The sequence below is a fragment of the Klebsiella sp. 141162 genome (assembly GCF_050600755.1).
Lineage (GTDB): Bacteria > Pseudomonadota > Gammaproteobacteria > Enterobacterales > Enterobacteriaceae > Klebsiella > Klebsiella aerogenes.
Window position 1 is genome coordinate 57086 of the sequence record NZ_JAQIRI010000011.1, and the last position, 56336, is coordinate 113421.

General features: G+C 56.9%; 57 protein-coding genes, 5 tRNA genes and 1 pseudogene (2 of these 63 running past the window's edge). 34 read left to right on the forward strand and 29 right to left on the reverse strand.

The annotated features are described in order from the left end of the window. The 5 genes in view from PGR23_RS21725 to PGR23_RS21745 are tightly spaced (at most 60 nt apart) and all read left to right on the forward strand, a layout consistent with a single transcriptional unit that may run on beyond the window. On the forward strand, positions 1-2 hold a 2-nt sliver of the coding sequence (locus PGR23_RS21725; RefSeq protein ID WP_396279475.1) for an ABC transporter substrate-binding protein. 1561 nt of this gene lie to the left of the window's left edge; only 2 of the gene's 1563 nt are visible here; its start codon lies beyond the left edge, outside the window; only part of the stop codon is in view: it crosses the left edge, with 2 bases visible at positions 1-2. Between the two features lie 60 nt (positions 3-62). Next, on the forward strand, positions 63-1082 hold the full coding sequence (locus tag PGR23_RS21730) for an ABC transporter permease (RefSeq protein ID WP_396279474.1): 1020 nt from the start codon (positions 63-65) through the stop codon (positions 1080-1082). After that, the gene (ddpC, locus tag PGR23_RS21735) at positions 1083-1976 is read left to right on the forward strand and encodes a D,D-dipeptide ABC transporter permease (RefSeq protein WP_047044371.1); all 894 of its coding nucleotides are present in this window, start codon (positions 1083-1085) and stop codon (positions 1974-1976) included. Beyond that, positions 1976-2965 (forward strand): ABC transporter ATP-binding protein, encoded by a 990-nt coding sequence (locus PGR23_RS21740; RefSeq protein ID WP_047044369.1) that lies wholly within the window; start codon positions 1976-1978, stop codon positions 2963-2965. The genes ddpC and PGR23_RS21740 overlap by 1 nt, the downstream gene beginning before the upstream one ends. Next, on the forward strand, positions 2958-3902 hold the full coding sequence (locus PGR23_RS21745) for an oligopeptide/dipeptide ABC transporter ATP-binding protein (RefSeq protein WP_015370095.1): 945 nt from the start codon (positions 2958-2960) through the stop codon (positions 3900-3902). The genes PGR23_RS21740 and PGR23_RS21745 overlap by 8 nt, the downstream gene beginning before the upstream one ends. Before the next feature lie 570 nt (positions 3903-4472). Here PGR23_RS21745 and exaC read toward each other — a convergent pair. Next, positions 4473-5993 carry an acetaldehyde dehydrogenase ExaC gene (gene exaC, locus PGR23_RS21750; protein WP_045395180.1) on the reverse strand — a complete coding sequence of 507 codons (1521 nt, stop codon included), beginning with the start codon at positions 5991-5993 and terminating at the stop codon, positions 4473-4475. A gap of 265 nt (positions 5994-6258) precedes the next feature. Between exaC and PGR23_RS21755 the strand changes: the two genes are divergently transcribed. Next, positions 6259-8040, forward strand: coding sequence for a sigma-54-dependent Fis family transcriptional regulator (locus tag PGR23_RS21755; RefSeq protein WP_396279473.1), 1782 nt, complete (start codon positions 6259-6261; stop codon positions 8038-8040). On the opposite strand, the gene PGR23_RS21760 is transcribed toward PGR23_RS21755, so the two are convergent. Together PGR23_RS21760 and PGR23_RS21765 are read right to left on the reverse strand one after the other, a co-directional pair. Beyond that, positions 8041-8637 carry an undecaprenyl-diphosphatase gene (locus PGR23_RS21760; RefSeq protein WP_045395183.1) on the reverse strand — a complete coding sequence of 199 codons (597 nt, stop codon included), beginning with the start codon at positions 8635-8637 and terminating at the stop codon, positions 8041-8043. Between the two features lie 59 nt (positions 8638-8696). Next, the gene (locus PGR23_RS21765) at positions 8697-9635 is read right to left on the reverse strand and encodes a LysR family transcriptional regulator (protein ID WP_396279472.1); all 939 of its coding nucleotides are present in this window, start codon (positions 9633-9635) and stop codon (positions 8697-8699) included. Positions 9636-9737: 102 nt separating this feature from the next. Here PGR23_RS21765 and PGR23_RS21770 point away from each other — a divergent pair, with 102 nt between their 5' ends. The 3 genes from PGR23_RS21770 (at position 9738) to PGR23_RS21780 (ending at position 11252) form a co-directional block, all read left to right on the forward strand. Continuing rightward, positions 9738-10343 carry an FMN-dependent NADH-azoreductase gene (locus tag PGR23_RS21770; RefSeq protein ID WP_045395187.1) on the forward strand — a complete coding sequence of 202 codons (606 nt, stop codon included), beginning with the start codon at positions 9738-9740 and terminating at the stop codon, positions 10341-10343. A 78-nt stretch (positions 10344-10421) separates the two neighbouring features. Continuing rightward, positions 10422-10721: an ArsR/SmtB family transcription factor gene (locus tag PGR23_RS21775; protein ID WP_047044355.1), complete on the forward strand. Its 300-nt coding sequence runs from the start codon at positions 10422-10424 to the stop codon at positions 10719-10721. A 9-nt stretch (positions 10722-10730) separates the two neighbouring features. Then, positions 10731-11252, forward strand: a complete 522-nt coding sequence (locus tag PGR23_RS21780) for a rhodanese family protein (RefSeq protein ID WP_063447421.1) — start codon at positions 10731-10733, stop codon at positions 11250-11252. On the opposite strand, the gene lpxO is transcribed toward PGR23_RS21780, so the two are convergent. After that, positions 11249-12151: a lipid A hydroxylase LpxO gene (gene lpxO, locus PGR23_RS21785; protein ID WP_047044349.1), complete on the reverse strand. Its 903-nt coding sequence runs from the start codon at positions 12149-12151 to the stop codon at positions 11249-11251. The two genes, PGR23_RS21780 and lpxO, sit on opposite strands and share 4 nt — an antisense overlap. 208 nt (positions 12152-12359) lie before the next feature. Between lpxO and PGR23_RS21790 the strand changes: the two genes are divergently transcribed. Beyond that, entirely contained in the window at positions 12360-12539 is a 180-nt protein-coding gene (locus tag PGR23_RS21790; RefSeq protein WP_045395194.1) for a hypothetical protein, read from the forward strand. Positions 12540-12579: 40 nt separating this feature from the next. Here the strand turns inward: PGR23_RS21790 and stpA are convergent, their stop codons facing one another. Next, positions 12580-12981: a DNA-binding protein StpA gene (gene stpA, locus PGR23_RS21795; protein WP_045395232.1), complete on the reverse strand. Its 402-nt coding sequence runs from the start codon at positions 12979-12981 to the stop codon at positions 12580-12582. A 717-nt stretch (positions 12982-13698) separates the two neighbouring features. Here stpA and alaE point away from each other — a divergent pair. Then, the gene (gene alaE, locus PGR23_RS21800) at positions 13699-14148 is read left to right on the forward strand and encodes an L-alanine exporter AlaE (protein WP_015370082.1); all 450 of its coding nucleotides are present in this window, start codon (positions 13699-13701) and stop codon (positions 14146-14148) included. A 64-nt stretch (positions 14149-14212) separates the two neighbouring features. On the opposite strand, the gene PGR23_RS21805 is transcribed toward alaE, so the two are convergent. After that, positions 14213-14575, reverse strand: coding sequence for a DUF2002 family protein (locus PGR23_RS21805; RefSeq protein ID WP_015370081.1), 363 nt, complete (start codon positions 14573-14575; stop codon positions 14213-14215). Between the two features lie 149 nt (positions 14576-14724). On the opposite strand from PGR23_RS21805, the gene PGR23_RS21810 reads away from it, so the two are divergent. After that, positions 14725-15072: a DUF883 family protein gene (locus PGR23_RS21810; protein ID WP_015370080.1), complete on the forward strand. Its 348-nt coding sequence runs from the start codon at positions 14725-14727 to the stop codon at positions 15070-15072. Positions 15073-15148: 76 nt separating this feature from the next. Here PGR23_RS21810 and PGR23_RS21815 read toward each other — a convergent pair whose 3' ends face one another. After that, positions 15149-16507, reverse strand: a complete 1359-nt coding sequence (locus tag PGR23_RS21815; protein ID WP_047044346.1) for a PLP-dependent aminotransferase family protein — start codon at positions 16505-16507, stop codon at positions 15149-15151. A gap of 90 nt (positions 16508-16597) precedes the next feature. On the opposite strand from PGR23_RS21815, the gene PGR23_RS21820 reads away from it, so the two are divergent. From PGR23_RS21820 to leuA, 13 genes and pseudogenes are all read left to right on the forward strand, one after another. Continuing rightward, positions 16598-17029, forward strand: a complete 432-nt coding sequence (locus PGR23_RS21820; RefSeq protein ID WP_047044343.1) for a carboxymuconolactone decarboxylase family protein — start codon at positions 16598-16600, stop codon at positions 17027-17029. A 183-nt stretch (positions 17030-17212) separates the two neighbouring features. Further along, positions 17213-17458 carry a glutaredoxin-like protein NrdH gene (gene nrdH, locus PGR23_RS21825; RefSeq protein ID WP_047044340.1) on the forward strand — a complete coding sequence of 82 codons (246 nt, stop codon included), beginning with the start codon at positions 17213-17215 and terminating at the stop codon, positions 17456-17458. Further along, positions 17455-17865 (forward strand): class Ib ribonucleoside-diphosphate reductase assembly flavoprotein NrdI, encoded by a 411-nt coding sequence (gene nrdI / locus PGR23_RS21830; protein ID WP_063415927.1) that lies wholly within the window; start codon positions 17455-17457, stop codon positions 17863-17865. Before nrdH ends, nrdI begins: the two co-directional genes overlap by 4 nt. Then, complete coding sequence (nrdE, locus tag PGR23_RS21835) at positions 17838-19982, forward strand: class 1b ribonucleoside-diphosphate reductase subunit alpha (protein WP_396279471.1); 2145 nt, start codon at positions 17838-17840, stop codon at positions 19980-19982. The genes nrdI and nrdE overlap by 28 nt, the downstream gene beginning before the upstream one ends. A 10-nt stretch (positions 19983-19992) precedes the next feature. After that, positions 19993-20955: a class 1b ribonucleoside-diphosphate reductase subunit beta gene (nrdF, locus tag PGR23_RS21840; RefSeq protein ID WP_015370074.1), complete on the forward strand. Its 963-nt coding sequence runs from the start codon at positions 19993-19995 to the stop codon at positions 20953-20955. A 345-nt stretch (positions 20956-21300) separates the two neighbouring features. Further along, positions 21301-22503, forward strand: coding sequence for a glycine betaine/L-proline ABC transporter ATP-binding protein ProV (gene proV, locus PGR23_RS21845; protein ID WP_045395207.1), 1203 nt, complete (start codon positions 21301-21303; stop codon positions 22501-22503). After that, complete coding sequence (proW, locus tag PGR23_RS21850; RefSeq protein ID WP_045395210.1) at positions 22496-23560, forward strand: glycine betaine/L-proline ABC transporter permease ProW; 1065 nt, start codon at positions 22496-22498, stop codon at positions 23558-23560. The genes proV and proW overlap by 8 nt, the downstream gene beginning before the upstream one ends. A gap of 14 nt (positions 23561-23574) precedes the next feature. After that, entirely contained in the window at positions 23575-24570 is a 996-nt protein-coding gene (proX, locus tag PGR23_RS21855) for a glycine betaine/L-proline ABC transporter substrate-binding protein ProX (RefSeq protein ID WP_045395213.1), read from the forward strand. Positions 24571-24798: 228 nt separating this feature from the next. Then, positions 24799-24954, forward strand: a pseudogene (locus PGR23_RS21860) (hypothetical protein); the annotation flags it as partial. 63 nt (positions 24955-25017) lie between these two features. After that, a complete protein-coding gene (gene mprA / locus PGR23_RS21865; protein WP_015370069.1) occupies positions 25018-25548 on the forward strand; it encodes a transcriptional repressor MprA in 531 nt (176 codons plus the stop codon). Positions 25549-25679: 131 nt separating this feature from the next. After that, the gene (gene emrA / locus PGR23_RS21870) at positions 25680-26852 is read left to right on the forward strand and encodes a multidrug efflux MFS transporter periplasmic adaptor subunit EmrA (protein WP_015370068.1); all 1173 of its coding nucleotides are present in this window, start codon (positions 25680-25682) and stop codon (positions 26850-26852) included. A gap of 15 nt (positions 26853-26867) precedes the next feature. After that, complete coding sequence (gene emrB, locus PGR23_RS21875; RefSeq protein WP_045395214.1) at positions 26868-28406, forward strand: multidrug efflux MFS transporter permease subunit EmrB; 1539 nt, start codon at positions 26868-26870, stop codon at positions 28404-28406. 137 nt (positions 28407-28543) lie between these two features. Continuing rightward, a complete protein-coding gene (leuA, locus tag PGR23_RS21880) occupies positions 28544-30202 on the forward strand; it encodes a 2-isopropylmalate synthase (RefSeq protein WP_047050245.1) in 1659 nt (552 codons plus the stop codon). On the opposite strand, the gene PGR23_RS21885 is transcribed toward leuA, so the two are convergent. From PGR23_RS21885 to mltB, 20 genes are all read right to left on the reverse strand, one after another. Beyond that, a complete protein-coding gene (locus tag PGR23_RS21885; protein WP_396279470.1) occupies positions 30199-30966 on the reverse strand; it encodes an AraC family transcriptional regulator in 768 nt (255 codons plus the stop codon). The genes leuA and PGR23_RS21885 overlap by 4 nt on opposite strands. Positions 30967-31014: 48 nt before the next feature. Next, positions 31015-31530 (reverse strand): S-ribosylhomocysteine lyase, encoded by a 516-nt coding sequence (gene luxS / locus PGR23_RS21890; RefSeq protein ID WP_015370064.1) that lies wholly within the window; start codon positions 31528-31530, stop codon positions 31015-31017. Positions 31531-31693: 163 nt separating this feature from the next. Further along, positions 31694-33250, reverse strand: coding sequence for a glutamate--cysteine ligase (gshA, locus tag PGR23_RS21895; RefSeq protein ID WP_045395218.1), 1557 nt, complete (start codon positions 33248-33250; stop codon positions 31694-31696). A gap of 66 nt (positions 33251-33316) precedes the next feature. Further along, the gene (locus tag PGR23_RS21900; protein ID WP_045395221.1) at positions 33317-33745 is read right to left on the reverse strand and encodes a YqaA family protein; all 429 of its coding nucleotides are present in this window, start codon (positions 33743-33745) and stop codon (positions 33317-33319) included. Further along, entirely contained in the window at positions 33742-34308 is a 567-nt protein-coding gene (gene yqaB / locus PGR23_RS21905; RefSeq protein WP_045395223.1) for a fructose-1-phosphate/6-phosphogluconate phosphatase, read from the reverse strand. The genes PGR23_RS21900 and yqaB overlap by 4 nt, the downstream gene beginning before the upstream one ends. 125 nt (positions 34309-34433) lie before the next feature. Next, positions 34434-34748, reverse strand: coding sequence for a BON domain-containing protein (locus tag PGR23_RS21910; protein WP_015370060.1), 315 nt, complete (start codon positions 34746-34748; stop codon positions 34434-34436). A 294-nt stretch (positions 34749-35042) separates the two neighbouring features. Next, positions 35043-35119: transfer RNA gene (locus PGR23_RS21915), tRNA-Arg, on the reverse strand. Positions 35120-35176: 57 nt separating this feature from the next. Then, a tRNA-Arg gene (locus PGR23_RS21920) sits at positions 35177-35253 on the reverse strand. Positions 35254-35310: 57 nt separating this feature from the next. After that, positions 35311-35387, reverse strand: a tRNA-Arg gene (locus PGR23_RS21925). Positions 35388-35537: 150 nt separating this feature from the next. Further along, a tRNA-Arg gene (locus tag PGR23_RS21930) sits at positions 35538-35614 on the reverse strand. Between the two features lie 4 nt (positions 35615-35618). After that, positions 35619-35711, reverse strand: a tRNA-Ser gene (locus tag PGR23_RS21935). Between the two features lie 337 nt (positions 35712-36048). Then, entirely contained in the window at positions 36049-36234 is a 186-nt protein-coding gene (gene csrA, locus PGR23_RS21940; RefSeq protein WP_000906486.1) for a carbon storage regulator CsrA, read from the reverse strand. 363 nt (positions 36235-36597) lie between these two features. Next, positions 36598-39225, reverse strand: a complete 2628-nt coding sequence (alaS, locus tag PGR23_RS21945) for an alanine--tRNA ligase (protein ID WP_045395419.1) — start codon at positions 39223-39225, stop codon at positions 36598-36600. A gap of 251 nt (positions 39226-39476) precedes the next feature. Next, positions 39477-39977: a recombination regulator RecX gene (gene recX, locus PGR23_RS21950; protein WP_042894995.1), complete on the reverse strand. Its 501-nt coding sequence runs from the start codon at positions 39975-39977 to the stop codon at positions 39477-39479. A gap of 70 nt (positions 39978-40047) precedes the next feature. Beyond that, positions 40048-41106 carry a recombinase RecA gene (gene recA, locus PGR23_RS21955; protein ID WP_015370055.1) on the reverse strand — a complete coding sequence of 353 codons (1059 nt, stop codon included), beginning with the start codon at positions 41104-41106 and terminating at the stop codon, positions 40048-40050. Between the two features lie 89 nt (positions 41107-41195). Then, positions 41196-41693 (reverse strand): nicotinamide-nucleotide amidase, encoded by a 498-nt coding sequence (gene pncC, locus PGR23_RS21960; RefSeq protein WP_020078118.1) that lies wholly within the window; start codon positions 41691-41693, stop codon positions 41196-41198. A 138-nt stretch (positions 41694-41831) separates the two neighbouring features. Further along, on the reverse strand, positions 41832-42710 hold the full coding sequence (locus tag PGR23_RS21965; protein ID WP_396280092.1) for a metal ABC transporter substrate-binding protein: 879 nt from the start codon (positions 42708-42710) through the stop codon (positions 41832-41834). A 7-nt stretch (positions 42711-42717) separates the two neighbouring features. Continuing rightward, on the reverse strand, positions 42718-43581 hold the full coding sequence (locus PGR23_RS21970; protein WP_063415936.1) for a metal ABC transporter permease: 864 nt from the start codon (positions 43579-43581) through the stop codon (positions 42718-42720). Then, positions 43578-44288 carry a metal ABC transporter ATP-binding protein gene (locus PGR23_RS21975; protein WP_396279469.1) on the reverse strand — a complete coding sequence of 237 codons (711 nt, stop codon included), beginning with the start codon at positions 44286-44288 and terminating at the stop codon, positions 43578-43580. Before PGR23_RS21975 ends, PGR23_RS21970 begins: the two co-directional genes overlap by 4 nt. Positions 44289-44624: 336 nt before the next feature. Continuing rightward, positions 44625-45704, reverse strand: a complete 1080-nt coding sequence (mltB, locus tag PGR23_RS21980) for a lytic murein transglycosylase B (protein ID WP_045395411.1) — start codon at positions 45702-45704, stop codon at positions 44625-44627. A 276-nt stretch (positions 45705-45980) separates the two neighbouring features. Here mltB and srlA point away from each other — a divergent pair, with 276 nt between their 5' ends. The 7 genes from srlA (at position 45981) to gutQ (ending at position 51465) form a co-directional block, all read left to right on the forward strand. Continuing rightward, positions 45981-46544 carry a PTS glucitol/sorbitol transporter subunit IIC gene (srlA, locus tag PGR23_RS21985; RefSeq protein ID WP_015370048.1) on the forward strand — a complete coding sequence of 188 codons (564 nt, stop codon included), beginning with the start codon at positions 45981-45983 and terminating at the stop codon, positions 46542-46544. Further along, positions 46541-47512: a PTS glucitol/sorbitol transporter subunit IIB gene (gene srlE, locus PGR23_RS21990; RefSeq protein WP_430915658.1), complete on the forward strand. Its 972-nt coding sequence runs from the start codon at positions 46541-46543 to the stop codon at positions 47510-47512. Before srlA ends, srlE begins: the two co-directional genes overlap by 4 nt. Positions 47513-47525: 13 nt before the next feature. Continuing rightward, the gene (gene srlB, locus PGR23_RS21995) at positions 47526-47888 is read left to right on the forward strand and encodes a PTS glucitol/sorbitol transporter subunit IIA (RefSeq protein WP_396279468.1); all 363 of its coding nucleotides are present in this window, start codon (positions 47526-47528) and stop codon (positions 47886-47888) included. A 20-nt stretch (positions 47889-47908) separates the two neighbouring features. Continuing rightward, positions 47909-48688 (forward strand): sorbitol-6-phosphate dehydrogenase, encoded by a 780-nt coding sequence (gene srlD / locus PGR23_RS22000; RefSeq protein ID WP_049164119.1) that lies wholly within the window; start codon positions 47909-47911, stop codon positions 48686-48688. Between the two features lie 618 nt (positions 48689-49306). Then, on the forward strand, positions 49307-49666 hold the full coding sequence (gene gutM, locus PGR23_RS22005; RefSeq protein ID WP_047044134.1) for a transcriptional regulator GutM: 360 nt from the start codon (positions 49307-49309) through the stop codon (positions 49664-49666). 67 nt (positions 49667-49733) lie between these two features. Continuing rightward, positions 49734-50507 (forward strand): glucitol operon DNA-binding transcriptional repressor SrlR, encoded by a 774-nt coding sequence (gene srlR, locus PGR23_RS22010; RefSeq protein ID WP_396279467.1) that lies wholly within the window; start codon positions 49734-49736, stop codon positions 50505-50507. Beyond that, positions 50500-51465: an arabinose-5-phosphate isomerase GutQ gene (gene gutQ, locus PGR23_RS22015; protein ID WP_047044133.1), complete on the forward strand. Its 966-nt coding sequence runs from the start codon at positions 50500-50502 to the stop codon at positions 51463-51465. Before srlR ends, gutQ begins: the two co-directional genes overlap by 8 nt. Here the strand turns inward: gutQ and norR are convergent. Next, positions 51428-52978, reverse strand: a complete 1551-nt coding sequence (gene norR / locus PGR23_RS22020; RefSeq protein ID WP_396279466.1) for a nitric oxide reductase transcriptional regulator NorR — start codon at positions 52976-52978, stop codon at positions 51428-51430. The genes gutQ and norR overlap by 38 nt on opposite strands. Before the next feature lie 187 nt (positions 52979-53165). Here norR and norV point away from each other — a divergent pair, with 187 nt between their 5' ends. Beyond that, positions 53166-54614 (forward strand): anaerobic nitric oxide reductase flavorubredoxin, encoded by a 1449-nt coding sequence (norV, locus tag PGR23_RS22025; protein WP_047044131.1) that lies wholly within the window; start codon positions 53166-53168, stop codon positions 54612-54614. Beyond that, positions 54611-55744: an NADH:flavorubredoxin reductase NorW gene (gene norW, locus PGR23_RS22030; protein WP_396279465.1), complete on the forward strand. Its 1134-nt coding sequence runs from the start codon at positions 54611-54613 to the stop codon at positions 55742-55744. The genes norV and norW overlap by 4 nt, the downstream gene beginning before the upstream one ends. A gap of 96 nt (positions 55745-55840) precedes the next feature. On the opposite strand, the gene PGR23_RS22035 is transcribed toward norW, so the two are convergent. Next, positions 55841-56336, reverse strand: the 3' end of a protein-coding gene (locus PGR23_RS22035) for a HoxN/HupN/NixA family nickel/cobalt transporter (protein ID WP_047044127.1). The gene runs 518 nt beyond the window's last position; the window shows 496 of its 1014 coding nt (coding positions 519-1014); its start codon lies off the right edge, out of view; the stop codon is at positions 55841-55843.

A 56336-nucleotide genomic window follows, 5' to 3' on the forward strand; every position in this document is an offset into this window, starting at 1 on the left:
AGCGGGCCGTCTCTCCATCTTGTCTGGTCGGGCCGTCACAGGCCCGGCCGAGGAGCGTCATCATGAGTTTCTGGGGTTTAATACGACAGCGCTGTTGGGGGCTGATATTAGTCGTCGCCGGCGTCTGCGTGATTACGTTTATTATTTCGCACCTGATTCCCGGCGACCCGGCGCGGCTACTGGCGGGCGATCGCGCCAGCGATGAAATCGTCCGCCATATTCGCCAGCAGCTGGGGCTGGATTTACCGCTCTGGCAGCAATTTGCCCGCTACGTTAACGCCCTGCTCCACGGCGATCTCGGCACCTCGATTCGCACCGGCCGCCCGGTACTGGAAGATTTAAAAACCTTCTTCCCGGCGACGCTGGAGCTGGCCTTTTGCGCGCTGCTGATTGCCCTGCTGGTTGGCATCCCGCTCGGCGTGCTGTCGGCGGTATACCGCAATCGCTGGACCGATCACCTGGTGCGCCTGATGGCGCTGACCGGCATCTCGACTCCGGCATTCTGGCTCGGTCTCGGAGTAATCGTCTTGTTTTACGGCAAGCTCGACTGGCTGCCCGGCAGCGGCAGGCTCGATGACTGGTTCGATCCGCCCACCCGCGTCAGCGGTTTTTATCTGCTGGATTCACTGCTGGAAGGCAATGTCGAGGTCTTCTTCAATGCCCTGCAGCACCTCATTTTACCGGCAGCCACCCTTGCCTTCGTTCATCTTGGCATCGTCGCCCGGCAGATCCGCTCGGCGATGCTCGAGCAGCTCAATGAGGACTACATTCGTACCGCGCTGGCCAGCGGCCTGCCGAAATTCACCATTGTGGTGCGCTATGCGCTACCCAACGCGCTGATCCCCTCTATCACCGTGCTCGGGCTCGCGCTGGGCGATCTGCTGTACGGCGCGGTGCTCACGGAGACGGTGTTCGCCTGGCCGGGGATGGGCGCCTACGTGGTGTCTTCGATTCAGGCGCTCGATTTCCCCGCCGTGATGGGCTTCGCCATCGTGGTCTCCTTTGCTTACGTACTGGTCAACCTGGTAGTCGACCTGCTCTATTTATGGATCGACCCGCGCACGGGTCGGGGAGAAAGCTAAGTGATGATGACTCAGGAACAACCGCTTCCACGGCCAAAGGCTGAAAAAAGCGGCCACTGGAAGCGTCGTTGGTGGTTGATCCGCCAGAGCCCGCTAACGCTGATTGGCGCGGCGATCATGCTGGTTATGCTGTTTTTAATGATCTTCTCGCCGTGGCTGACGCCGCACGATCCTAACGCCATTAATCTTGCCGCGCGTCTGCAGGCGCCGTCGTTCGCTCACTGGTTTGGTACCGACGAGGTCGGCCGCGATCTGTTCAGCCGCGTGCTGATCGGCAGCCAGCAGTCGGTGGCCGCCGGGCTGGCGGTGGTATTGATCGCCGGGATCAGCGGTTCGCTGCTGGGCTGCCTCTCCGGAGTATTGGGCGGGCGCAGCGACGCGCTAATTATGCGCTTGATGGACATTATGCTGTCGATTCCGTCGCTGGTGCTGACCATGGCGTTGGCGGCGGCGTTAGGCCCGAGCCTGTTCAACGCGATGCTGGCGATCGCCATCGTGCGTATTCCATTTTACGTGCGACTGGCCCGCGGCCAGACGCTGGTCGTGCGTCAGCATACTTTCGTCGAGGCCTCGGTGACGTTTGGCGCCTCGCGCTGGCATCTGATCAGCTGGCATATTCTGCGTAACGCCCTGCCGCCGCTGGTGGTGCAGGCCTCGCTGGATATCGGCAGCGCGATCCTGATGGCCGCCACGCTCGGTTTTATTGGCCTCGGCGCCCAGCAGCCTACCGCGGAATGGGGCGCAATGGTCGCTAACGGTCGCAACTACGTGCTCGATCAGTGGTGGTACTGCGCCTTCCCCGGGGCGGCGATCCTGATCACCGCCGTCGGCTTTAACCTGTTTGGCGATGGCATCCAGGATCTGCTGGATCCCAAGGCCGGAGGGCGCAACTAATGGAAAATAGGGTCTTAACTATCGATAACGTTCGCCTGAGTTTCCCGGTCTATCAGGGCCAGGTCAACGTGCTGAATAATATCTCGCTGCACATCGATCGCGGCGAAATCGTCGGCGTGGTAGGCGAGTCGGGTTCCGGTAAATCGGTGACCGCGATGCTGGCGATGCGTCTGCTCTCCGCCGGCAGCTATCATATTCATAGCGGCGCTATCACCCTGATGGGCCACGATATGCTCACCCTGACGGAAAAAACGCTACGCGATATTCGCGGCAGCAAGGTCGCGATGATTTTTCAGGAGCCGATGACCGCGCTTAACCCCACCCGACGTATCGGTAAGCAGATGGTAGACGTCATCCGCCAGCACCGTCCCATGTCGCTGCGTGAGGCGCGCGCCCGCGCCGTCGAGCTGCTGGCGGATATGCAAATCGCCGACCCGCAAAGCGTGCTCAAGCGCTATCCTTTCGAACTCTCCGGCGGCATGCGCCAGCGGGTGATGATCGCTATCGCCTTTTCTTGCGAGCCCGACCTGCTGATTGCCGACGAACCGACCACCGCGCTGGACGTCACCGTGCAGCGTCAGGTGTTGCGCCTGCTGAAGCAAAAGGCCCAGGCGACCGGCACGGCGGTGCTGTTTATCAGCCACGATATGGCGGTGGTTTCTCAGGTGTGCGATCGGCTGTACGTCATGTACGCCGGCGCGGTCATTGAAAGCGGTAAAACCGCAGAGGTGCTGCAACATCCCCAGCATCCCTACTCTATCGGTCTGTTAAACAGCGCTCCCGATAATGGCGAACCGCGCGCGCCACTACGTTCTATCCCCGGCACCGTACCGAATCTGGCGCGTCTTCCCGCCGGCTGCGCCTTCCGCGAACGCTGCTTCGCCGCGGGTGAAGCCTGCGGTATTACCCCTACGCTGCAGGCTCATGATAACGCCGCCGACAGACAGGCTGCCTGCTGGTATCCGCAACGGGAGAACGCCCATGTCTGAGACGCTATTAACCCTCAATGATGTGCACCTGACGTTCGCCGCGCAGAAAAACTGGCGCGGGAAAGTCATCGAACGCGTCTATGCGTTAAATGGGCTGGATATGACGGCCAGACGCGGCGAAACCTTAGGGATCGTGGGCGAATCCGGCTGTGGGAAAAGCACCCTGGCGAAGCTGCTGATGGGCATGCTAAAGCCCTCTTCCGGCCACTTCACCCGCGCGCCGGCGCGCGGCGAAAACCAGAGCGGACGCATGCAGATGGTGTTTCAGGATCCGCTCTCGTCGCTGGATCCGCGGCTACCGGTCTGGCGCACCATCACCGAACCTGTGTGGATCCAGTCGCGCATGCCTGAAAAGGCGCGTCGCGATCTCGCCGAGCAGCTGGCGCTACAGGTGGGGATCCGTAGCGAATATCTCGATCGGCTGCCGCACGCTTTTTCCGGCGGCCAGCGCCAGCGTATCGCCATCGCCCGCGCGCTCTCGTCGCAGCCGGAGATTATCGTGCTCGATGAGCCGACTTCGGCGCTGGACATCTCGGTGCAGGCGCAGATCCTTAATCTGCTGGTCGAACTGCAGCAGCGGCAGAATCTCACCTACGTGCTGATTTCGCACAACGTCTCGGTGATACGTCATATGAGCGATCGGGTGGCGGTGATGTATCTCGGGCAAATCGTTGAAATGGGCGAGGCGCGGCAGGTGCTGGATAATCCTGCGCATCCTTATACCCGGCTATTGATGGAGTCGGTACCGCGCATCGGCTCACCGTTAGGCGAAGGCGTGCGCAATACCGAACTACCGGGCAACCGCCGGCTGCCGACGGGCTGCTACTTTCGGGAACGCTGTCCTTACGCCAGCCAGGGCTGCGAACGGCCTCAGCCGCTGGAGGCGCAAGCGAATGGCGCGCAGGTCCGCTGCTGGAAAGCGCAAACAATAAGATGAGACCGGGCGCCGCCCGGTGCTACTGTTATCGGTTTGCAACGGTTTTGTGTACGGAAAACATGTGCTTTGTGTTAATTCAGAGCACATTGCGCTCCCGATATTTCTTCTGCGTTATGGCTCTCATGGTGCAGGGAGCGCACAGAGGGCGGCCAGTCGCCGCCGCCCTCTGTACTCTCGGGCTCTGGCCGCCAAAATCGCCACTTCGTGGTACCTTCGACTTATCCCTGCAGGCTCCGGGTCGGGCCGAGGCTGCGTCCCTGCAAGTCACGGCCCTCAGCCCGCATCCATGCGGGCTGCCCCGGCCTTCCGGGAACGTCTCAGCGATTTTGAGGCCACCAACACCGGCAGTTTCAGCCAGCATGGTGAATAAATTAAAGGCAGGCCGCACAGACCGTAGGCCGGATAAGGCGAAGCCGCCATCCGGCGCAAAAGCGGCGCCTTATCCGCGGATATTGCCCGGCGGCGCTGCGCTTGCGCGGGCCTACAGATCCAGTGCAATGGGTGGCCCAGTGCCATAGGTAGCCCGGGGAAGGCGCTTACGCCGCCCCCGGGTCAGCCGTTATAAATGAATCAGAATAGCCCCAACGGCGCGGTGCCGTAGCTCACCAGCAGGTTTTTGGTCTGTTGATAGGCTTCCAGCGCCATCTTGTGGGTTTCCCGCCCGACGCCGGACTGCTTATAGCCGCCAAACGCGGCATGCGCCGGGTAAACGTGATAGCAGTTAGTCCACACTCGTCCGGCCTTGATGCCGCGCCCCATGCGGTACGCCAGGTTGGTATCCCGCGTCCATACCCCGGCCCCTAAACCAAACTGCGTCTGGTTAGCAATCGCCAGCGCCTCAGCCTCGTCCTTAAAGGTGGTCACGCCGATGACCGGGCCAAAGATCTCCTCCTGGAAGCTGCGCATCTCGTTGTGCCCTTTAATCAGCGTCGGCTGAATATAGAAGCCGCTATCCAGCTCGGCGGTAATGCTCGCGCGATCGCCGCCGGTGAGGATCTGCCCGCCTTCATCACGAGCGATCTTGATATACGACAGGATCTTATCGAACTGCTGGCGTGACGCCTGAGCGCCGATCATCGTTTCGGTATCAAACGGATCGCCGCGACGGATCTGCATCACTTTCGCCATTACCCGCTCCATAAACGGCTCGTAGATCGATTCATGGATCAATGCGCGCGATGGACAGGTACAGACTTCTCCCTGATTGAAGAAGCCCAGTACCAGCCCTTCCACCGCCTTCTCGATAAACTCCTCCTCGCCATCCATTACGTCGGCGAAATAGATATTCGGCGATTTGCCGCCCAGCTCAACGGTGCAGGGAATAATATTCTCTGCCGCGCAGGCCATAATATGACGGCCCACCGGCGTCGAACCGGTAAAGGCGATTTTAGCGATCCGCTTGCTCGTCGCCAGCGCTTCGCCGGCCTCTTTGCCAAAGCCCTGTACCACGTTCAAGACCCCAGCCGGGAACAGATCGCCGATGATTTCCATCAGCAAAGTAATACTTAGCGGCGTCTGCTCCGCCGGTTTTAAAACCACGCAGTTGCCTGCCGCCAGCGCGGGCGCCAGTTTCCATGCCGCCATCAGCAGCGGGAAGTTCCACGGAATAATTTGCCCGACCACGCCCAACGGTTCGTGGAAATGATAAGCCACGGTGGTGTCATCAATTTCGGCGGTACTACCTTCCTGCGCGCGCAGACAACCGGCGAAATAACGGAAATGATCGACCGCCAGCGGCAGGTCGGCGTTCAGGGTTTCGCGGATCGGTTTACCGTTATCCCAGCTCTCTGCAACCGCCAGATACTCCAGATTCTCCTGAATGCGGTCGGCAACCTGCAGCAGAAGATGGGAACGCTGCTGTACCGAGGTTCGCCCCCAGGCGTCCGCCGCCCGGTGTGCCGCATCAAGGGCAAAATCAATATCTTTGGCGTCGGAGCGGGGAAACTGCGCAATGTTGCTCCCATCGACGGGAGAAGTATTCATGAAATATTCGCCGCTTAACGGCTCGACGAATTTACCGTCTATGAAGTTGCCGTAGGCCGATTTGAATGAAACCAAAGCGCCCGGTTTGCCAGGATGAACATAACGCATAGCAATCTCCTTCTGTAGGGTTAAGGCGCAGCGGCGTGGTGTTTTTTGCTATTGTCCGCTGCACGCTTTCTCCTGTAGCAGGGGTTATGCCAACTTTATGCACTCCTAATAAACTTAATAAGTTTCAAATAATTAAATATATCCCCTTGCCAATTCGCGTCCTCTTTGTCGCACAGGATCCCGCTTCTGTGTTGCGAATCGCAACACCAATAAAACCAAATAGCTACAATATTGCAACACAACCCAGCCGACCACGAGGTGCGCCGTGCAAGGAAATCCGTTCACTATCACCCCCGAGGCGCAGTCCAGCGCGCTGCTGAGCGACTCCTGGCAACGCAGCCAGCGCTACGGCCTGCAGCCAACGAGCGACGAGTTTCCGCGCCTGCACGGCGGCGAACTGGCCGACGTGCTGGAAAGCAACCGCAGCCTACAGCGGCTGGCGCAACCGGTGGCGACGCCGCTGGCGCAACGTGCCGCCGGGCTGCAATCGGTAGTTATTCTTTCCGATGCCAGCGGGCTGGTGCTCCAAACCTTCGGCAATAGCGCGGCAATGAAAAAAGCGCAAAGCTTCGCGCTGGAGCCTGGCAATATCTGGAGCGAAAGCGGTCGCGGTACCAACGCTATCGGTACCGCGCTGGCGATTGACGACAGCTGCGAAGTCGAAGGCCGTCAACACTATTTAACCCGTAATCAGGATTTGTACTGCGCGGCGGTACCCCTACAAAGCCCCGATGGCCAGATTGCCGGGGCGCTGGATATTTCCGGCCCGGCGCATATCCCGCATCCCCACTCTCTGGCGTGGATTAAAGAGGCCGCCAAACAGATTGAATATCTGTGGGTGAAACAGAGCCTGCATCCGCAGCAGTGGTTAATGAGCCTGCACTCGCGGGTGCAGAAGCTCGATAGCGCTGAAGAGCTGCTGCTGGTCTTCTCCGATAACCTGCTGACCGCGGCCAATCGGCTGGCCATCCGCGAACTGGGCCTGCAGGCCGGACAGATAGGGAAAATGACCTTCCAGCAGTTGTTCCCCCGCCTGACGCAAACGGCGGTTAGCGTGCCGCTGCCGATGACCTTCCAGCAACGTGGCTACTACTACCGTCTGCGCGCGCCAACCCGCGCCAGCGTCGCCGTCCCCGCGCAACCAGCGCTCAACCTGCCGTTTTGCGCGTCCGGCGAAGGCGAGAAAATGGTCCGCTTACTCAACGCCGGTATCGCATTGTGTATCGAAGGGGAAACCGGCTGCGGTAAAGAGTTCCTCAGCCGTGAGCTGCATGCGCATAGCCGCTGGCGCAGCGGTAAATTCGTCGCCATCAACTGCGCGGCCATCCCCGAATCGCTGATTGAATCGGAGCTTTTCGGTTATCAGGCGGGGGCCTTTACCGGCGCGAATAAAAACGGCTATATCGGCAAAATTCGCGAAGCCGATGGCGGAGTGCTGTTCCTCGATGAAATCGGCGATATGCCGCTGGCTCTGCAAACCCGACTGCTGCGGGTACTACAGGAAAAAGAGGTCATGCCGCTGGGTGGGAATCGCAGCGCGCCGGTGAACTTCGCCTTGATTTGCGCCACCCACCGTCATCTCGCGCAGCGCGTCGCCGAAGGCGCGTTTCGCGAGGACCTGCTCTACCGCCTGCGCGAATACGCTTTTACCATCCCGCCGCTACGCCAATGGCCTGAACTCAAACATTTTATTCCTGCGCTGTGGCGCTCGCTTGGCGCGGCAGAACGCCATATCACGCTCTCCGATGCGCTGATTCATCAACTGACATTATGTCGTTGGCCGGGTAACGTGCGTCAGTTGCAAAGCCTGCTCAAAGTCCTGTTGGCGCTGGCGGACGATGGCGAATGCCTGGGCGTCGCGGCGCTGCCCGAGGAGTATCAAAGCGCGCAGCAAACCAGCGCTCCAGGCGGGCTTCAACAACATGACGCAAAGCTGATTGCCGATACGCTGGCCCGCTTTAACGGCAATGTGAGTAAAGCGGCGCAGGCGTTAGGCGTCGCGCGCAGCACGCTGTATCGACGGGCCGCGCGCGTACAAAGGAAGTGACTACGGCGTAAAGCGCGCCGGCAGCCAGGAGAAGAGACGGCGACTCAGCGCTTCGCACAGCGCCACCAGCGTCTGCCCCAGCCGTTGCCACACCACTTTTGCCACGCAGAGGCCCAGTGCTGAAATCAGCGCCGCGCCCAGCATATCCAGCGGGAAATGGACGCCGAGAAAAATACGTGCCCACGCTACCGGTAGCGCCGCCGCCAGCACCAGCAGCCCCATGCCGCGCAGGCGTAATGACAGCAGCGCGAAGGCGGCGCTGAACATTACGGTGCCGTGATCGCTTGGGAAAGAGTTATCCGCCGGGTGGCTTATCCAGGTATGGCCCAGCGGCATCATAAACGGCCGCGGATGGAACCACAGCGTTCCACAGGCAAACCCCAGCCCTAACGCTATCAAAATCGTCATGGCGCAAAACAGCGCCTGTCGATGCCCCTGCCGACCGCCAAGGAACCATAATCCCAGCAATATCGCCGGGACTAAAAGGATAATCCAGCTGGCGGAGAATCGCGCCAGCAGCAATAGGCTGTCCGGCGTACCAGGCCCGGCATTCAGCGCGAGGAAGGCGCTCTGGTTAAACGTTTCTAACAGGTTCATGGCGAGTTCTCGTCACAGTCATCATGCTGTCATTATCGCCAGAATACCTTAAGCCCGGATTAACCTGACGCTGAAGGATCCTCCTGGTTTTTACCACCGGCTAACTGCTGCGGCAGCCGCGCCAGCAGTTCATCTACCACTACGCGAATTTTCTGCGGCACCCATGCCGCTTCCGGCCAGACGGCGCTGATCGCAAAGCTGCCGCTGACCGACGACGGCAATATTTGCTGGAGTTCTCCCCGCGCTAGTTCGTCGGCTACCAGCCAATCCGGCAGCCAGGCGATTCCCAGCCCGCTTTTTGCCGCCGCGGCGATGGCGGCGAAATCATCCATTGCCAGTCCGGGCTGAGGGCGAAACGCGAGCGCCGCTCCCTGCGCATCGCGCAAATGCCATTTCTGCATCTGCCCGGCGTAGAGATAGCCAATAGTAAGATGCTCGTGCAGTTCTTCCGGCGTCTGCGGCGCTGGCCGATGTCGTAGATATAACGGCGATGCGCAAAGAATCATGCCGTGCTGGCCTAAACGCCAGGCCTTAAGAAAGCTGGAGTCGCTCAACGCGCCGATACGTATCGCCATATCGAACCCTTCTTCAAACAGATTGACCTGGCGGTCGCTAAACGACAGCTCGAGCTTAAGCTCAGGATAACGTTGGCTAAGAGGAAACAATATCGGCGCCACGCAGCGCTGGCCAAACAGCACCGGCAGGCTGATTCGCAGCCGCCCTTGCACCTGGGTTTTCCCGCGCTGAATTTCATTTTCCGCATCCCGCAGGTTATCCAGCGCCCGGCGGGATTGCAGATAAAAGACCTCGCCTTCTTCGGTCAACGCCTGCCGACGCGTGGTGCGCTGAAACAGCGCGACGCCGAGCCGCTGCTCCAGCCGGGAAATGGTCTTGCCGACGGCGGAGCGCGTCACGCTCAGCTTCTCAGCGGCTTGCGCAAAGTTGCCGCACTCGACGACGGCGACAAATACCGGGATCGCATTTAAATCACTGCGCATTGATTGGTTCCTGAGTGGATACAATGATAAAAAATAATGTCACTACTGGAGAAAAAAAGACAGTGTTACCCTGCGGACCATCAACTTTATGAGGAGTCCGTCATGAGTAACGTATTGATTTTAAAATCCAGCATCAACGGCCCGGCGTCGCTAACCAACCAGCTAATAGATGAATATATGCAGACCCGCCGCGAGGCCGGTCATCAGGATTCGGTCGTCGAACACGATCTGACCACCCTCGCCTTGCCGAAACTCGACGGCGCGCTGTTTGCCGCGCTGCGCGGCGCGCAAGACTCGCGTCCGGCGATTCAGCAAGGGGTTGCCCTCTCTGATTCACTCATCGGCGAGTTAAAGGCCAGCGATCTGCTGGTGATCGGCGCGCCGATGTATAACCTCAACGTGCCAACCGATCTCAAAAACTGGTTCGATCTGGTGGCGCGAGCGCGGGAAACCTTCCGCTATACCGAGACCTGGCCGCAGGGGTTGGTTGAAGGCGTGCGTGCAGTAGTCATTAGTTCGCGCGGCGGCGTCCATGACGGGCAACCCAGCGATGCGGTCACCCCTTACCTGCGCGCGGTGCTGGGATTGATGGGGATTAGCGACGTTGAATTTATCTATGCCGAAGGGATGGATATTCGCCCGCACGGCCGTGATGCAGGTATCGCCCACGCCCGCCAGCATATTGCCAGGGCCGCTCAGCTGGCGTGAGATCCGCTGCTTCTGTGGGCTGGTAAAGGGTCAGCTTTTATTTTAGAATAATCTAAATTTAGAAAAGACTAAAATAAAATGACCACAGCACAACAACTGCAGGCCAGCGCCGGGGAAGCCGCTGTCCTGCTGAAAGCGATGAGTAATCCCCACCGGCTACTGATTCTGTGCATGCTTTGCGAAGCCCCGCGTACAACCGCGGGAGACCTGGCGCAAATCACCGGCCTGAGCCCTTCCGCCACCTCTCAGCATCTCGCGCGGATGCGCGATGAGGGGCTTATCGACAGCGAACGCGACGCCCAGCGCCTGCGCTATTTCATTACCCATCCCGCCGTTCAGCAGGTTATCGCCACGCTGAAAACCATTTACTGCCCGTAAGGAGTCCTTATGACTATCGCCACCGTTACAGCCAACGAAGCCCAGGCGCTTATCGCCCAGGGCGCACGGCTGATTGATATCCGCGCTGCCGACGAATACGCTCGTGAGCATATTCCAGCGGCGACGCTGCTGCCATTAGAGCAACTGACTCACGGCGCGGCGCTCAATGCGCAGCCGGGAGAAACAATCATTTTTCACTGCCAGGCCGGCTCGCGCACGCAAAATAACGCCAGCCTTCTGGCCGCCGCCGCCGCGCCCGCGCAGGTTAAGCTACTGGCTGGCGGTATTCAGGCATGGCGGGCGGCGGGATTGCCGATAGTCGAAGATAAATCCCAGCCGCTGCCGCTAATGCGCCAGGTGCAAATCGCCGCCGGCGCGCTGATTTTGCTAGGAGTAGTGCTGGGATACGCCGTCAACAGCGGCTTTTTCTTGCTGAGCGGTTTCGTTGGCGCGGGGCTCACTTTCGCTGGCCTCACCGGTTTCTGCGGCATGGCACGCCTGCTGGCGGTCATGCCGTGGAACCGACGTTAAAACGCCTGCCAGATGAGTAGTGCAATGCCGCCGAAAAGTAGCCATTTGACGATGTAGTAAACCGTTTTATTCCATTTTTTCAAACGCTTGCCGACAATGCGGATTTGATAAATGTAGCGGAAGCTGCGGTTAATCCCGCCGGTACGGTCGCCGATATCGTTCGGCGCGGCGGCGGCGCTCATTAAATTTCGCCCCAGCCAGTGGTTCACCTTCTGCGCCCAGCGGTAACGCATGGGCCGTTCGATATCGCAAAACAGAATCAGCCGGTTCTCACCGCTGGTATTTTCCGCATAGTGAATATAGGTTTCGTCAAATAGCACGCCTTCGCCATCGCGCCAGCTATAGCGTTCGCCGTCCACTTCAATAAAACAGCGATCGTCATTCGGCGTCGCCAGCCCAAGATGAAAACGCAGCGACCCGGCATAAGGGTCACGGTGGCGAGGCAAACGGCTACCATCAGGTAACGTGGCGAACATTGCCGCTTTAACCGAAGGAATGCCGCGCAGCAGTTCAGTCGTTTTTGGACATAGCTGGCTTGCGGAGGGATGCGCGTCTTCATACCATTTCAGGTAAAACCGTTTCCAACCGGTTTTAAAAAATGAGTTAAATCCGGCATCATTATATTTTTCCGCCGCTTTTATTTGCTCCAGACGCTGCAGATTAATCCCCTCTTCACGAATAACCAGCCAGTTATTTTGTAATATCGCAAGTTCCGGAAACGTCTCCGGACGCAGAAACGGGGTATTCGGCACACGCGAAAAGAGGTACATAAACCCGTTAAGAGGAGCGGTAAAAGTTGAATGGTCGGAAAGCTGACGCCAGAAACGATAGCGAACTTTTCCGCGATAATGGACGTAGAGCACAGCAATTATAATAATAAGTAAAATGATATACTTCATATTCGCTTATCTGACCATGTTCTGTTTTGAATCATTCTGCGCCAGCAGTCTCAGTTTCACTCACCGCAGCGCCACAAAAACCATTAACAAAGATAATACATCTACCCATAAATTGTTTTAACAAAAAGCAGCACGATCGTTGAATCCGTCAGCATCGTTGAGCTATCGTTTAGGTTCTTAGTTGTTACCAATGCTCAGGAGAGACACCATGTTTACAACAGGCGATCTGGTACAACCGCGCGTCGGCGGGCCAAAATTGAAGGTAGTGGAAGTGAATGGCGATAGCCTGATCGTTGTTCAGGCGAGTAACGAGCAGGGTGAGAAATTTACTCTGAAAGCGGTTGATGTTACGCCTTATACCGAAGAAGGCGATTTCGGCGTTTGCTAAGCAAAACGGTGGGTTTCCCCACCGTTTAAACAATCTCTGTTTAGATCAGGAAGCTCTCAAGTGATTGCCCCTGCGCGACGGCCAAAGCGATCGGCTTGGGCATACGGCCCTGGCCAGTCCAGGTTTTTTCTGCGCCGGTATGATCGGTGTAACGATATTTAGCCGGGCGCGGCTGACGTTTTTTACTGCTTTTCGCCGGGGCCATTTCATGCAGCGCTAATTCATCAGGTGAAATACCGTCAGCAACCATTAATTCCAGCCAGGTATTAATTTTTTCCTGATATTCCGCCTGCTGCTGTTGCGTCTTCTGCTGCTCTTCACGTTTTTCTTCAGTGACGATCCTGAGTTTTTCCAGCATCTCTTCAAGCACGTCAGTGGAGAATTCACGCGCCATAGCACGCAGTGAGCGAATATTATTCAGTTTTTGTAACATAAAAGACATAAAGATCAAAAATCCCAAATCGAAAAAATAAAACAAGAATTACCTGGTCAGTTTAATAGATATGTATATTTATTTCCAGCCTTAGCTTATTCAAATAAATATGTACAGGATTACGCCTATGAACGCGCTGAAATTTATTGGTGGGCAATATCGAAATAGAACACAAACTCTGACTGGCGCGGATGAATAATGCATAGCGCGACATAATAATATTCATAATATTATATTTATAGCCACGTCAGTGAGTTATAAAATCATCGCCGGTAAAACAGGAACGCCAATGGCTTTACGATGATGAATGAAAATTCACATAATCCGAATAAAAACCATTTTTTACATACAGCAGTAAATGCTAATGAACCGGTATTTATACGGTAAATAACGCCAAAAGCGACAGCCATCACATAACGCATTCAGATACCCGCTTTATCCACCACACTTCTCCTGCCACGCCCGATCGCCATCTGACAAAGCGAAATCATATCTATTTGATATAAAACGAAATAATCAAACAAAGGAACAAAAGTAGCGCAAGTTAAACAAAACGCCAGCTCGCAGAGTGTTTTATCGACAAAAAGGCGATAAATAAAAATTTATAGCTAGTTGTCACTTACTATGCAGAGATATACTCTACACACATCAAAACAGGCAGCCCAAAACCGCTACACCATGCGCACTTTTCGGCGTTATTGACTTCATTTTTCGAGGAGCATACCGATGTTCTCTGCTCAATCCCGCTTGCGTCATGCGGTAGCAGACACCTTTGCAATGGTGGTCTACTGCACCGTTGTCAATATGATGATCGAAATTTTCCTCTCCGGAATGACTTTTGAGCAGTCGTTATCTTCACGACTGGTCGCGATCCCGGTCAACATTATTATTGCGGTGCCTTATGGCTTCTATCGCGACTTCGCTATGCGCCAGGCGCGCCGAATCAGCACCTCGGGATGGATGAAGAACATTGCTGATGTCGTCGCGTATGTGACTTTCCAGTCGCCGGTGTATGTATTAATTCTGCTGTCGGTAGGCGCAGACTGGCATCAAATTGCCGCCGCGGTCAGTTCAAACATTCTGGTATCAATGATGATGGGCGCAGTATACGGCTACTTTCTCGACTTCTGCCGCCGCCTGTTCCGCGTCAGCCCTTATCAGCAAGCTAAAGCCTGATCCTCATCTTTCGGCGACTGGCCGCTGCCAGTCGCCTGCTTCAAAGCAGCCCGCATTAGATTATTCAGCCGTGAGACATCTGCGGCTGCGCCTCGCCAAACAGACCGTTCAGAAAACGCTCAAGCGCCATCCGCGAACTAAAACCATGTGGAATACCGTAATGCTGCTGCGCATCACCCGCCAAATAGAGCGGGAACTGTTCATAATGGTCGCAAGTTTTAATCTCGCTGGCGGGTTCCGCCAGTGAATTACTGCGCTCTTTAAGCGCCGGATGAATAACTAAAGCGGTACGCCCCATGCGCGCTTCGCGGTTCACATAAACATAATTATCGCCACGGCGATATCCATACGCTTTTTGCGTCACAACATCCATGGTGAAGCCGGCTTTTTCAAGAACACGCGCCACCTCATCGGGTCTTAAATACATACTGATTCCTCGTTATCTTTTACCGCACATTTACCTTACCTTATTCACGAATAGCAGCGCTTTCAGAAAATTCCATAAACTCCCGCAAAAGCATAATGCAAAATCATGTCCTACACTTAATAACTCGAATGGAAAAGAGGGAGAAACCAATGGCTAACCGTGTGAACCGCAACGACATTGATGAAAGCGCCGAGGATATTCATAACGAAGTCAGCCAATTAGCGGATACGCTGGAAGAAGTGCTGAAATCATGGGGTAGCGATGCGAAAGATGAAGCAGAGAACGCGCGTAAAAAAGCGCAGTCGCTGCTGAAAGAGACGCGCGCCCGCCTGAACGGCAATACCCGCCTGCGCCAGGCGGCCTATGATACCGTTGAACGCGCCCGCGATGCCGCCGGCTGCGCCGACAGCTACGTGCGTGATAAACCCTGGCAGAGCGTTGGCGCCGCCGCCGCCGTTGGGGTGTTTATTGGCGTTTTGCTTAATTTGCGTCGATAATAGTATCGATAGACTACATGTGAAGATAACAAATACGCGTCTGACCCTGCGTCCCAATGGTGCGCAGGGTTTTTTATTATTCCACGCTGGCCAGCGCTTGCTTAAGTTCGCCTACCACTTCACGTGCCATCACCGCCGACGTGATATTGGTAAAACTCATCAATAGCCCGCCCTCACCACGGCTAAGCATGCGCCAGTCGCTCAACGCCTGCACCGCCAGCCCGGCACGTTGGCAGCGACGGGCCTGCTCGCGATCGTCCCCCTTCACCGCCATCACCAGTTGGATCCCGCCGGACTGCGGTACCACCTGAAAACCCTGCGCCTGCAGCGCCGACTCCAGCCACTGCCTGCGCAACGCGTAGCTGGCGCGCATTTTTTTTAGATGACGCCAGAAATGCCCGTCATTGATGAAGTCCGCTAACGTCTGCTGCCATAAGGTCGGCACATTACAGTGGCTCAATTCGGCCTGACAACGAAACCGCGCCGCCAACGGCTGCGGTACCACCAGCCACGCGACGCGCAGCGCGGGAAACATCGATTTACTAAATGACCCGGCGTACAGTACCCGCTGTGGCGCATCGAGGCTTTTCAGCGGCGGTAGCGGCTTCCCCTGATAGCGAAATTCACTGTCGTAGTCATCTTCAATAATCCAGCTATCGCGCTGCGCCGCCCACTGTAATATCTGTCGACGTCTCTCCAGCGACAGGGCCACGCCGAGCGGGCTTTGATGCGCTGGAGTTAACAGCGCAAAGCGCGCCTGAGGATAGTGTGTCTGCGCCCAGTCGATATTCATTCCCTGTTGGTCAACCGGTACCGGATCGATATTGACCCCCGCCGCGCTAACCACCGGGCGAATGAACGGATATCCCGGATCCTCCATCCACATATGCTGCCCCGGCTGCGCAAGGGTACGCAAAATCAACGCCATCGAGGCCGCATAGTTGCCGCTAATCACAACCTGCTCCGGCTGGCACTCGATGCTGCGCGACAGGCGCAAATAGTCGACAATCGCCTGACGGAGAACCGGTTCGCCGCAGGGATCGCCGGGCGCGAGGTCGAAGCGCGATTGCGTCCGTAGCCGCCGCCCCATCACCCGCGCCCACAGCCCGCGCGGGAAAAGATCCAGTGCCGGCAACCCCATTTGAAAAGGCAGCGGCGCGGAGGATCCCCGCCCCGTCGCCGGTCGCTGAGCCGTGACCTGCCGCGGGCTCAGCCGCTCGCTGACAAAGGTGCCCGCCTGGCCGCGGCGCTCCAGCCAGCCCTGGGCCACCAGCTCGCCCCAGGCATTTTCAATCGTCGCCCGCGATACGCCAAGCTCCTGCGCATAAACTCTGCTCGCGGGCAGACGGCTTCCCGGCGCCAGCTCGCCATTCTCAATCGCTGATTTCAGCTGGCGGGCGATACGCTGGTAGTGCGGCACTTTTTTGGCTTCCATTATGGTCTGCTTTTTTCATCACAATATGGCTATCTTATGCAGTCCATTATAGTGCTATTTTGCCCGGGTCTTAGAGAGGAGAACTGCAAGATGACCACATTACGTCAGCCGTATAGCGAACTGAGCCCGGAAATCTATAAGGGGTTGGTTCAGGCCAGCATAGCGCTGGAAAAAAGCGAATTGGGCAGCACGATGGTGGAGCTGGTCTATTTGCGGGTGTCGCAAATTAACGGCTGCGCTTTTTGCCTTGAGATGCACAGCAAAGCGCTACGCAAAGCCGGCGTTGACCAGAGCAAACTGGATGCGCTGGCAGGCTGGCGCGTAAGCGCCCACTTCAGCGCTGCGGAACGCGCGGCCCTCGCATGGGCGGAATCGGTAACCGATATCGCAGCCAGCCACGCCGAAGATGAGGTGTACCTGCCTTTAGAAGAGCATTTTACCCCACGCCAGATTAGCGATTTAACCTTCGCCATCAGCCTTATGAACGCCTTTAACCGTCTGGCGGTCGCGATGCGGATGTAATTTTCGCGTATCGACTTCCCTCCCCCGCCGGGCTAGTTGGTGGGGGATAACTTATCGAAAAACTCTATATATTGCGTGGTTGAAGTTTTAAATAACTACATCTAGTATTTCCTGAACGGTAAGCCCATAACGTTCGGCGCGATATTTTACGCCGTCTTGTTATTTTAAATGGAAATACGAATCATGCGCATTATTATTTACACTCGAAATGACTGCGTGCAATGCCATGCCACCAAACGCGCGATGGAGAGCCGCGGTTTCGCCTTCGATATGGTCAACATCGACCAACACCCGGAAGCCATCGACATGCTGCGCGAGCAGGGATTCCAGCAATTACCGGTGGTGATAGCCGGGGAAACCCGCTGGTCTGGCTTCCGCCCCGATATGATTAATCGCCTGCGTCCCGCCGCGGCTACGGCCAGCCTATGAGCCTCATCGTCTACTTCTCCAGCAGCTCTGAAAATACGCATCGCTTTGTGCGGCGTCTGGCGCTGCCTGCCGTGCGCATCCCGCTCAACGAGCGCGAGCGAATTCAGGTAGACGAACCCTATATTCTCATCGTCCCCAGCTACGGCGGCGGCGGAACGGCAGGCGCCGTGCCGCGCCAGGCGATCCGCTTTTTAAACGACCCGCATAATCGCCGGCTGATTCGCGGCGTCATCGCCGCCGGTAACCGTAACTTCGGCGAGGCCTATGGCCGGGCGGGAGAGGTCATCGCGCAGAAATGCGGCGTGCCGTATCTGTATCGTTTTGAGCTGATGGGTACCCAGCAAGATGTCGACAACGTGCGTAAAGGAGTAAGCGAATTTTGGCAACGACAACCGCAGAACGCGTAACCGCCGGGGCGTCTGATTTCCACGCCCTCAATGCGATGCTGAACTTATACGACAGCAATGGCCGCATTCCCCTGGAAAAGGACCAACAGGCGGTCGAAGCATTTATCCATAGCCACGTGCGCCCCAACAGCGTACCGTTCGCCGGTCTGGAGGAGAAACTGCAATGGCTGAGCGACGAAGGTTATTACGATCCGGCAGTGCTGGCCCGCTATGAACGTCGTTTCGTGCTGGCCCTCTTCGCCCACGCGCATCAACACGGTTTTCGCTTCCGTACTTTCCTCGGCGCGTGGAAGTTCTACACCAGCTATGCCTTACGCACTTTCGACGGCAAACGCTACCTGGAACATTTCGCCGACCGCGCCTGCATGGTGGCGCTAACCCTGGCCCAGGGTGATGAAACCCTGGCGCGACAGCTGGCCGATGAGATCCTCTCCGGGCGCTTTCAGCCAGCGACGCCGACCTTCCTCAACGCCGGTAAACAGCAGCGCGGCGAGCTGGTCTCCTGCTTCCTGCTGCGTATCGAAGATAATATGGAGTCGATTGGCCGGGCGGTGAACTCCGCCCTGCAGCTGTCAAAACGCGGCGGCGGCGTGGCATTTCTGCTCTCCAACTTGCGCGAAGCGGGCGCGCCGATTAAACGTATCGAAAACCAATCCTCCGGGGTGGTGCCGGTGATGAAAATGCTGGAAGACGCCTTCTCTTACGCCAATCAGTTGGGAGCGCGTCAGGGGGCCGGCGCGGTTTACCTGCATGCTCATCACCCCGATATTTTACGTTTCCTCGATACCAAGCGGGAAAACGCGGATGAGAAGATCCGCATCAAAACCCTGTCGCTGGGAGTAGTCATTCCGGATATCACCTTCCAGCTGGCGAAAGAAGACGCGCAGATGGCGCTGTTCTCGCCCTATGACGTTGAGCGGCTGTATGGCAAAGCCTTTGGCGATATCGCGGTCAGCGAGATGTATGCACAACTGGTGGCCGACGACCGCGTTCGCAAACGCTGGATCCGCGCCCGCGATCTGTTCCAGCGGCTGGCGGAAATTCAGTTTGAATCCGGCTATCCGTACATCATGTTCGAGGATACGGTGAACCGCGCCAACCCGATCGCCGGGCGCATTAATATGAGCAACCTGTGCTCGGAGATCCTGCAGGTCAACAGCGCCTCCACCTTTGACGAAAATCTCGATTACGCCACCGTTGGCGAGGACATTTCCTGCAATCTCGGCTCGCTGAATATCGCCCACGCTATGGATTCGCCGGACTTCGCCCGCACCGTCGAAGTGGCGGTCCGCGGCCTGACAGCGGTCTCCGATATGAGCGATATCCGCTCGGTGCCATCGGTGGCGGCGGGTAATGCCGCATCGCACGCCATCGGCCTTGGGCAGATGAACCTGCACGGCTATCTGGCCCGCGAGGGGATCGCCTACGGCAGCCCGGAGGGGCTGGACTTCACTAATCTCTATTTCTACACCGTCACCTGGCACGCCCTGCGCACCTCTATGGCGATGGCGCGCGAGCGCGGAGTACGTTTTGCCGGGTTTGAGCAGTCGCGTTACGCCAGCGGCGACTATTTCCAGCAGTATTTGCAGGGTGAATGGCAGCCGAAAACTGCCAGGGTACGCGAACTGTTCGCCCGTGCGGGGATAACCCTGCCCGACCGTGAGATGTGGCGACAGCTACGCGACGACGTGATGCGCTACGGCATTTATAACCGCAATTTGCAGGCGATCCCGCCGACCGGTTCGATCTCTTATATCAATCATGCCACCTCCAGCATTCATCCGATTGTGGCGAAAATCGAGATCCGTAAAGAAGGTAAAACCGGCCGCGTGTACTATCCGGCGCCGTTTATGACTAACGACAATCTGGCGCTGTATCAGGATGCCTGGGAAATTGGCCCGCAAAAAATTATCGATACCTATGCCGAAGCCACGCGACATGTCGATCAGGGGCTGTCGCTGACGCTGTTCTTCCCGGATACCGCCACCACCCGCGATATCAACAAAGCGCAAATCTACGCGTGGAAGAAAGGTATCAAGACGCTGTATTACATTCGCCTGCGCCAGCTGGCGCTGGAAGGTACCGAAATCGAAGGCTGCGTGTCCTGCGCGCTGTAAGGAGAACAGGATGACCCACTTATCGCGCATCAGCGCCATCAACTGGAACAAAATCGAGGATGACAAAGACCTCGAGGTGTGGAACCGCCTGACCAGCAACTTCTGGTTGCCGGAGAAGGTGCCGCTGTCCAACGACATTCCACACTGGCAGACTCTGACGGCTCAGGAGCAGCAGTTGACCATCCGCGTCTTTACTGGACTGACGCTGCTCGACACCATCCAGAATACCGTCGGCGCCCCGGCGTTGATGACCGACGCCCTCACCCCACATGAAGAGGCGGTGCTGTCGAACATTAGCTTTATGGAAGCGGTGCATGCTCGCTCCTATAGTTCGATATTCTCCACCCTGTGTCAGAGCAAGGATGTCGATGCCGCCTACGCCTGGAGCGAGGAGAACGCTCCCCTACAGCGCAAAGCGCAGTTGATGCTCAATTACTACCAGGCCGATGAGCCGCTGAAGAAAAAAATCGCCAGCGTGTTCCTCGAATCGTTTCTTTTCTATTCAGGGTTCTGGCTGCCGATGCATTTTTCCAGCCGCGGTAAGCTGACCAATACCGCCGATTTAATCCGTCTGATTATTCGCGACGAAGCGGTGCATGGTTACTATATTGGCTATAAATATCAAAAAGGGTTGGAAATCGTCAGCGCCGCGAAGCGCGAAGAGTTGAAAAATTTCGCCTTTGATCTGCTGATGGATCTGTACGATAACGAACTGGCCTATACCCGCGAATTGTATGCCGACAGCCCGTGGCTCGACGACGTCAACGCGTTCCTCTGTTACAACGCCAATAAAGCATTGATGAACCTTGGCTATGAGGCGTTATTCCCGGCGGAAATGGCCGCCGTAAACCCAGCCATCCTCGCGGCGCTGTCGCCAAACGCCGATGAAAATCACGACTTTTTCTCCGGCTCCGGTTCTTCTTATGTTATGGGTAAAACCGAAGCAACCGCCGACGACGATTGGGACTTTTAACCGCGCGATCGCTGGGGAATATATCAACATATTCTCCAGTGATCTATTTCACATTATTCTTTATTATCACACAAATAATCTACTGACTATTCCCTCGTCATATTTCCTTCATTTAAGCCAATTTTCCCATTCATTATTCATGCATAATCAAAAAATATCATCAGCCGTATATGATGGCTCAGCCCTTATATCATGGGCAATTCAGCCAGAGTTCTCCTTTCAGATTTTGGCTAGCTATTCACATCGAGGGTTGTCACAGAATCTCAGTATGTTAGGGTGTAAACAGGTAATAAACTTCACCAGGTACGATATCGATATAATTAAAGACAGGAAATCATTTATTGCATGGCAATTAAATTAGAAATTAAGAATCTCTATAAGATATTTGGCGAGCACCCGCAACGCGCGTTCAAATATATTGAAAAAGGACTTAGCAAAGAGCAAATACTGGAAAAAACGGGGCTATCGCTTGGCGTTAAAGACGCCAGTCTGGCCATTGAAGAAGGCGAGATATTCGTCATCATGGGACTTTCCGGCTCAGGAAAATCCACCATGGTTCGCCTTCTCAATCGCCTGATTGAACCCACCCGCGGACAGGTGCTGATTGACGGCGTGGATATCGCCAAAATCTCAGATGCCGAGCTTCGCGAGGTGCGCAGGAAAAAGATTGCGATGGTTTTCCAGTCATTCGCCCTGATGCCGCATATGAACGTGTTGGATAACACCGCCTTCGGTATGGAGCTGGCCGGCGTTTCCGCCGAAGAGCGCCAGCAGAAAGCGCTGGATGCGCTACGTCAGGTGGGGCTGGAAAATTACGCTCACGCCTATCCCGACGAGCTTTCCGGCGGGATGCGCCAGCGCGTCGGCTTAGCGCGCGCATTAGCGATCAACCCCGATATTCTGCTCATGGATGAGGCCTTCTCAGCGCTTGATCCTTTAATTCGTACTGAAATGCAGGATGAGCTCACCAAATTACAGGCGAAGCATCAACGTACCATCGTCTTTATTTCCCACGATCTTGATGAAGCTATGCGTATTGGCGATCGTATTGCCATTATGCAAAATGGCGAAGTGGTGCAAATTGGCACCCCTGACGAAATTCTGAATAACCCGGCGAATGATTACGTTCGTACTTTCTTCCGCGGCGTGGATATTAGCCAGGTATTTAGCGCTAAGGATATTGCCCGCCGTAGCCCGGTTGGCCTGATTCGTAAAACCCCCGGTTTCGGCCCGCGTTCGGCGCTGAAATTATTGCAGGATGAAGACCGCGAATATGGTTACGTCATTGAACGCGGTAATAAGTTTGTCGGCATTGTCTCCATCGACTCTCTGAAAAGCGCGCTGAGCGAAAATCAGGGGCTTGATGCGGCGTTAATTGACTCCCCGCAGCCGGTGGAAGCACAAACGCCGCTCAGCGACCTGCTCTCCCACGTCGGCCAGGCGCCCTGCGCCGTCCCGGTGGTGGATGAAGGGCACCAGTATCTCGGCATTATTTCAAAACGCATGCTGCTACAGGCTTTAGATCGCGAGGGGGCAAACAATGGCTGATCAATCGAATCCATGGGATACCGCTGCGCCAGCGGATAACGCGGCGCAGTCCGCCGACGCCTGGGGCAACCCAACACCCGCGCCCGCTGACGGCGGCGGCGCCGACTGGCTTAATAGCGCGCCTGCGCCGCAGCCAGAACATTTTAATATTATGGATCCGTTCCATAAAACGCTGATCCCGCTTGATAGTTGGGTCACCCACGCCATCGACTGGATCGTGCTGCACTTCCGTCCGCTGTTCCAGGGGATCCGCGTGCCGGTGGATTATATTCTCAGCGCTTTCCAGCAGCTGTTGCTGGGGATGCCGGCGCCGGTGGCGATTATTCTCTTCGCCCTGATCGCCTGGCAGATCTCCAGCGTCGGCATGGGTATCGCCACTCTGGTCTCGCTGGTAGCCATCGGCGCTATTGGCGCATGGTCGCAGGCGATGGTCACTCTGGCGCTGGTGCTTACCGCGCTGCTGTTCTGCATGATAATCGGCCTGCCGCTGGGGATCTGGCTGGCGCGTAGCCCGCGAGCGGCGAAAATCATCCGCCCGTTACTTGACGCCATGCAGACCACACCGGCGTTCGTCTACCTGGTACCGATCGTCATGCTGTTCGGTATCGGCAACGTTCCGGGCGTGGTGGTGACCATTATCTTCGCCCTGCCGCCAATTGTCCGCCTGACCATCCTCGGGATTAACCAGGTACCGGCAGACCTCATTGAAGCTTCACGCTCCTTCGGCGCCAGCCCGCGCCAGCTGCTGTTTAAAGTCCAGCTGCCGCTGGCGATGCCGACCATCATGGCCGGCGTCAACCAGACGCTGATGCTGGCCCTGTCGATGGTCGTTATTGCCTCGATGATCGCCGTCGGCGGCCTCGGTCAAATGGTGCTGCGCGGTATTGGCCGCCTGGATATGGGGCTGGCGAGCGTCGGCGGGGTCGGGATCGTTATCCTCGCGATTATCCTCGACCGCCTGACCCAAGCCGTCGGCCGTGATTCCCGCAGCCGCGGTAATCGCCGCTGGTACGCCACCGGACCTCTGGGGCTGATTACCCGCCCTTTCTGTAAATAAGAGAAGGAATAACGATGCGACATACTACACTCCTTGCCACAGCGTTTACCGCCCTCGTCACGACCAGCGCGTTTGCTGCCGAGCTGCCGGGTAAAGGCATCACCGTGAAACCGGCGCAGAGCACCATTTCGGAAGAAACCTTCCAGACGCTGCTGGTCAGCCGCGCGCTGGAAAAACTGGGCTATACCGTCGAAAAGCCGAGCGAAGTCGACTATAACGTCGCCTACACCTCCATCGCCTCTGGCGATGCCACCTTTATCGCCACCAACTGGCAACCGCTGCACGATGATATGTACGCGGCGGCGGGCGGCGATAAAAAATTCTACCGTGAAGGAACCTTCGTTACCGGCGCGGCACAGGGCTACCTGATCGATAAGAAAACCGCCGAGCAGTACCATATTAAGTCCATCGACCAGTTGAAAGATCCGAAGATCGCCAAACTGTTCGATACCAACGGCGATGGCAAAGCCGACCTCACCGGTTGTACCCCAGGCTGGGGCTGCGAGGCGGTCATCAACCATCAGATTGATGCCTACGGGCTGAACAATAAAGTGGTCCATAACCAGGGCAACTACGCGGCGATGATGGCCGATACCATCGCCCGTTATAAAGAAGGCAAACCGATTCTTTATTATACCTGGACGCCGTACTGGGTCAGCGACGTGCTGAAACCGGGTAAAGATGTGGTCTGGCTGCAGGTGCCGTTCTCCTCCCTGCCGGGAGAACAGAAAGATATCGACACCAAGCTGCCGAACGGCGTCAACTATGGCTTCCCGGTGAACACCATGCACATCGTCGCCAACAAAGCCTGGACCGAGAAGAACCCGGCGGCGGCGAAGCTGTTTAGCCTGATGAAGCTGCCAATTGCCGATATCAACGCCGAAAACGCGATGATGCATGCCGGTCATGCTTCAGAAGCCGACATCAACGGCCACGTTGATGGTTGGATTAAAGCCCACCAGCAGTTGTTCGACGGCTGGGTAAAAGAAGCGCTGGCGGCGCAGAAGTAATTTCTCCCCTCTCCCCACGGCGGTTTGCCGTCGTGGGGCTGCCCTTTCCCCCATAGCAGCATGAAACGAATATGCCTAAAAAAGCGGATATTCTGATTTCCCATTTTCGCGATTGTGAAGCCATCACGCCGTCTGCTAAGGTGAGCAAATCTTTCCAGGCGTAATTTTCACCAGCGTTATCAATAAGTCACCGATATGGAAACGCCTGCTCCCCGACGTCAGCGCCATTGGCTACCAACACGGGTAGGTTGCGCCGCGTTCAGGTTGAGCTTACAGGCGACGAACAGCATTATTATCCCTACGCAACTCAGCGCTTTAGCCTATGGTTTGGCATGGAAAATCGGCGTCTCGCCGGAGATTTTAAGTATTAATAGTGACCGATAATTCATTTGCTTTATTTGTCACAATAGTTATTATATCGGCTGTAATTAATGAGGTTATACCCAAATGGATAGTTCGTTTACTCCCATTGAGCAGATGCTCAAATTCCGCGCCAGCCGCCATGAAGATTTCCCTTTCCAGGAGATTCTCCTCACCCGTCTCTGTATGCACATGCAGGGTAAGCTGCTGGAAAACCGTAACAAAATGCTGAAAGCGCAAGGGATTAACGAGACATTATTTATGGCGCTGATAACGCTTGAGTCTCAGGAAAATCACAGCATTCAACCTTCCGAGCTGAGCTGCGCGCTGGGTTCGTCACGCACTAATGCCACCCGTATCGCCGACGAACTGGAAAAACGCGGCTGGATCGAGCGTCGTGAAAGCGACAACGATCGTCGCTGCCTGCATCTGCAGCTAACCGACAAAGGTCATCAATTCTTGCGCGAGGTATTACCTCCGCAGCACAACTGCCTGCACCAGCTGTGGTCCTCTTTGAGTACTGCGGAAAAAGACCAGCTGGAGCACATCACCCGCAAACTGCTTGGCCGCCTCGACCAAATGGAAGAAGACGGCGCGCTGGCGGGATCCCTGCGCTAAGCACGGAGCCGCACAACATTTTGAGTTGCAAGGAACACGGTCAGGCCAGCAGATTTTCTGCTGGCCTTTCTGGTAAACAGGTCGGCTCAGCCGATGTGAAATAATAAGAATGTAAAATTGTGGAGAATCAGATGAGCGAAAATGCGGCGAGCCAAACTCCGCAGCAATCAGGCAGCAAGAAAGGGAAACGCAAAGGCGCCCTTCTGCTCCTGACCTTGCTCTTTGTTATTGTGGCCGTAGCCTACGGCATTTATTGGTTTTTAGTCCTGCGTCATTATGAAGAGACCGATGACGCTTATGTGGCAGGGAACCAGGTACAGATCATGGCGCAGGTTTCCGGTAGCGTCACCAAGGTCTGGGCCGACAACACCGACTTTGTGCAACAAGGCGATCCGCTGGTCACCCTCGACCAGACCGACGCCCAGCAGGCGTTTGAAAAAGCCAAAACCCAGCTGGCGGCAAGCGTGCGCCAGACTCGCCAGCAGATGATCAACAGCAAGCAGCTGCAGGCGAATATTGACGTCAAAAAAACCGCCCTCGCCCAGGCGCAGGCAGACCTTAATCGCCGTATCCCGCTGGGCGCCGCGAACCTGATTGGCCGCGAAGAGCTGCAGCACGCTCGTGACACCGTCGCCAGCGCCCAGGCCGAACTCGACGTCGCTATTCAACAGTACAACGCCAATCAGGCGATCGTACTGGGCACCAAACTGGAACAGCAGCCTGCGGTGCTGCAGGCGGCGACCGAAGTCCGCAACGCCTGGCTGGCGCTGCAGCGTACGCAAATCGTCAGCCCGATTAGCGGCTACGTTTCCCGCCGCTCGGTGCAGCCTGGCGCGCAGATTGGCACCACTACCCCGCTGATGGCGGTGGTTCCGGCCACCAACCTGTGGGTTGACGCCAACTTTAAAGAGACCCAGCTTGCCCATATGCGTATCGGCCAGCCGGCGACCATCGTCAGCGATATCTACGGCGATGACGTGAAGTACACCGGTAAAGTGGTCGGCCTGGATATGGGTACCGGCAGCGCCTTCTCCCTGCTGCCGGCGCAAAACGCCACCGGCAACTGGATCAAAGTCGTCCAGCGTCTGCCGGTTCGTATCGAAATAGATGCTAAACAGCTGGCGCAACATCCGCTGCGCATCGGCCTGTCGACGCTGGTTGAAGTAGACACCAGCAATCGCGAAGGCGAGATGCTGGCAAGCCAGGTACGTAGCTCGCCGGTCTATGAAAGTAATGCCCGTGAAATCGGCCTTGAGCCGGTAAATAAACTGATCGACGGTATCATCCAGGCCAACGCCGGATAATTCGGGGTGAGCGTAATGCAACAGCAAAAACCGCTCGAAGGCGCGCAACTGGTCATCATGACCATTGCGCTGTCGCTGGCGACTTTCATGCAGGTGCTGGACTCCACTATCGCCAACGTGGCTATTCCGACCATTGCCGGTAACCTTGGCTCGTCGCTAAGTCAGGGGACCTGGGTCATCACCTCGTTTGGGGTGGCGAACGCTATCTCCATCCCAATTACCGGCTGGCTGGCTAAGCGCGTCGGCGAAGTGAAACTCTTCGTCTGGTCGACGGTGGCATTCGCCATCGCCTCCTGGGCCTGCGGGGTGTCAAATAGCCTGACGATGCTGATTTTCTTCCGCGTGATTCAGGGGATCGTCGCCGGTCCGCTGATCCCGCTATCGCAGAGTCTGCTGCTCAGCAACTACCCGCCAGCGAAGCGCTCAATCGCGCTGGCGCTGTGGTCGATGACGGTCATCGTCGCGCCGATTTGCGGCCCGATTCTCGGCGGCTATATCAGCGATAACTACCACTGGGGCTGGATCTTCTTCATCAACGTGCCGATTGGCGTGGCGGTGGTTCTCATGACGCTGCAAACCCTGCGCGGCCGCGAAACCCGCACCGAACAGCGGCGTATCGACGGCGTCGGGCTGGCGCTGCTGATTATCGGGATCGGCAGCCTGCAGGTTATGCTCGACCGCGGTAAAGAGCTCGACTGGTTCGCTTCCAACGAGATTATCATCCTGACCATCGTGGCGGTGGTGGCGATAAGTTTCCTCATCGTCTGGGAGTTGACCGACGATAACCCGATAGTCGACCTGTCGCTGTTTAAGTCGCGTAACTTTACCATCGGCTGCTTGTGTATCAGTCTGGCCTATATGCTCTACTTCGGCGCCATTGTATTGCTGCCGCAGCTTCTACAGGAGGTATACGGCTACACCGCCACCTGGGCCGGTTTGGCTTCGGCGCCGGTCGGGGTGATCCCGGTCATTCTGTCGCCGATTATCGGCCGCTTTGCCCATAAGCTCGATATGCGGCGGCTGGTGACCTTCAGCTTTATTATGTATGCGGTGTGCTTCTACTGGCGCGCGTGGACCTTCGAACCGGGAATGGACTTTGGCGCATCGGCCTGGCCGCAGTTTATCCAGGGCTTTGCGGTGGCCTGTTTCTTCATGCCGCTGACCACCATCACTCTCTCTGGCCTCCCGCCGGAGCGGCTGGCGGCGGCATCGAGCTTGTCGAACTTTACCCGAACCCTTGCCGGCTCCATCGGTACCTCAATTACCACCACCATGTGGACCAACCGCGAGGCGCTGCACCATGCGCAGCTCACCGAGTCGGTGACGCCGTTCAACCCCAACGCCCAGCAGATGTACGATCAACTACAGGGTATGGGAATGACCCAGCAGCAGGCTTCCGGCTGGATTGCCCAGCAGATAACCAACCAGGGGTTGATTATCTCCGCCAACGAAATCTTCTGGGTCTCAGCGGGGATCTTTATCCTTCTGCTAAGCCTGGTGTGGTTCGCCAGGCCGCCGTTCAGCGCCGGCGGCGGTGGCGGAGGCGCGCACTAAGTATCAACAAAAGGGACCTACGGGTCCCTTTTTTATTGCCGCGACCTTGTCCATTTCGCGCTAGCTTCTGTCCATTTCGCTAAAGCCGCCGATGCGTTATGTCATGCAGGATAAAGCTCCGACTACAGGAGAACATCATGCTGACCAATCCTTGCGAAAAATACAGCCCTTATCCGCCTATCGCCCTGCCCGATCGCCAGTGGCCCGAGCGGCAAATCACTACCGCGCCGCGCTGGCTTTCCACCGATTTGCGCGACGGCAACCAGGCGCTGGCCGAACCGATGGATGCCGCACGCAAGCTGCAGTTCTGGGATCTGTTGCTTGAGTGCGGTTTTAAAGAAATAGAGGTCGCCTTCCCCTCCGCCTCGCAAACCGACTTCAACTTTGTGCGCCAGCTGATTGACGAGCAGCGCATCCCTGAAGATGTCACCATTCAGGTACTGACTCAGGCGCGGGAAGAACTCATAGCGCGAACCTTTGAAGCGCTGCGCGGCGCCCGACAGGCAACCATCCATCTCTACAATGCCACCGCGCCGCTGTTTCGCGAGCTGGTTTTCGGCATGGAAAAGGCCGAAGTGATCGAGCTCGCCACTCGCGCCACCCGGCTTATTCGTCAGCATTGCGAACAGCAGCCGGACACCCGTTGGCAATATGAATATTCACCGGAAACCTTCTGTTTTACCGAGCCGGAATTCGCCCTTGAAATCTGCGAAGCGGTGGCGGAAATCTGGCAGCCCTGCGGCGAACGGCCAATGATTATTAATCTTCCGGCAACGGTCGAAGTCAACACGCCGAACGTCTACGCCGATCGGATTGAATATTTTTGCCGCCACTTCTCGCGCCGCCAGGATGTGTGTATCAGCGTGCATCCGCATAACGATCGCGGTACCGGCGTCGCCAGCGCCGAACTGGCGGTGATGGCCGGCGCCGATCGCGTGGAAGGCTGTCTGTTCGGCAATGGCGAGCGCACCGGCAACGTCTGTCTGGTCACGCTGGCGATGAATCTCTATAGCCAGGGCGTGGATCCGCAGTTGCGCTTTACGCAGATGAATCGGGTAGTGGAGATCGTCGAGAACTGCAACCAGCTCCCGGTACATCCACGGCATCCCTGGGCAGGCAGTCTGGCCTACACCGCCTTTTCCGGTTCACATCAGGATGCCATTAAAAAAGGGTTTGATGCCCGTAAGCCGGGAGATCGCTGGCAAATGCCGTATTTACCTATCGATCCACAGGATATCGGCTGCAGCTATGAAGCAGTGATCCGCGTTAACAGCCAGTCAGGTAAAAGCGGCAGCGCATGGCTGATTGAGCAGAACCACGGTCTTAAGCTGCCGCGGGCGTTGCAGCAGGACTTCAGCCAGTACGTTCAGCAAGAAACGGATAGCCATGGTAAAGAAATGACCCATAACGCGTTATGGCAGCTGTTTCGCAGCCGTTACGGCCTGCTGGCGCAGCCGACGCTGGCGTTACTCGACTATCAGAGCGACGGCCAGCAGGATGGCGAACTGACGTTACAGGCTGCGCTGCGGATGAATGGCGAAACCCGCCGCTTGAACGGACGCGGGAACGGTTTGTTATCCGCCGCCGCCAACGGCCTGAGCGCGCTGTTAAAACGTCATTTCGTTATCAAGGATTACCACGAGCATACCCTTGGGGCGCGCAGCGACAGCCGCTCCGTTGCCTATATTCGCTGCGTCTTTGCCAATGGCGAAAGTCGATGGGGCGTAGGCATTGATAATGACGTTGCCCGCGCCTCGTTACAGGCGTTGTGTAATGCCGTTCACGCCAGGGATTAATCCAACGGGCGAAAATAGTCGCTGGGCACGGTCCCCATGACCCGGCGGAACATGGCGCTAAAAGCGCTGTGGCTGCCGTAACCCAGATCCAGCGCCACCCTTAGCACCGACTGCCCCTGCGCCAGGCGAACCAGCGCCTCCATCAGCTTCGCCCGGCGCACCCATTCGCTCCAGGTCAGGCTGGTCTGCTGTTGAAAATGGCGGTTCAGCGTACGCTCGCTCATTCCGCCAGCTTGCGCCGCCTCACGGCTGCTCCACGGCTCACCGGGCGCTTCGCGCACCCGCTGGCACAACCGACGCAGGCTATCGCTATGCGGTTCCGGCAAACCGAACGGTAATACCGACATTCCACGAATTTCATCCAGCATCAGCTCATAGATACGTTCATCGCGGGTGCCGGGGAAATAGCGCTCTTCCAGCGACAGCGACGCGACGATAAGCTCACGCAGCAGCGGTGAGATCTGTACGATCTGGCAGGTAGAGGGCAGATCGGCACGGGCTAGCGGATCGATAAATAGCGTCCGCGCGGCCACATTGCCGGTTATGCGCAACGCGTGCGGCGTATGTGCCGGTAGCCAGACGCCGCGCCCCGGCGGTACGACCCAGAACCCGACCGGCGTTTCCACCCGAACCACGCCGCTGAGAATATGCAATAACTGAGCGCAGTCGTGGCAATGCATCGGTTCGCTATCGCCGTGGGCGTAATCATGGGCAAATGGCACCAGCGCGCGGTGCTGGAAGGAAAAGGAGAGCGTTGTCGACATGATAGGCGAAGAGCGGCCCGACGCGATAGCCGGGCCGACGCAGGCGCACTAGATGTGCAGTTCTTGCAGTTTTTCTTTCGGCAGCGCCAGCTCATCGTTGCTGTTGATGCGAACATCACGCTCAATGATGTGGCGGGCGATATCCTGCGCTTCTTCCAGCGAGTGCATGGTGTAGGTTCCGCACTGGTAGACGTTCAGCTCAGGGATCTGATTCTGATCTTTGACTTTCAGCACGTCAGCCATCGCCGCTTTCCAGGCATCGGCCACGCGTTGCTCTTCCGGCGTGCCAATCAGGCTCATGTAGAAACCGGTACGGCAGCCCATCGGAGAGATGTCGATAATTTCCACGCCATTACCGTTCAGGTGATCGCGCATGAAACCAGCAAACAGGTGCTCCAGAGTATGAATGCCGCGCTCCGGCATCACTTCCTGGTTCGGTACGCAGAATCGCAGATCGAAAACGGTGATTTGATCGCCGTGCGGCGTGTTCATTTTCTTCGCGACGCGCACCGCAGGCGCTTCCATTCGGGTATGGTCGACTGTGAAACTATCTAACAACGGCATTCTTCACCTCCGATAGTGATTTTTTTTAAAATAAAATGAACTCTTCGTTCAACAGCGAGTCTGAGTATATGAAAGACGCGCATTTATTATCATCATCATCCCTGAATCAGAGATGAAAGTTTGGCCACAGTGATGTGGCCTTTTTCTTTTGTAGCGCTTTTTACTACGCGTGTCGTGCTAAAAGCGCCTCGAACGGCTCGCTATCTTCCGCTTCTACTTTCTTCTGCCGCGCGACCGACGCATCACGTTCGGCGATAAAATCATCTTCGCTTAAAATTTCCAGCGGTTCATCGCGCAGCATCGTACGATACTCATCAGCCAGCTTACGCCCGGTACCGCCAATCCCTTCTTCAATCATAGAACGCAGAATGCGCGCTGAGAAAGTTAATTCCGGATCGTCGAAGCAGGCTAATAGCTCATCGCACACCTGTTGATACGCCTCGCCGCCGTGGATGCTGTCCAGCGTTTGCGCCACGCGGCGTAAATCACGGAACAGATCTTTACCCACCTGCGCCAGCGGGAACTGCGCGCTTTCGCAGCCAATTCCCAGCGTCAGGCCCGGTTTGCGGCCTTCAAGAATCACCCGGTTCCAGTTAGTACGGGTACACAGCAGTTCGCTGCTGCTCATCTCCGGCGCATCGGCCAGCACGCACCAGACCATAAACAGATCGAGGAAGCGCACCTGCTGCTCATCCACGCCAATCGGCGAGAATGGGTTGATATCCAGCGAACGCACTTCGATATACTCAATGCCGCCGCGCAGCAGCGCATCGGACGGCGTTTCACCGCTACGGGTCACCCGTTTCGGGCGAATCGGCGCGTACAGCTCGTTTTCAATCTGCAGAATATTGCTGTTGATCTGCAGATGCTTACCGTCTTTCTCAAGCCCGATTTTAGCGTACTCTTCCGATGGCGTTTTAATCGCCCGCTTCAATCCTGCCACATACTCGTGCAGATCGTTAAACGTAATTCCGAGATTGCTTTGCGACTTATTGGTATAACCGAGGTCGCTAAGACGCAGAGAAGTGGCGTATGGCAGGTAGTACATGCCGTTTCCGGCCTTCTCAAACGGCAGAGTCGTCGGTTTGCCTTGCAGGAACGAGGAGCAAATCGCCGGCGACGCGCCGAACAGGTACGGAATTACCCAACCGAAACGGTAGTAGTTACGAATCGAGCGGAAATAACCGGCCGAGATCGCCTCTTTGCCGCTTTCCGCGTCTTCCACGCCGCACTTGGCCTGCCAGAACGCCATCGGCAGCGAGAAGTTATAGTGCACGCCAGAAATGGTTTGCATCAGCGCGCCGTAGCGGTTTTTCAGCCCTTCGCGATACAACGTCTTCAGACGGCCAACGTTAGAGGTACCGTACTGCGCCAGTTCAATTTCCTGACCCGGCGCGATATAGCACGGCATGCTCAGCGGCCACATCCGCTCGTCGCCGAGCTGGCGGGCGGTGAAGCGATGCACATCGCGCAGGAAAGTCAGCATATGATCGACATCGCCATCCACTGGGGTAATAAACTCCAGCAGGGCTTCGGCAAAATCAGTGGTAATCCATTTATGGGTCAGCGCCGAACCTAAAGCTAAAGGATGGCCGGTAGTGGCCAGCGTGCCGTCGGCGTTAACGCGCAGCGTTTCGCGCTCAAGCCCACGTTTAATGCCTTGCAGCGCCTGCGGATTTTTTTCCAGCCAGGCCAGCGCCTGTGATACATCCGGGATCAATTTGACCTCCCGCCTGTCGAAATCGTTTGAATTAGCATAATTGTAATGGTTGAACAATCAGTCCAATTAGTGCCACCACGTCATGCCCTGAAGGGTTGCCGCCGCAATGACGATATAACGCAACGCCTTACCAAGGCATAAAAAAAAGAGCACTGGTCCCCAGGAAATGCGCATCCATCCCGCCAGTAAACACAGCAAATCGCCTATAACAGGCGCCCAGCTCAATAATAATGTCACCGCGCCATAGCGTTTAAGCCAGCCGGTTGCCCTCTCCTGCCAGCGCGACTGCTTGCGCAGCGGAAACAGGCGCCCCAGAATAACGTTAGTTACCCCTCCAAGGCTATTGCCGATTGTTGCTATTAATACCAGCAGCCACGGTTGACTTGCCCCCGTAAGAAGCATAGCAACCAGCAACACTTCCGAGTTGCCGGGCAGTAAAGTGGCGCTTAAAAAGCTGCTGGCAAAAAGCGACAGGAGCGACAGCGCGTCGCTCACAACAGACGCACATCCACAGCATCCATACCCGCGCGCTTCGCCGCTTCCAGACCGAAGTCGGCATCTTCAAAGACCACGCAGGTTTCCGGCGCGACGCCCATGCGCTCCGCGCATAGCAGGAAGGTATCTGGCGCAGGTTTATGCTGCGTCACGTGATCGGCAGCCACCACCGCGGAGAAGTAGTGGCGCAGGCCGAGATGCGCCAGTAGCGCTTCGGCGACGGCGCTTTCGCTACCGGTGCCGACCGACATCGGGCGACGGCCATGCCACTCCTTTACCACGTCAATGAGCGGTAACGGGCGCACGCTATCCAGCAGCATCGCTTTAACGGCCACAGTTTTTTCCTGCGCCAGACGATGCGGATCTAAATCAGCCTGATTCAGCTCAATGATCGCCTGGGCAATACGCCAGGTTGGAGAACCGTTGAGCGCGACCACGGCCTGTTCATCGAAACGCATACCGTAACGGCCCAATACTTCACGCCATGCCTTACGATGCGTCGGCTCGGTATCGAGGATGGTGCCATCCATATCGAAAATCAGTCCTGCGTAACGTTGGTACATCGTGTTCTCACAAACAGGATAAGGAAACGTTACTGTATCGCAAAAGGCGGGTTTTGTCGCGGGGGGCCAGAGACCGCAAAGGCGCCCGCAGGCGCCTTAAGTAATTAGGGAGTGCAAAAATCGCTTTATTTGATTCGCAGGTCGTTCTCAACCACGCGCACGCCCTGTACGCGACGGGTGACCTCTACCGCACGTTTAGCGCTCTCAGCCGACGATACAAAACCGCTCAGCTGTACGCGGCCTTTAAAGGTCTGCACGCTAATTTCTGAGGATTTGATATCTTTTTCGTTAAACAGCGCGCTTTTAACCTTGGTGGTTACCACGGTATCGTCAATATAACCGCCGGTGCTTTCTTTGGTGGACGATCCGGCACAGCCTGCCAGAGATACGGCGACCAGAAGCGTTGCGCAAAAGGCAGGTATTGCTTTGAACCATTTCATTGATTTCTCTCCTTGCATTCATCACACCCGGTTCAGGTAGATCTACAGGGATAAATTATAGTGGAAAGAGCGACTTGCCAATAAGAAATGTGTTGATTATCGAGGAGATAAAATGCGTCGTACTGAGGGGATGAAAATTGAAGAGTTTTGTTGAAGAGAATATGGTGCATCCGGGAGGATGACTCGGCTGCGCCTCGCCCTACGGGCCGTTGCTAACGCAACGTTATCCTCCCTGGTACTCGCGATAATTTCGCATACCATGCAACATTGAGATTGCTGTTACTAAGGAGAATATGGTGCATCCGGGAGGATTCGAACCTCCGACCGCTCGGTTCGTAGCCGAGTACTCTATCCAGCTGAGCTACGGATGCATCGGGAAAGCTATTTAACTGCGAGGTTATTCTGTTGCAAATCTCATGGCGAGAAGATGGTGCATCCGGGAGGATTCGAACCTCCGACCGCTCGGTTCGTAGCCGAGTACTCTATCCAGCTGAGCTACGGATGCATCGGAATAACTAGTTTACTACAGAATTCATCTGAATAATTCAGAATCAGGCAAGAATGGTGCATCCGGGAGGATTCGAACCTCCGACCGCTCGGTTCGTAGCCGAGTACTCTATCCAGCTGAGCTACGGATGCATCGGGAAACTTGCTTTACTACGCGTCAGTGTCACAACTAACACATGCCACACTGAGTATGATGGAGTAATCGGTAGAGTGACTCGATTACGCCTCGCACTGCGGGCCGCTGCTTTCACAGCGTTCTTCTTTCTGTTTACAGAGAGAAGATGGTGCATCCGGGAGGATTCGAACCTCCGACCGCTCGGTTCGTAGCCGAGTACTCTATCCAGCTGAGCTACGGATGCAAAATGGCGGTGAGGCGGGGATTCGAACCCCGGATGCAGCTTTTGACCGCATACTCCCTTAGCAGGGGAGCGCCTTCAGCCTCTCGGCCACCTCACCACACAACACGCCTCTTGCGAGTGCTTCGAAGAACTTGTTTCTGCTCTTCGTCGCTGCGATGGCGCACATATTACTTTCTGAGACTTATAAGTCAAACAATTTTTCGAGAGCTTTTTCCGTTTGCACACTTCACGCGCAATTAGCCTGCAAAAACGGCAAAAAGAGTATTTTATCAACAGAAAATAGCCCTTTACGGCCACTCAAAAGCGACAATGAAAAATGACGCACGGCGAATAAAAACAAAAGAGAGGATGTCGCGAGAGAAGAAAAAGGAGAAGAAAAGAGAAAAACGACCGCCGGAGGGATGCGCCTCACAATAAAGCGAGGCGCGGAAAGCTTAGTAACTGGACTGCTGGGATTTTTCAGCCTGGATACGCTGGTAGATTTCTTCACGATGTACAGAGACTTCTTTAGGGGCGTTGACACCAATACGTACCTGGTTACCCTTAACCCCTAAAACTGTCACAGTGACCTCATCTCCAATCATGAGGGTCTCACCAACTCGACGAGTCAGAATCAGCATTCTTTGCTCCTTGAAAGATTAAAAGAGTCGGGTCTCTCGCATCCCGGCATTATCCATCATATAACGCCAAAAAGTAAGCGATGACAAACACCTCGCGGTGTAAGCAGTCACGGCATCACATTCTGTTAAACCTAAGTTTAGCCGATCTACACAACTTCAACCCGACTTTATCGTTATCAGTACTTATGACGCAAGATGCCGCTCCCATCAGGTTACGGCACCTATACCCGTCATACTTCAAGTTGCATGTATGTTGGCTTTCCTCACTCACCCCAGTCACTTACTTGAGTAAGCTCCTGGGGATTCGCTGCGTCGCCGCCTTCCTGCAACTCGAATTATTTAGGGTAAATGCGTTTATAGTTATTACAGTTTTGCGCTGACCCAGCCTTTCACACTGGCTAACGCAGCAGGGAGAGCAGACGCATCGGTACCGCCGGCTTGCGCCATATCCGGACGACCGCCCCCTTTACCGCCCACCTGCTGGGCGACCATACCAACCAGCTCCCCTGCTTTCACGCGGTCTGTCACATCCTTAGACACACCTGCAATCAGAGAAACCTTACCATCCGCTACCGTAGCTAATACAACGACCGTCGAACCGAGCTGGTTTTTCAGATCATCAACCATGGTACGCAGCATTTTCGGCTCAACGCCGGCCAGCTCGCTGACCAGCAGCTTAACACCGTTAATTTCTTCCGCTTTACTGGAGAGATTAGCGCTCTCCTGCGCCGCAGCCTGCTCTTTCAGCTGCTGCAGCTCTTTTTCCAACTGACGGGTACGCTCAAGCGCCGCGCGAACTTTATCGCCGATGCTGTGGCTATCGCCCTTCAGCAGCTGGGCGATATCGCTGAGCTGATCGCTCTGCGCATGCAGGCTGGCAATCGCCCCTTCGCCGGTCACCGCTTCAATACGGCGCACGCCTGCGGCGGTACCGGATTCAGAGGTAATACGGAACAGGCCGATATCACCGGTACGCGCCGCGTGAGTACCGCCGCACAGCTCGGTGGAGAAATCGCCCATCCGCAGTACGCGAACGCGATCGTCGTATTTCTCGCCGAACAGCGCCATAGCGCCGGATTCACGCGCGGCATCGATATCCATGATATTGGTTTCGATAGCCAGGTTACGGCGGATCTGGGCGTTCACCAGATCTTCCACCGCTCTAATTTCTTCCGGCTTCATCGCTTCAAAATGCGAGAAGTCAAAACGCAGCGCTTTATCGTTAACCAGCGAGCCTTTCTGCGCCACGTGGGTACCGAGAACCTGGCGCAGCGCCGCGTGCATCAGGTGCGTCGCGGAGTGGTTGAGACGAATACGCTGACGGCGAGCCTGATCGACATCGGCCTGCACCGCGTCACCCACTTTCAGGGAACCGCTGGCGACTTTACCGATATGACCAATAGCCTGGCCGTACTTCTGCGTATCGCTGACCGTGAAGGAGAAGCCAGCGCCTTTCAGTTCGCCTTTATCGCCTACCTGACCGCCGGATTCCGCATAGAATGGCGTCTGGTCGAGGACTACAACCGCATCCTGACCAGCGCTGACGCTATCAACCGCTTTGCCGTCGATGAACAGCGCAGTAACTTTGCCGTTCAGTTCCAGATGATCGTAGCCTTTAAATTCCGATGCGCCGTCAACGCGAATCATCGCGTTATAGTCAGCGCCGAAACCGCTGGACTCGCGCGCGCGGCGGCGCTGCTCTTCCATCGCGGCTTCAAAGCCTGCTTCGTCAACCTTGATGTTGCGCTCGCGGCAGACGTCCGCCGTCAGATCAACCGGGAAGCCATAGGTGTCATACAGACGGAAGGCGGTTTCGCCGTCCAGCGTGTCGCCTTTAAGCTTCGACAGTTCCTCGTCCAGCAGCGCCAGTCCGCGCTCCAGTGTGCGCGCAAACTGCTCTTCTTCGGTTTTCAGCACCTGCTCTACCAGAGCCTGCTGCTGTTTCAGCTCTTCACCGGCGGCGCCCATCACGTCGATAAGCGGAGCAACCAGTTTCCAGAAGAAGGTGTCCTTCGCGCCCAGCATGTTGCCGTGACGAATCGCGCGGCGAATGATACGACGCAGCACGTAGCCGCGGTTTTCATTCGACGGGATCACGCCATCAGCAATCAGGAATGCGCAAGAACGAATGTGGTCGGCGATAACGCGCAGCGACTTGTTAGTCAGATCGGTCGCGCCGGTGACTTTCGCCACGCTCGCAATCAGATTGCGGAACAGGTCGATGTCATAGTTGGAGTTAACGTGCTGCAGAACAGCGGCAATACGCTCAAGCCCCATACCGGTATCAACGGACGGCTTCGGCAGCGGCTCCATGGTACCGTCAGCCTGACGGTTGAACTGCATGAAGACGATGTTCCAGATCTCAATGTAACGGTCGCCATCTTCTTCCGGGCTTCCCGGAGGGCCGCCCCAGATGTGATCGCCATGGTCAAAGAAGATTTCGGTGCACGGGCCGCACGGACCGGTATCGCCCATCTGCCAGAAGTTATCAGAAGCAAACGGCGCGCCTTTGTTGTCGCCGATGCGGATAATACGCTCGCGCGGAACGCCCACTTCATTGGCCCAGATGTCGAAAGCTTCGTCATCGGTCTCGTAAACGGTAACCCACAGTTTTTCTTTCGGCAGGGCGAACCAGTTCTCGCCGGTCAGCAGTTCCCATGCATATTTGATGGCATCCTGCTTGAAGTAATCGCCGAAGCTGAAGTTGCCCAGCATTTCGAAGAAGGTGTGGTGGCGCGCGGTGTAACCGACGTTTTCCAGATCGTTGTGTTTACCGCCCGCACGCACGCAACGCTGCGCGGTGGTCGCGCGCGAATAATTACGTTTGTCGAGACCAAGGAAGACATCCTTGAACTGGTTCATCCCGGCGTTGGTAAACAGCAGGGTCGGATCGTTGTGCGGCACCAGGGAGCTGCTGGCAACTACCTGATGTCCCTTACTATGGAAAAAGTCGAGAAACGCCTGACGGATCTCAGCGGTGCTCTTGCTCATAATTATCCTGAAATCAAGCTACACTTCATCCTTCAAGTCGCCTCTGACCTGGCGGAACGTCCTCTCCCGGTAGTGAACTCACGTACGCCCCAGAAGCTGTTCTCTCTTGCCGCCGTGATGCAGCTTGAATGATTTTGTGTATAAGGAATAATCGCCCTGGACGCTGATTATGCAATCACAAGCAGCGGCCTGACGGAATAAAGTGGGAATAAGATAAGTTTTCTTTAGAGGGAAGTAAAATCCCCGATGGGTCAATCTGCAAAATTTCGCCAGATTTCCTGGATATCTTCCATCAGATAGCCGCGGTAGAGCAAAAATCGCTGGATTTTAACTTTTTCAGTAAAGGCGGTAGGTAACGGTTCGCCGTATTTACGCTGCGCCTGCTCTTTGGCCAGCGCCGCCCAGTCGATTTCACACTCGCGCATCGCGCTTTCGATGTCGCTGCGGCCAATGCCCTTTTGATTCAACTCCTGGCGGATACGCGCCGGGCCGTAGCCCTTGCGGCTCCGGCTGGCGATAAACTGGCGTACAAAACGTTGGTCATCAAGATAGCGGTTTTCCAGGCACCAGCCGACCACCTGCTCGAGCTCTTCCGGCGTGATGTCCAGCTTTTCAGGGCCGTTTTTACTCATTACCGGCGCCGCCAGCTTACGCCGCAGTTCCTGTTCGCTATGATCGCGCATCGCCAGAATACGAATTGCGCGATCCAACAGACGCGCGTAGCCGGAGCGGCGTGGTGAAGTCTCAGTCACAGGCACCTCGATAATCTTAGAAAAGCAAAAGGGCCGCATCAGCAGCCCTTTGTCACTCTTTTAGACGATATCAGAAATCTTGTTCGGTTTCTTCTGCGTCGTTGCCGTCAACCGCGAAGTCCGGCGTGGAATCCTGGTTGTTGAGCAGCAGTTCGCGAACTTTCTTCTCAATTTCTTTCGCCGCCGCCGGGTTATCTTTCAGCCAGGAGATAGCGTTCGCTTTACCCTGGCCGATTTTGTCGCCGTTGTAGCTATACCAGGCGCCCGCTTTTTCAATCAGCTTCTCTTTCACGCCGAGGTCAACCAGCTCGCCGAAGAAGTTGATGCCTTCACCGTAGAGGATCTGGAATTCAGCCTGTTTGAACGGCGCGGCGATTTTGTTTTTCACCACTTTCACGCGGGTTTCGCTGCCGACGACGTTGTCGCCCTCTTTCACCGCGCCGATGCGGCGAATGTCCAGACGCACGGAGGCATAGAACTTCAGCGCGTTACCGCCGGTGGTGGTTTCCGGGTTACCGAACATCACGCCGATTTTCATACGGATCTGGTTGATGAAGATCAGCAGCGTGTTGGACTGCTTCAGGTTACCAGCCAGTTTACGCATCGCCTGGCTCATCATACGCGCCGCGAGGCCCATGTGAGAGTCGCCGATTTCGCCTTCGATTTCCGCCTTCGGCGTCAGCGCCGCCACGGAGTCGACGACGATAACGTCTACCGCGCCGGAACGCGCCAGCGCGTCACAGATTTCCAGAGCCTGCTCGCCGGTATCCGGCTGGGAGCACAGCAGGTTGTCGATATCAACGCCCAGCTTGCGGGCATATACCGGATCCAGCGCGTGTTCGGCATCGATGAACGCACAGGTTTTGCCTTCACGCTGCGCTGCGGCGATAACCTGCAGCGTCAGGGTAGTTTTACCCGATGATTCCGGCCCGTAAATCTCAACGATACGGCCCATTGGCAGACCGCCTGCGCCGAGCGCGATATCCAGAGAAAGCGAACCGGTGGAGATGGTTTCCACGTCCATGGAACGGTCTTCACCCAGGCGCATGATGGAGCCTTTACCGAATTGCTTTTCGATCTGGCCCAGTGCTGCCGCCAACGCTTTCTGTTTGTTTTCGTCGATCGCCATTGTTACTCCTGTCATGCGAGGTGAAGCGCGTTCGCTTCGCCGTTAATATTTGTTCAGTTGAGGCAATTATACTGTATGGTCATACAGTATCAAGTGTTTTGTAGAAATTGTTGCCAGAGCAGATTTAACGCATAGGCCGTCGCCTGACGACGCACCGCTTCGCGGTCTCCGGCAAAGCATTCGCGGCGGGTCACGCCCTGCCCGTTCGCACAGGCGACGCCGAACCACACGGTGCCGACGGGCTTCTCCGCGCTGCCGCCGTCCGGGCCGGCGATACCGCTGACCGAGACCGCATAGGTGGCGCGAGCCGCGCGTAGCGCGCCAATCGCCATCTCGACAACCACCGGTTCGCTCACCGCGCCGTTATCCAGTAACGTCACTTCACTCACGCCAATCATCTGCGATTTGGCTTCGTTGCTATAGGTTACGAAACCGCGCTCAAACCACGCTGAGCTACCGGCAATATCGGTCAGCGCTTTGGCTATCCAGCCGCCGGTGCAGGACTCCGCGGTGGTCACCGTCGCGCCCTGCGCTTTCAGCGCCAGCCCAACCTGTTCGCTTAGCTGCATTAATTCTGAATCGGTCATTTTTGCCCCGCTTAAGCCAGATAAAGAGGCCATCAAAGATAGCACTTTCGGCAGAGATATGGGGACGAGGTGGTGATTTTACGAGGGGGGATCCAAAAATGGGCCGTCCCGCTGCAACCGGGACGACCAGACAACTAGTTACTTCATACTGTTGGCGATGAGTTCGACGTTATGGCGCAGCATTTTAACGTAGCTATCGGCTACACCCCCCGGCTTAGACAGCGCTTCCGGATAGAGTTCGCCGCCCGGTTGCGCCCCCGTTGCGCCAGCGATTTGCTGCACCAGACGCGGGTCCAGCTGGTTTTCCATAAACCAGGTATGCACGCCATCGGCTTTGATTTGCTTAATCAACGCCGCCACCTGCGCCGCGCTGGTTTCGCTCTCGGATGAGAGCCCCTGCGGCGCGAGGAACGTCACGTGGTAAGCGCGGCCAAAATAGCCGAAAGCGTCATGGCTGGTCAGCACTTTACGCTTCGCCAGCGGAATAGCGCTAAACTGCGCCTTCGCCCAGCCGTCAATTGCCGTCAGCTGCTCGATATAACGCTTACCGCTGCTCTGGAGCGCCGCTTTATCCTGCGGGTCGGCTTTCACCAGGCCATCAAGGATATTCTGCGCGTACAGCGCGCCATTGGCGGCGCTATTCCAGGCGTGGGGATCGGTCACCGTTTTCCCGTCTTCATCGAGGGTATGCGTCTTAACCCCTTTTGACGCCACCACTAATTCGCCCTTAAAACCGGATGCTTTCACCAGCCGATCCAGCCACCCTTCCAGACCAAGCCCGTTGACCACCACCACGTCGGCTTTGCTGAGCAGCGCGCTATCCTTTGGTGAGGGTTCAAAGGTGTGCGGATCGCCATCCGGCCCTACCAGCGTATCGACATGAACATGCTCGCCGCCGATCTGCTGCGCCATATCGCCCAGCACCGAAAAGCTGCTTACCACGTTCAGCGTTTTTGCCATCGCCCCCTGCGCCATCAGCCCCACGGCTAACGCCATCACCACTGCACTTCGTTTCATCATTTCCTTACCCCATTAATTTGCGCCAGCCAACGACCAGCCGGCTGCGCGTGCCAAAAAACACTGAAATAAAAAACAGTACGCTGGCGGTCAGCACGATGGCGGGCCCGGCGGGTAAATTCACTGCCCACGAAAGGCTCAATCCCATCCAGGCGCAAAACGCGCCGATCGCCGCCGCCAGCAACAAAATGCTCGGCAGCGTCCGCGCCCAGCAGCGCGCCGCTACCGCGGGCAACATCATCAGCCCTACCGCCATTAGCGTGCCGAGCACCTGAAACCCCGCCACCAGGTTCAGTACCAAGAGCGCGAGAAACAGGCCGTGCAGCAGCGCCGGTAGCCGCCGAGCGTTGACCTGTAGCCAGGCGCTATCGAACGCCTCGCTGACCAGCCCGCGATAAAACAGCGCAATGCACAGCAGCGTCAGGCTCGCCACGCCGGTGACAAAGAACGCCGCGTCGCTATCCACCGCCAGAATCGAACCAAACAGCAGATGCAGCAGATCGACGCTGGAGCCGCGCAGCGAGACCAGCGTGACGCCAAGGGCCAGCGAGCCGAGGTAAAACCCGGCAAAACTGGCGTCCTCTTTGAGCGGCGTTCGCCGGCTGACCCAGCCTGCCACCAGCGCCACCGCGATCCCGGCGATAAATCCGCCGACGCTCATCGCCAGCAGCGACATACCGTTAAGGAGATAACCCGCCGCCACCCCCGGCAGAATGGCGTGCGACAGCGCATCGCCCATCAGGCTCATCCGCCGCAGCAGCAATAGCACGCCCAGCATGGTGGTGCTCAGCGACAGCGCGAAGCACACCACCAGCGCCCGGCGCATAAAGCCAAATTCAATAAAAGGTTGAAAAAAGGTATGCCAGATCATGCCTGCCTCGCGGTGTTGAAGGCGGGAAGCACGCTTGACGTCTCGCCCCAGCGCGCGTGCTGGGGTTCAAGTAGCAGCGTCTCGGGAAAGAAATCGGCCACGCACTGGTTGTCGTGCAGCACCGCCAGAATCGTTTGCCCCTCGCGATGCATATCGACGATAAGCGCCATCAGCTCGCGGCTGGTGGCCTCATCGACGCCGGTAAACGGCTCGTCCAACATCACCAGCGGCGCCTGTTGCACCATCACCCTGGCAAAGAGCATGCGCTGGAACTGGCCGCCCGAGAGTTCTTCAATCGGCGTATTGGCCAGCGCGCTGAGCCCCACCCGCTCCAGCGCCGCCGCGATGCGCCGACGCTCGCCGCCGCCCAGACCGCGCAGCAGCGAGACCCGCGGCCAGGCCCCCTGGCTGACGACATCGTGCACCAGCAGCGGAAACTGTGATTCCAGGGCATGGCGCTGCGCCAGCCAGCCGACCACGGGCCGCCCTTTGCACCAGTTCAGCCGGCCGCTAACCGGCGGAATAAATCCAGCCAGCGTTTTCAGCAGCGTCGATTTACCGCAGCCATTAAGGCCGACTATCGCCGTCAGGCTTCCGGCCGCAATCACGCCGCTCATCGCCGGAGTGATTGCCATGCCCTCATACCCGGCAACCAGATGATCCAGCTCAATCATGGCAGCGCCACCGCCCACCATGTGGCCAGCCATAGCGCCGCCAGCAGTACGCAGGCAATTGCCACGCGCGCCGCGCCGGATGCCATAAAAACCGATGTGAACATATTCCTGCCCCATTAAAATGTTATAACATAACAATATGAGATTCAGAAAAGAATGTAAATCTGCGTCAGCGAGAGGAAATGTAACAAAGGTCAACAAAAGGCATGCAGACGGGAAAAACCGGAGGATAAGCGTAGCGTCCCAGGAAGATGTCCCCGGTCGCGCTGCGCTTACCGGGGCTACCAAACGGATACCAGACCGTAGCCCGGATAAGGCGCTACGCGCCGCCATCCGGGGAACTCGAAATATGTCGGCTGGATGAAAGGATCAATACCCGCCGCGGGCCTGCGAAACCGCCAGCCCCAGCTGCCAGACAGCCATCGCGTAGTGGGTGCTGTGGTTATATCGGGTGATAGTGTAGAAGTTCGGCAGGCCATACCAGTACTGGTACCCGGTGCCGATATCCAGCCGCAGCAGGCTGGCCTGCTGATGGTTGCCCAGCGGCTGCGTTGGGGTTAACCCCGCCGCCGACAGCTGTGAAATGCTGTATTTGGTTTTAAAGCCGTTATCCAGACCCGGCGCCTGGCCCAGCGCCTGCACCGCAACGGTATCGCCGCTCACCCAGCCGTGCTGTTTAAAGTAGTTCGCCACGCTGCCGATGGCATCAACCGGATCCCACAGGTTGATATGTCCATCGCCGTTGAAGTCCACCGCGTATTGCTTATAGGACGACGGCATAAACTGGCCGTAGCCCATCGCGCCGGCAAAGGAGCCTTTCAGATCCAGCGGGTCATCGCTTTCGCTGCGCGCCATCAGCAGGAAGGTTTCCAGCTCAGAGGAGAAGTATTCCGCGCGGCGCGGATAGTTGAATGACAGCGTCGCCAGCGCATCGAGGATGCGCGTTTTGCCCATCACCCGGCCCCAACGGGTTTCCACGCCGATAATGCCGACGATGATTTCCGGCGGTACGCCGTAGACCTGATACGCGCGGTTCAGCGCGTCCTGATACTGGTTCCAGAACACCACGCCGTTCTGCACGTTATCCGGCGTAATAAACTGTTTCTTATAGCGTAACCAGGCGCCGTTTGGCCCGGTCGGCGGCAGCCCGCTCGGCGCCTGGCGATCCATCAGTCGCAACACGTAGTCCAGGCGCTTGGCCTGCGACAGGATCTCCTGGAGCTGCTGTCTATCGAAGCCGTGCTTCGCCACCATCTTATCGATGAACTGCGCCGCCGCTGGGTTATTGGCGAAATCGCCGCCCATCTGCATCACGTTATGCTGCGGTTCCAGCAAAAAGCCGCCGGTTCCGCTCGCCATCTCCGCTTCCGCGGGGGTCTTAGGTTTGCTGCTGCAGGCAGCGAGAAGTGCACATAAAGGGAGTAAAGCCAGATAGCGACGCTTCAACATGGGAATTCCATTTAACAAAATCGGCAAAGGGTAATTATGGTAAAGCATGCGCCCGCCAACAAGGAAGCGGCAATACATTTGCAGACAAAATAGTTCTTTTTTTGCACGTTCTCCGCATTCGATCCGCACGTTAATTTTTTCACTCATCGCGCACAAACTTTCAAAATAAAATATTTATCTTTCATTTTGCGATCAATTTAACACTTTTAAACCTTTCAAAGTGATTAAAATCAGCCTCCAGTTAGCAAGAAAAATAATACGCTGAAGGAGAGAACAATGATTGAAATCGTTACCCACGGCGCTGAGTGGTTCATCGGCCTGTTTCAGAAAGGCGGCGAGGTGTTTACCGGTATGGTGACCGGTATCCTGCCGCTGCTGATAAGCCTGCTGGTGATCATGAACGCGCTGATCAACTTTATCGGCCAGCAGCGGATCGAAAAGCTGGCGCAGCGCTGCGCCGGCAACCCGCTTACCCGTTACCTGCTGCTGCCCTGCATCGGCACCTTTGTCTTCTGCAATCCCATGACCTTAAGCCTTGGCCGCTTTATGCCGGAGAAATACAAACCGAGCTACTACGCGGCGGCCTCCTATAGCTGTCATTCGATGAACGGACTGTTTCCGCACATCAACCCCGGCGAGCTGTTTGTTTATCTCGGCATCGCCAACGGCCTCACCACGCTAGGCCTGCCGCTTGGCCCGCTGGCGGTGAGCTACCTGCTGGTTGGCCTGGTAACCAACTTCTTCCGCGGCTGGGTCACCGACCTGACCACCTCTATTTTCGAGAGAAAAATGGCGATTCAACTTGACCAGAAAGTGCGTCTGTCAGGAGCGACATCATGACCCGTATTCGTATTGAAAAAGGGACCGGCGGTTGGGGCGGCCCGCTTGAGCTCGACGTCGTTGAGGGCAAAAAGATTGTCTATATCACCGCAGGCACCCGCCCGGCGATCGTCGATACGCTCGCCAGCCTGACCGGCTGGCAGGCGGTTGATGGATTTAAAGAGGGTGAACCGGCGGAAAGCGAAATCGGCATCGCCATTATTGACTGCGGCGGTACCCTACGCTGCGGCCTCTATCCGAAGCGCCGTATTCCGACCATCAACATCCACGCCACCGGTAAATCCGGGCCGCTGGCGCAGTACATCGTCGAAGATATTTACGTCTCCGGAGTAAAAGAAGAGAACATCAAACTGCTGGAAGATAGCGGCGAGACGGCAGTGCAACCACTCCCCGCCGCGGGCCGCGATTACGATACCAGCAAGAAGATTACCGAACAGAGCGACGGCCTGCTGGCTAAGGTCGGGATGGGGATGGGTTCAGTGGTCGCGGTGCTGTTCCAGGCCGGGCGCGACACCATTGATACGGTGCTGAAAACCATTCTGCCGTTTATGGCCTTCGTCTCGGCGCTGATCGGCATCATCATGGCCTCCGGCATCGGCGATTGGATTGCCCACGGCCTGGCGCCGCTCGCCAGTCATCCGCTGGGGCTGGTGACGCTGGCGCTGATCTGCTCCTTCCCGCTGTTATCGCCGTTTCTCGGCCCCGGCGCGGTGATAGCCCAGGTGATCGGCGTGCTGCTCGGCGTCCAGATTGGCCTTGGCAACATTCCACCGCACCTCGCCCTGCCCGCGCTGTTTGCCATTAATGCCCAGGCCGCCTGCGATTTTATCCCAGTAGGTCTGTCGCTGGCCGAAGCCCGTCAGGATACCGTGCGCGTCGGCGTGCCGTCGGTGCTGGTCAGCCGCTTCCTCACCGGCGCGCCAACCGTGCTGATCGCGTGGTTCGTTTCCGGATTTATTTACCAGTAAGAGGTTCCTGAAGATGACCGTCATTTACCACACCACTATTACCCGTATCGGCGCCTGCGCGGCGACGGCGCTGGAAGAACAGATGCTCATTACCTTCCGCGAAGGCGCCCCGGCCGATATCGAAGAGTACTGCTTTATTCACAACCACGGCGAGCTGTGCGGCGCGCTGCGCCCGGGCGCGGAACTGCAACTCGGCGATCGGCGTTACCCGGTGACCGCCGTCGGCGAGGTCGCCGAGCAAAACCTGCGCGAGCTGGGCCACATCACCCTGCGCTTCGACGGCCATCGTCAGGCGGAGTTTCCCGGAACCGTTCACGTCGCGGGCCCGGTGCCGGACGCCATCGCGACCGGTTGCGTACTGAAATTTGTTGCTTAGTTGCTTAGAAGGAGAGAAAGATGAATCAGGTTGCTGTTGTCATTGGTGGCGGACAAACCTTAGGAGAGTTTCTGTGCCGCGGTCTGGCCGCCGAGGGCTACCGCGTGGCGGTGGTTGATATTCAAAGTGAAAAAGCCAGCCGCGTCGCCCAGGAGATCAACGCTGAATATGGCGAAGGTACGGCATACGGCTTCGGCGCCGACGCCACCAGCGAAGCCAGCGTCACGGCGCTGGCCCACGGCGTAGATGAGATTTTCACGCGCGTCGATCTCCTGGTCTACAGTGCCGGTATCGCTAAGGCCGCGTTTATTAGCGACTTCGCGCTGGGCGATTTTGACCGCTCGCTGCAGGTCAACCTGGTGGGCTATTTCCTCTGCGCCCGCGAGTTCTCACGGCTGATGATCCGCGATGGCATTAAAGGTCGCATCATTCAGATTAACTCGAAATCCGGCAAAGTCGGCAGTAAGCATAACTCAGGCTATAGCGCGGCGAAGTTCGGCGGCGTCGGGCTGACCCAGTCGCTGGCGCTGGATCTGGCGGAATACGGCATTACCGTGCATTCGCTGATGCTCGGCAATCTGTTGAAATCACCGATGTTCCAGTCGCTGCTGCCGCAGTACGCCACCAAGCTCGGCATTAATGAGAGCGAAGTCGAGCAGTACTACATCGATAAGGTGCCATTGAAACGCGGCTGCGATTACCAGGATGTGCTGAACGTATTGATGTTTTACGCCAGCCCGCAGGCGTCGTACTGCACCGGGCAGTCGATTAACGTCACCGGCGGCCAGGTGATGTTTTAAAAGGTTCCCGGATGGCGCTGCGCTTATCCGGGCAAAAAAACCATAGATACTGTTATCGGTTTGCAACGGTTTTGGTTGGGGAAAAACAGTTGTTTTTTATTATTTCAGAGCAGATTGCGCTCCCGATATTTCTTCTGCGTTATGGCTCTCATGGCGCAGGGAGCGCACAGAGGGCGGCCAGTCGCCGCCGCCCTCTGTACTCCCGGGCTCTGGCCGCCAAAATCGCCACTTCGTGGTGCCTTCGACTTATCCCGGCAGGCTCCGGGTCGGGCCGAGGCAGCGTCCCTGCAAATCACGGCCCTCAGCCCGCATCCATGCGGGCTGCCCCGGCCATCCGGGAACGTCTCAGCGATTTTGAGGCCACCAACACCGCAGTTTCAGTAGCCATGGTTACAAGATAGAGATCTTAAGCTCACAATGGCACGGACCGTAGGCCGGATAAGGCGCAGCCGCCATCCGGCGCGAAAGTAGCTCTTTACCCGCGGTTATTGCCCAGCGGAGCTACGCTTGCGCGGGCCTACAGACCATATGCCGGCGTAGGTCGGGTCAGGCGTTAGCCGCCACCCGACAAAAAACGGTACCCGGGTTATCCCCGGCATCACACCTTCAGGAGACATTATGGTTACCGCATTAATCACCGTCGCCGCTATCGCCTGGCTGACTCAGCTGGCTTTCGGCGGCTGGCAAATTCGCCGCTTCAATCGCGCCTTTGATCGCCTTTGCCAGCAGGGCCGCGTTGGCGTCGGCCGTTCCTCTGGGCGCTTTAAACCGCGCGCGATTGTCGCTATCGCCGTCGATGAAAACGATCGTATTTGCGATACGCTGTTGATGAAGGGCCTCACCGTCTTCGCCAGCCCGCGAAAAATTCCCACGCTTACCGGTAAACATCTCGAGGAATTGCAGCCTGATGTGATCTTTCCCAATGATCCGCTCTGTCAGAATGCACTATCATTAGCGCTTAATCCGAAACATGCATAATTTCGTTGTGAAAGTTAATATCTTGCGAAATTATCACTTCGAAACTTAAACGCAGGATACAACGCCTATGAAACCACGTCAGCGCCAGGCAGCCATTCTCGAGCACCTGCAATCGCAGGGCAAATGCTCGGTCGAAGAGCTGGCGCAACACTTCGACACCACCGGCACCACTATCCGCAAGGATCTGGTGATTCTGGAGAATGCCGGGACCGTCATCCGCACCTACGGCGGCGTAGTGTTAAATAAAGACGAGGCCGACCCGCCTATCGACCACAAGACGCTGATCAACACCCACAAGAAAGCGCAGATTGCCGAGGCCGCCGTGCGATACATCCACGATGGCGATTCAATTATCCTCGACGCCGGCAGCACCGTGCTGCAGATGTTGCCGCTGCTGAGCTGCTTCAATAACATCACGGTGATGACCAACAGCCTGCATATCGTCAACGCGCTTTCCGAGCTCGATAACGAGCAGACCATCCTGATGCCGGGCGGCACCTTCCGTAAAAAATCGGCCTCTTTTCACGGCCAACTGGCGGAAAATGCCTTCGAACAATTCAGCTTCGACAAGCTGTTTATGGGCACCGACGGCATTGATCTGGTCGCGGGCGTCACCACCTTTAACGAGGTCTATACCGTAAGTAAGGCGATGTGTAACGCCGCCCGCGAAGTGATCCTGATGGCCGACTCATCAAAGTTTGGCCGTAAAAGTCCCAATATTGTCTGCGGCCTTGAGCGCGTGGATAAATTGATTACCGATGCCGATATTGACCCTGAATTCCAGCGGGCGCTGGAAGCAAAAGGTATTGAAGTCATTATTACTGGAGAACATCATGAGTAACTTTTTGTTAGAGGCCGGACGCCAGACCCTGATGCTTGAACTACAGGAGGCGAGCCGCCTGCCGGAGCGCCTGGGCGACGACTTCATCCGCGCGGCGGAAACCATCATCCACTGCGAGGGCAAACTGATTGTCTCCGGTATCGGTAAATCCGGCCACATCGGTAAAAAGCTGGCGGCAACCTTCGCCAGCACCGGCACCCCGGCGTTTTTCGTCCATCCGGCGGAAGCCCTGCACGGCGATCTCGGCATGCTCGATAGCCGCGACGTGATGCTGTTTATCTCCTACTCCGGTAGCGCGAAAGAGCTGGATCTCATCGTGCCGCGGCTGGAAGAGAAATCCATTCCGCTGCTGGCGATGACCGGCAAATCCACCTCGCCGCTGGCGCTGGCGGCGAAAGCGGTGCTGGATATCGCCGTGGAGCGTGAAGCCTGTCCGATGCATCTGGCCCCGACCTCCAGCACCGTCAACACGCTGATGCTGGGCGACGCGCTGGCGATGGCGGTGATGCAGGCGCGCGGTTTCAATGAAGAAGATTTCGCCCGTTCCCACCCGGCGGGCGCCCTCGGCGCGCGTCTGCTGAACAAAGTGCATCACCTGATGCGCCGCGACGAAGAAGTGCCGCGGGTCAATACCGAGGCTAACGTCATGGACGCCATGCTGGAACTAAGCCGAACCGGACTCGGCCTGGTGGCTGTCTGCGATGAAGCCAACCGCGTGCAGGGCGTTTTCACCGACGGCGACCTGCGCCGCTGGCTGGTTGCTGGCGGTACGCTCAACGATGGCGTCACTCAGGCGATGACCCGCAACGGCGTGACGCTGCAGGCGGAAAGCCGCGCGGTGGAAGCCAAAGAGCGGTTGATGAAACACAAAATCAGCGCCGCGCCGGTAGTGGATGAAAACGGCCAACTGGTCGGCGCCATCAACCTGCAGAACTTTTACCAGGCAGGGATCCTTTAAGCCCCAGACGTTTCGCCAGCCGATGCAGGTTGGCGACGTCCAGTTCCAGCGCACGGGCGGTCGCCGCCCAGTTGCGCTGGTTCGCCTCCAGCGCGCGGCTAATCGCTTCTCGCTGAAAAGCTTCGGTCGCCTCGCGCAGATTGACGTTTTCCGTCGCTGGCGCCGCTGCCGCCGTCTCAGTCGGCAACATCGGCGCCGCCACCGCAAACTGGAAATGCTGCGGCTCCAGCACCACTTCATCGCCGGCCTGGGTGGCCCGCGCCAGCACCACCGCCCGGTGAATAGCATGCTCCAGTTCGCGCACGTTGCCCGGCCAGGACCACTGCTGCAGCCTGTTTCGCGCCGCCTCAGCCAAAATGACCCGCGCCAGCCCCATCCGCAGGCGACACTGCTCACAGAAATAGCCCGCCAGCAGCACCACATCGTTTTCTCGCTCGCGTAGCGCCGGAACCGATAGCGGGAAGACGCTCAGCCGATGGTACAGGTCGGCGCGAAAGCGCCCTTCCACCACCTCCTGGCGCAGATCGCGGTTAGTCGCCGCCAGCACCCGCACATCGACCCGCAGGCTGCGGTCATCGCCGACGCGCTGAATATCGCCATACTGCAGCACGCGCAGCAGTTTCGCCTGCAGCGCCAGCGACAGTTCGCCGATTTCGTCAAGGAACAGGGTGCCGTTATCAGCCATCTCAAATTTACCGCTGCGGTTGCTGATAGCCCCGGTAAACGCCCCTTTCACATGGCCGAACAGCTCGCTCTCCGCCACGCTTTCCGGCAGCGCCGCGCAGTTGAGATAGACCAGCGGATTAGCGGCTCGCGGCGACCCCTGATGCACCGCCTTCGCCACCAGTTCTTTACCGGTGCCGGTTTCGCCGCTAATCAGCACGTTTAAATCCGAGGCGGCGACGATATCGATCTCTTTTTTCAGCTGCAGCATGGGCGCCGACAGGCCGATAATCTCCTGACGCTCAGGCTGCGCGTAATTCACCGGCTGCGCCGGCAACACGTTTTGCGCCTCAAGGCGGGCGATGAGCAGCGCGTTATTCAAGGCGCCAGCCACCAGCGCGGCAATCAGCCGCAGCTCTTCATCGCTGAAACTATCGAAACGGTCGGCATCCATCCCGTCCAGGGTCAGCGCGCCAATCAGCGTCTGCCCGGCAAACAGCGGCAGGCCAACGCAGGCGTGAACCTTCAGGCTCTCATGACCGGGGATCAGCCCGTCGTAGGGGTCGGGCAAGTCGCTATCCGCCGGGAAGCGCACCACATCCCCGGCACGCGCAATCGCCTCAAGCCGCGGGTGCCCTTCCAGGGCAAAGCGCCGACCTAGCACATCCTGCGCCAGGCCATCAATCGCCAGCGGCACAAACTGATGCGCCTCATAGCGCAGCAGCGCCGAGGCATCGCAGCCGAGAATCTGCCGCAGGGTAGTAATCAGGCGCGAAAAACGGTCGCTGTGACCGATATCGCTTTGTAAATCAATGGCGATTCTCGCCAGCGCGTCGACGGAAAAACTCATTGCCGCTCCATTGTCATTTTGACAATACACATTGTCATATCGACTATTTTAACAATAGTCATTTTGACAGCAACCAAAATCAGCAAAAATTAAAAATAGATAATTATCAATGAATTAAAAATTTGGCACGCAACTTGATATAAGCCAATCAACTGAATTTAAACACACTGTATTGATTGAGGTTGCTATGTCTATTGCGGTTAAAAATAACATTCTTTGGGTTGGCCAACGCGATTGGGAAGTGCGTGATTTCCACGGTACCGAATATAAAACGCTGCGCGGCAGCAGCTATAACAGCTATCTCATCCGTGAAGAGAAAAACGTGCTGATCGATACCGTCGATCATAAATTCAGCCGCGAGTTCGTGCAGAACCTGCGCAGCGAAATCGATCTGGCTGACCTCGACTACATCGTCATTAACCACGCCGAAGAGGACCATGCCGGCGCGCTGACCGAACTGATGATGCAGATCCCGGATACGCCGATTTACTGCACCGCCAACGCCATCGACTCGATCAACGGCCATCATCACCATCCGGAGTGGAACTTCCACGTGGTGAAAACCGGCGATACTCTCGATATCGGTAATGGTAAACAGCTGATCTTCGTGGAAACGCCGATGCTGCACTGGCCTGACAGCATGATGACCTACCTGACCGGCGACGCGGTGCTGTTCAGCAACGACGCCTTCGGCCAGCACTACTGCGACGAACACCTGTTCAACGATGAAGTGGACCAGATTGAACTGTACGAACAGTGCCAGCGCTACTACGCCAACATCCTGACGCCCTTCAGCCGCCTGGTGACGCCGAAAATTACTGAAATCCTCGGCTTCAACCTGCCGGTGGATATGATTGCCACCTCCCACGGCGTGGTCTGGCGCGATAACCCGACGCAAATCGTCGAGAAATACCTCGAGTGGGCAGCGGATTATCAGGAAGATCGCATCACCCTCTTCTACGACACCATGTCCAATAACACCCGCATGATGGCGGACGCCATCGCGCAGGGGATCACCGAGGTTGATCCACGGGTGGCGGTGAAAATCTTCAACGTCGCCCGCAGCGACAAAAACGACATTCTGACCAACGTTTTCCGCTCGAAAGGCGTACTGGTGGGCACCTCCACCATGAACAACGTAATGATGCCGAAAATCGCCGGGCTGGTGGAAGAGATGACCGGGCTGCGTTTTCGCAATAAACGCGCCAGCGCCTTTGGATCGCACGGCTGGAGCGGCGGCGCGGTAGACCGCCTGTCCACCCGCCTGCAGGATGCCGGTTTTGAGATGTCGCTGAGCCTGAAAGCCAAATGGCGTCCGGATATCGACGCGCTGGAACTGTGCCGCCAACACGGACGCGACATCGCCCGCCAGTGGGCCCTCTCGCCGCTGCCGGTTGCTGAAGCAGCGACAACGCCGGAACAACGGGACTGCGCCTGTGCCGCCGCCGCGGCCGCCGATCTCGGTCCCATGATGCAGTGCAGCGTGTGCCAGTGGGTCTATGACCCGGCGAAAGGCGAACCTAACCAGGATGTACAGCCGGGCACGCCGTGGAGTGAAGTGCCGGACAATTTCCTCTGCCCTGAGTGTTCTCTTGGCAAAGATGTCTTTGACGTACTGGCGACGGAGGCAAAATGAGTGATGGCATCGTCATCATCGGCTCGGGCTTCGCGGCCCGCCAGCTGGTGAAAAATATTCGTAAGCAGGATACGCAAATTCCGCTGACGTTAATCGCCGCCGATAGCATGGATGAGTACAACAAACCGGATCTCAGCCATGTCATCAGCCGCGGGCTGAAGGCCGACGATCTGACCCTGCAAAGCGCCGGCGAGTTCGCCGAGCAGTACAATCTGCGTTTGTTTCCCCATACCTGGGTGAGCGATATCGACGCCGAAAATCATCTGCTGAAAAGCCAGGATCGACAGTGGCGCTACGACAAACTGGTGCTGGCCACCGGCGCGACGCCGTTCATCCCGCCGGTGCCGGGGCGCGAGCTGATGCTGACCCTCAATAGCCAGCGCGAATATGGCGCGGCGCAGAGCCAGCTCCGCGATGCCAAACGGGTGCTGATCGTCGGCGGCGGCCTGATTGGCTGCGAACTGGCGATGGATTTCTGCCGCTCCGGTAAAGCGGTAACGGTAGTCGATAACTCAGCCAGCGTGCTGGCGGCGCTGATGCCGCCGGAGGCCAGCAGCCGCCTGCAGCATCGGCTTACCGAGATGGGCGTACATCTGATGCTCAAAACGCAGCTTGAGGGGCTGGAGCAAACCGCCGACGACATTCGCGTCAGCCTCGACCGCCAGCGCGCGATAACCGTCGATGCGGTCGTTGCCGCCGCCGGCCTGCGCCCGGAAACGTCGCTGGCGCGCCATGCCGGATTGCGGATTAACCGCGGCGTGGTAGTCAATAGCCAACTGCAAACCAGCGATCCGGCGATCTATGCGCTCGGCGACTGTGCGGAAATCAACGGTACGGTACTGCCGTTCCTGCAGCCGATTTTACTCAGCGCCATGTGCCTGAGTAAAAATCTGCTGGCGCAAGCGGGCGAGCTCACCTTGCCGCCAATGCTGGTAAAAGTGAAAACGCCGGATCTGCCGCTGCATCTGGCCGGCGACACCCGCCGCGACGATCTGACGTGGAATATCGTGGCCGCTAAAGAGGGGCTGGTGGCGAAAGGTCTGGATGCCGAAAACCAGCTGCGGGCCTTTGTGGTGAGCGAAGACAAAATGAAGGAAGCCTTTGCGCTGCTCAAGCAACTGGTAAGGTGATGGTTTTCCCGGCTCGCGGCGTAAACGCCTTAGCCGGGCTACAGTATTGTCCTGGTAGCCCGGCTAAGCGCAGCGCAAGCCGGGAAAATAACCAGCCTAGCGCGCCAGATTATCGTAGCCGCGCCAGCGATAATTTAGCACCGACAGCGCCCAACAAACGACGAACAGCCCCACCACCACAAACCCGGCATCGCCGAGGTTATCGTTTAACGCCCCTACCCAGCGCCACACCCCGCCGCTTAAGGCGAACTTATCCATTAACAGCCCCAGCGCCTCCAGGCCGCCGATAAACAACGCCACCACCACCGAGGTACCGGTGATGGTCATATTGTAATAGAGCTTGCGCTGCGGCTTACTGAACGCCCAGCCGTAGGCGCCGACCATCAGCACATTATCAAGCGTATCCACCAGCGCCATACCGCTGGCGAACAGCGCCGGGAAGACCATTATCGACCAAATCGAAATGCCGCTCGACGCGCCGGCGGCGGAAATACCCAGCACGCCGATTTCGGTGGCGGTATCAAAGCCGAGACCAAACAAAAAGCCCACCAGATACATCTGCCAGCTGCGGCTTATCAGCCGGAAGGTTTTG

Excerpts from the sequence above, each read along its gene's own strand:
- PGR23_RS21730 (WP_396279474.1), top strand. The coding sequence starts at position 63 with ATGAGTTTCTGGGGTTTAATACGACAGCGCTGTTGGGGGCTGATATTA.
- PGR23_RS21740 (WP_047044369.1), top strand. The coding sequence starts at position 1,976 with ATGGAAAATAGGGTCTTAACTATCGATAACGTTCGCCTGAGTTTCCCG.
- PGR23_RS21745 (WP_015370095.1), top strand. The coding sequence starts at position 2,958 with ATGTCTGAGACGCTATTAACCCTCAATGATGTGCACCTGACGTTCGCC.
- exaC (WP_045395180.1), bottom strand. The coding sequence starts at position 5,993 with ATGCGTTATGTTCATCCTGGCAAACCGGGCGCTTTGGTTTCATTCAAA.
- PGR23_RS21760 (WP_045395183.1), bottom strand. The coding sequence starts at position 8,637 with ATGAACCTGTTAGAAACGTTTAACCAGAGCGCCTTCCTCGCGCTGAAT.
- PGR23_RS21765 (WP_396279472.1), bottom strand. The coding sequence starts at position 9,635 with ATGCGCAGTGATTTAAATGCGATCCCGGTATTTGTCGCCGTCGTCGAG.
- PGR23_RS21770 (WP_045395187.1), top strand. The coding sequence starts at position 9,738 with ATGAGTAACGTATTGATTTTAAAATCCAGCATCAACGGCCCGGCGTCG.
- PGR23_RS21775 (WP_047044355.1), top strand. The coding sequence starts at position 10,422 with ATGACCACAGCACAACAACTGCAGGCCAGCGCCGGGGAAGCCGCTGTC.
- PGR23_RS21780 (WP_063447421.1), top strand. The coding sequence starts at position 10,731 with ATGACTATCGCCACCGTTACAGCCAACGAAGCCCAGGCGCTTATCGCC.
- lpxO (WP_047044349.1), bottom strand. The coding sequence starts at position 12,151 with ATGAAGTATATCATTTTACTTATTATTATAATTGCTGTGCTCTACGTC.
- PGR23_RS21790 (WP_045395194.1), top strand. The coding sequence starts at position 12,360 with ATGTTTACAACAGGCGATCTGGTACAACCGCGCGTCGGCGGGCCAAAA.
- stpA (WP_045395232.1), bottom strand. The coding sequence starts at position 12,981 with ATGTCTTTTATGTTACAAAAACTGAATAATATTCGCTCACTGCGTGCT.
- alaE (WP_015370082.1), top strand. The coding sequence starts at position 13,699 with ATGTTCTCTGCTCAATCCCGCTTGCGTCATGCGGTAGCAGACACCTTT.
- PGR23_RS21805 (WP_015370081.1), bottom strand. The coding sequence starts at position 14,575 with ATGTATTTAAGACCCGATGAGGTGGCGCGTGTTCTTGAAAAAGCCGGC.
- PGR23_RS21810 (WP_015370080.1), top strand. The coding sequence starts at position 14,725 with ATGGCTAACCGTGTGAACCGCAACGACATTGATGAAAGCGCCGAGGAT.
- PGR23_RS21815 (WP_047044346.1), bottom strand. The coding sequence starts at position 16,507 with ATGGAAGCCAAAAAAGTGCCGCACTACCAGCGTATCGCCCGCCAGCTG.
- PGR23_RS21820 (WP_047044343.1), top strand. The coding sequence starts at position 16,598 with ATGACCACATTACGTCAGCCGTATAGCGAACTGAGCCCGGAAATCTAT.
- nrdH (WP_047044340.1), top strand. The coding sequence starts at position 17,213 with ATGCGCATTATTATTTACACTCGAAATGACTGCGTGCAATGCCATGCC.
- nrdI (WP_063415927.1), top strand. The coding sequence starts at position 17,455 with ATGAGCCTCATCGTCTACTTCTCCAGCAGCTCTGAAAATACGCATCGC.
- nrdF (WP_015370074.1), top strand. The coding sequence starts at position 19,993 with ATGACCCACTTATCGCGCATCAGCGCCATCAACTGGAACAAAATCGAG.
- proV (WP_045395207.1), top strand. The coding sequence starts at position 21,301 with ATGGCAATTAAATTAGAAATTAAGAATCTCTATAAGATATTTGGCGAG.
- proW (WP_045395210.1), top strand. The coding sequence starts at position 22,496 with ATGGCTGATCAATCGAATCCATGGGATACCGCTGCGCCAGCGGATAAC.
- proX (WP_045395213.1), top strand. The coding sequence starts at position 23,575 with ATGCGACATACTACACTCCTTGCCACAGCGTTTACCGCCCTCGTCACG.
- mprA (WP_015370069.1), top strand. The coding sequence starts at position 25,018 with ATGGATAGTTCGTTTACTCCCATTGAGCAGATGCTCAAATTCCGCGCC.
- emrA (WP_015370068.1), top strand. The coding sequence starts at position 25,680 with ATGAGCGAAAATGCGGCGAGCCAAACTCCGCAGCAATCAGGCAGCAAG.
- emrB (WP_045395214.1), top strand. The coding sequence starts at position 26,868 with ATGCAACAGCAAAAACCGCTCGAAGGCGCGCAACTGGTCATCATGACC.
- leuA (WP_047050245.1), top strand. The coding sequence starts at position 28,544 with ATGCTGACCAATCCTTGCGAAAAATACAGCCCTTATCCGCCTATCGCC.
- PGR23_RS21885 (WP_396279470.1), bottom strand. The coding sequence starts at position 30,966 with ATGTCGACAACGCTCTCCTTTTCCTTCCAGCACCGCGCGCTGGTGCCA.
- luxS (WP_015370064.1), bottom strand. The coding sequence starts at position 31,530 with ATGCCGTTGTTAGATAGTTTCACAGTCGACCATACCCGAATGGAAGCG.
- yqaB (WP_045395223.1), bottom strand. The coding sequence starts at position 34,308 with ATGTACCAACGTTACGCAGGACTGATTTTCGATATGGATGGCACCATC.
- PGR23_RS21910 (WP_015370060.1), bottom strand. The coding sequence starts at position 34,748 with ATGAAATGGTTCAAAGCAATACCTGCCTTTTGCGCAACGCTTCTGGTC.
- csrA (WP_000906486.1), bottom strand. The coding sequence starts at position 36,234 with ATGCTGATTCTGACTCGTCGAGTTGGTGAGACCCTCATGATTGGAGAT.
- alaS (WP_045395419.1), bottom strand. The coding sequence starts at position 39,225 with ATGAGCAAGAGCACCGCTGAGATCCGTCAGGCGTTTCTCGACTTTTTC.
- recA (WP_015370055.1), bottom strand. The coding sequence starts at position 41,106 with ATGGCGATCGACGAAAACAAACAGAAAGCGTTGGCGGCAGCACTGGGC.
- pncC (WP_020078118.1), bottom strand. The coding sequence starts at position 41,693 with ATGACCGATTCAGAATTAATGCAGCTAAGCGAACAGGTTGGGCTGGCG.
- PGR23_RS21965 (WP_396280092.1), bottom strand. The coding sequence starts at position 42,710 with ATGAAACGAAGTGCAGTGGTGATGGCGTTAGCCGTGGGGCTGATGGCG.
- PGR23_RS21970 (WP_063415936.1), bottom strand. The coding sequence starts at position 43,581 with ATGATCTGGCATACCTTTTTTCAACCTTTTATTGAATTTGGCTTTATG.
- PGR23_RS21975 (WP_396279469.1), bottom strand. The coding sequence starts at position 44,288 with ATGGCTGGCCACATGGTGGGCGGTGGCGCTGCCATGATTGAGCTGGAT.
- mltB (WP_045395411.1), bottom strand. The coding sequence starts at position 45,704 with ATGTTGAAGCGTCGCTATCTGGCTTTACTCCCTTTATGTGCACTTCTC.
- srlA (WP_015370048.1), top strand. The coding sequence starts at position 45,981 with ATGATTGAAATCGTTACCCACGGCGCTGAGTGGTTCATCGGCCTGTTT.
- srlE (WP_430915658.1), top strand. The coding sequence starts at position 46,541 with ATGACCCGTATTCGTATTGAAAAAGGGACCGGCGGTTGGGGCGGCCCG.
- srlB (WP_396279468.1), top strand. The coding sequence starts at position 47,526 with ATGACCGTCATTTACCACACCACTATTACCCGTATCGGCGCCTGCGCG.
- srlD (WP_049164119.1), top strand. The coding sequence starts at position 47,909 with ATGAATCAGGTTGCTGTTGTCATTGGTGGCGGACAAACCTTAGGAGAG.
- gutM (WP_047044134.1), top strand. The coding sequence starts at position 49,307 with ATGGTTACCGCATTAATCACCGTCGCCGCTATCGCCTGGCTGACTCAG.
- srlR (WP_396279467.1), top strand. The coding sequence starts at position 49,734 with ATGAAACCACGTCAGCGCCAGGCAGCCATTCTCGAGCACCTGCAATCG.
- gutQ (WP_047044133.1), top strand. The coding sequence starts at position 50,500 with ATGAGTAACTTTTTGTTAGAGGCCGGACGCCAGACCCTGATGCTTGAA.
- norR (WP_396279466.1), bottom strand. The coding sequence starts at position 52,978 with ATGAGTTTTTCCGTCGACGCGCTGGCGAGAATCGCCATTGATTTACAA.
- norV (WP_047044131.1), top strand. The coding sequence starts at position 53,166 with ATGTCTATTGCGGTTAAAAATAACATTCTTTGGGTTGGCCAACGCGAT.
- norW (WP_396279465.1), top strand. The coding sequence starts at position 54,611 with ATGAGTGATGGCATCGTCATCATCGGCTCGGGCTTCGCGGCCCGCCAG.